The following is a 42,861-nucleotide window of genomic DNA, read 5'->3' on the forward strand; positions in this document are numbered from 1 at the left end:
AAGTTAAGCAAACGGCCGCAAAAGTCCCCCTTAATAAAGGCGGAAAAAGGGTATTGTTTTTGATTAAATAATTCATAGCACCTTAGTTATTTGAAAAATCCAAGGGGACATAAAAAGCAATGTAGCCTCTTTAGGGGCGGTCTGTTTGTAGCGCAATAAAATTCAACAGGTAAATAGCTCCGTAGGAGCGGCCTGTATATGATTGACAGGAAGACAGGCTGCTCCTGATTATAGAGACAGGTTTCAAACCTGTCTCTACGATCTGTTATGGTATCCTATCTACTTAATGACATTGGCTTGCAACCTGAACCCGCAAATGTAGTTTCCAGCGCCAGTACGTTTCCAGGTAGCGGCAAGACACACCTTGCCGCTACCTGTTACTGTTTTTGAGAAAAAAAACGGGTATGTACGCATAAAACGACTTGGAATTGGCAATCAAACGGAAGCGGTCTGTTTGGCACAAGATTCAGGTAACAATCTTCAATCTACAAAAACTTACAAAAAAAGAGGTTTTTGCAGAGCAATACTATAGTCCTTGATTTAAAAGTACATTTCTGATATTTTTTCAATAATGGAACGGCTTTTAAAACAATCTTCTATTTATGACATTCTTCAAAAGGCGGAACAGCAGAAACGTTTAGGATTTGAAGACGGCGTGCGGCTTTTCAAATCGAATGATCTCCTTCATATAGGTCTTGTTGCCAACAGCATCCGGGAGTGGAAGAACGGCAACACGGCATACTATATCATTAACCGCCATATCAATTATTCCAACATTTGCAAGAACCAGTGCAAGTTTTGTGCGTTTAGCAAAAAACAGGAAGACACCAACGGATATGCCATGGACATGCTGGAAATCATGGACAAGGCCGCTGCTGCTTCGCTGGAGGGAGCAACGGAATTCCACATCGTGGGCGGTTTACACCCTGAACTTCCCTTTGATTTTTATGTCGAAATGCTGAATGCAATTCACGAAAAACATCCTGATATTCACATACAGGCATTTACTGCCGTAGAGATTGAACACCTGTCACAAATAGCAGGGCTTTCCGTAACGGATACCCTGAAAAAACTGAAAGAGGCTGGGCTGGGTTCTCTTCCCGGCGGAGGCGCAGAGGTGTTCTCTCCGCATGTTCGGGAAAAACTCTGTCCGGAAAAGATCAGCGGGGAAAGATGGCTTCAGGTAATGAGAGAAGCCCACAATCTAGGCCTCAGAAGCAATGCCACTATGCTGTATGGCCATGTGGAAACACCGGAAGACAGAATCAATCATCTCATAAAACTTAGGGAATTGCAGGATGAAACAGGCGGGTTTATGTCTTTTATTCCGCTTGCATTCCACCCCAAAAACACTGAATTGTCTTTTTATGCAAACACGACTGCTATGCTTGATCTAAAGGTAATTGCCATCAGCCGTCTGATGCTTGACAATTTTGACCACCTCAAGGCGTTCTGGATCATGCTGGGCATCAAACTTTCCCAGATTTCCCTCAGTTTCGGGGTGGACGATATTGACGGCACCGTGCAGGAGGAAAAGATTACCCATGCCGCGGGAGCTAATACTCCTGAAGCACTTTCCGTAACTGAAATTATTCGATTGATCAGGGAGGCTGGGCGTGAATCTGTTGAAAGGGACACCCTCTACAATCCCGTGACAGGAAAATCCCGGGATGCAGTATTGCAGGGGTTTTGAGTTTCTGAAGCCAATAGTCAGTTGGCAATCCACAGTCTGCAATATTAAATCTGAAATTTGCCGGCTGCCGATTGCCGACTGACTATTGGCACGTATATCACAGTTTTTCTCTCACCTATTTTTGGAGACCGTATTACAAATGACAGCATTTCCCAATCTTTTCAGCCACTTTCGCATTGGTTCTCTGAATATCAGGAATCGTATTGTGATGTCTCCTATGGAGACGCATCTCTGCAATGCGGAAGGTTTTGTCACTAAAGAACTCATCAATTATTACAGAGAACGCGCCCTTGGCGGCGCAGGATATATTACGGTGGAAAACACTGCTGTTGACCCTGCAGGCAGGGTCAATGACGGCATGATGTGCATTTACAATGATACGTTCATTCCTGAATTAAAAAACCTTGTTGATGCCGTTCATGCGGTAGAAGGGAAGATCGTACTTCAGTTAAGCCATGCGGGCAGAGAAGCACTTCCGTATTTTACCGGAACGGGAACAGTTGCCCCTTCGGCTATACCCAGTCCTTTAACAAAGGAAATGCCGAAGGAATTGACCATCGACGAGATTAAAGCGATTATCAATGCCTTTGCCTGCGGTGCGGAACGGGCGTTAAAAGCCGGGTTTGACGGCGTAGAAATTCACATGGCGCACGGGTATCTTGTGAATCAGTTTTTCTCGGCTGAGTCCAATACACGAACGGACGATTATGGAGGCGACACCTCGCGAAGGGCACGGTTCGGGAGAGAAATTGTTGAAGAGATAAGAAAAAAGGTTCCGGCGGATTACCCTGTTATTTGCCGGATCAGCGCGGATGAGTATACCGAAACAGGACTGAAGCTGGAAGAGAGCAAAGAAATTGCAAAGATACTGGAAAGGGCGGGGGCTAGCGCCATTCATGTATCAGCGTGTAATTATGCATCGGCCTTTTTTAACATACCCTGCTATTATCTGGAGGAAGGATGTTTCATTCACCTCGCGGAAGGGATTAAGGCAATTGTAAACATACCTGTGTTGTCCGTGGGAAGGATTCAGGATCCCGCAATGGCGGAAGAAGTGCTGAAAGAAAACAAGGCAGATCTTATTGTTCTGGGACGTTCGCTTATTGCCGACCCCTGTTGGCCGAATAAGGTAAAAGAAGGAAATCTTGATGATATACAGGTGTGCTTAAGCTGCAACAGATGTATCGAAAGCATCTCGGATAAAAAACTCATTTGTACGGTAAACCCCTATATTGGAAAAGACGAACGCTTTCATTTGCAACAAACCACAAAACCAAAAAAGGTGTTGATTGTCGGTGGAGGCCCTGCGGGTATGTCTGCGGCCATAACACTGGCGGGCAGAGGGCACGACGTCTCGTTGTGGGAAAAAAGCGGCGAACTCGGAGGTAATTTGCGCTATGCTTCCATGCCTCCGAAAAAGGAACCTGTAAAGAAGTATCTCCGGTATATAACAAAACAAGTAGAAAAGAATAATATCCCGGTAGCGCTAAACAAAGAAGCAAACGAGGATAACATTAAACAATTTGCGGCTGACGTAGTAGTCCTTGCGATGGGAGCCAAAGACGTTCCTGTCGAAATAAATGGTATGCAGGAAAACGGCGCATTAACCGTCAAGCAGGCGTTTTCCTCTCCGGACACTATTGGCAATAACGTAGCAATTATCGGTGGCGCCGCAGAAGGATGCGAATTAGCTGACTTTCTTTCTTCGCGGGGAAAGAAGGTTTCCGTTATTGAAATGAGGCGTGTTCTGGGGCTTGGACTGGTTGCACACCCCAGGTTTCATGTATGCGAACGCCTGAGAAAACAAAGGGCCACGCTTATTGTAAATGCGAAAGTGACTGAAATAGGGAGCGATTACATTGTCATAAGCCGCAGGAGGCAGCCTGACGAAAAGATTGAGGGGTTTGACACGATAGTCATTCCCACACTGCATCAGCACAACACGGAGCTTGAACCAATGCTTCAATCCTTCGTTCCTGAAGTATATACCATTGGCGATGCAAAAGAAGGCAGAACAGCCCTTGAGGCAATTGCTGAGGGGGTTGAAATAGGGTTAAAGATATAGCAATAGTACACCCACCCGGAAATCCCATCCAGAAAGGGACTGGGGGCATAGATTTAAAAGTTGAAAACAGTCGGCAATCTGCAATTTGCCGATTGCCGACTTTCGAGGTAAGTTTTTATTAGTGGTTAAATTCTTTTTGGTTGATGTACAGCGATAATTTTTAAAAATGGAATTGACCATCATCGGCTCTGGCACAGGAGCACCTTCAAAAACAAGGGCATATCCGTGTACTTTGATAAAAGTAAAAGACAAACACCTTGTATTTGACACAGGCCCAGGTTCATTACGCCAGTTGCTTCTTGCCGGCGTTACGTATGCGGATGTTGATTATATCTACTATTCGCACTTCCATCCCGACCACTCCCTGGATCTCGTCTCCTTCCTTTTCGCCATGAAATATGATTCTCCTGTGAGGACAAAACCTCTTTACATTACAGGCCCCTGTGGTTTGCACAAGTTCCATCAGGGATTAGTTTCTGTTTATGGCAACACGATTACTCCAAAGACATTTGACCTCCATCTGGAAGAAATAGAGAGGGGCGTACTCACTTATGACGGATGGAAAATTACTGCAGAACCCGTGCGGCATTCATCACAAAGCATCGGTTACAGGATAGAATCTTCTGCGGGCAGGACAATTGCTTATTCCGGAGATACTGATTACTGTGAAGGCATAATTCTTCTGGCAAAAAATACCGATCTGTTCGTTCTCGAATGCTCTTTTCCCGATGATAAAAAAACTGAAGGGCATCTTACTCCCCATCTGTGCGCTCAAATCGCACAAAAAGCGCAATGCAAAAAGCTGATACTCACACATTTCTACCCCGTTTGCAGTGAAGCTATAAAAAATAACGCAAACCTGCTTGCCGAACTCAAAATTATTTATGATGGAGAGATAGTTATTGCAGAAGATTTTGACAGGTTTGAAATATAAAATGACCGCATATTGCAGGGCAAAATAATTTCATATCAAAAAAAACCTTTTCTCCACGAAGAAAACAGCGCCCCCGTATAATAAAGGAAAACCTCCGTGACAACCAACGCAGAAAATTAATTCCGGTTTGGCTGCGGGGTGTTCACATTCGAAGGCGGCAAAACGGGATAAATAATTTCAGGCCGGTCTCCGGTCAGGGTTTTTAGAAATGCGACAATCTTGTTTGTCTCATCCTCGGTAAGTTTTATTCCAAGCTGATATGCTGCCATTACCTGTACCGCTTCTGCCAGTCTCCATGTGCTGGCATCGTGGAAATAGGGGGCAGTGAGTTCAATGTTTCTTAGCAGTGGAACCTTGAATACGTATTTATCTTCAACTGCCTTTGTTACATTATACCGTCCAAGCGTCCCGGTGTCTTTTTCATAGGGCTTTGCGATACCAAACTTTTGAAAGGAACCGCCGCCAACACCAACTCCGTTATGACAAACGATACAACCTTTTTCCTTAAAGAGGGCATACCCTTCTTCCTCTGTTTTGGAAATCCTGTCATACCCCCTTAACCACAAATCAAACCTTGCATTGGGAGTGGTTAACGTTTCTTCAAATGCAGCGATGGCGTCTGCAACAGTATCAATGGTAATGCCCTCCTCACCGTAAACCTCTTTAAACCACTTCACGTATTCCGGTATTGATTGCAGTACCTCTACCGCAAGGTCGTGACTGGAAGCCATTTCCATAGGATTTGCTATGGGACCCTTTGCCTGTTCCTTCAAATCCCTGGCACGCCCGTCCCAGAATTGCGCCAGATTAAATTTTGAGTTCAGTACAGTCGGTGAGTTTATGGATCCCGACATCCATTTGTGTCCGATAGAAGTTGGGAGGTTATCCGCTCCGCCGGTTGAAAGGTTGTGGCAGGAATTGCAGGTAATCCATCCGGATTTGGACAATCGAGGTTCAAAAAATAATCTTTTCCCCAAATCAGTCTTTGCCCTGTTGTTGTCAAAATTAATTGGAATAGGCTTGATAGGTTCTTTTGATCGGTCTGATTTTATATCTCTTCCAAAAGCCATATCAATCAACCCACCGGCAGAAGCAAATGGCAGTATTGCGGCGCTGATAACTACAAAAGACAACAGATAACCCATTACGGCAAATTTAACAATTTTCATATGTCCTCCTTGTTTAAATTGTAATGCGAAAGCGGTTTTAAAAAGTACTATTCATTTGTAAGAACGCATACAGGTCACACAATATTTTCCCACACGTTTAATACTATTTATTACAAAATGAATGTCAACAATATTTAGCATAACACGTTGATTTTTTGTCATTCGAATTTCGAATTTTGTTGCACTCAAAGGCTGCGCTATAGATTTTTTGTATCCTCTCCTGTATAATATGCCTCAAAAGAATAGGCATTTTTAAACGGCCCTTTTTGAAAAAGGATTCCTCAATGGCAAATAGAGAAGTTTTGAAAACTGTGCTCGATTCACCCTCTTTACCTACGTTGCCCACCGTTGCATCAAAACTTATCTCGATTACGTCGAACCCGGAAACAAGTATGGCAGAAATAGCTCATTTGATTTCGAAAGACATCGCCATCTCGGCTAAAATATTAAAAATTGCCAATTCTTCCTTTTACAGTTTTTCTAGTAAAATCAGCACAGTTCATCAGGCTGTGTCGAATATCGGAAAAAATGCGATACGAAGCCTCGTCCTCTCTGTTTCATTTCTTACCATCAAAACCAATTACAAAAATGAAGTCTTTGATTACGAAAAACATTGGCAAAAATCACTTTCTGCTGCAGTTGCTGCAAAACTTATTATGGCAGAAATAGATAAAACAGACCCTGAAGAAATATTTATTGCCGCACTCCTGCAGGATATCGGAGGATTAATTCTTGCACGAGCCTTTCCACAACAATATGAACAAACACTGATAGCGCTCACCGATGACAAAAGAGATATCATAGAAATTGAACGGCGAATTATCGGTGCGGACCATGCACTTATTGGGTACGAAGTCACACGAAATTGGGGGTTCCCGGCGGAATTGCTCGTCCCTATACAATTTCATCACAACCCTGAAAGTTACAAAGAAGGCAATAACAAACTCAGAACTGCTACAAATGTAGTTTACTTATCGGGGATGATTACCAATATACTGTTTTCCAATAAGCCGCAGGACTACCATCAGCAGTTTTTAGAAAAATCCGGAAAAATGCTTGGCTTCGATAATACGGTTATTAACAGGATACTCAGAAAGGTACATACGGAAATAGCGGAAGTTGCCAGTTTTTTTGATTTCCAGATACAGAATCCAAAACCCGTCGAGGAAATCCTGCAGGAAGCCAACATTGCGTTAAGCCTTATTAATCTGTCATACGAACAGATGAACAAGGAACTCATTGCCGCCAAGATGGAACTGCAGAAGCTGGCTAATGACCTGGAAGAAAAAAATAAACGGCTAGAAAAACTTGCCAATATAGATGGACTGACTGATGTGTACAACCATCGGTACTTTCAAAATTTTCTTGAAACGGAAATCCGCAGGTCACTGCGCAAGAAAACATCTGTGAGCCTGGTACTCTTTGATGTTGATCACTTTAAAAAATTTAATGATAGCTACGGACATCCGGCGGGCGATTTTATATTAAAAGAATTGTGCAAACTGGTTAAAAAAAACCTCCGTGATTACGATCTTATTGCCCGGTACGGCGGCGAAGAATTCATTCTTGTTTTGGTAGAAACGGCAGCGGAAGATGCCGCAGAGATTACTGAAAAATTACGCGAGGTCATTGCCTCTCATATCTTTATTGATGATATTAACGAATACAAGGTAACAGCAAGTTTTGGAGTGGCAACAATGAGTCCTGCTAAGGATGAATTTAAACAAGGTGATTTCATCGACTTTGCGGATAAGGCCCTATACGAGTCAAAGAAAAAAGGCCGCAACAAAATTACAGCTTACACCCATAAAAAGAAGTGGTTTGGGCATACGTGTTAAGTTAAGGAATCAACAATCACCGGTAAATCCTTATACGTGCTGCATCTGCCTGTCCCCCGCTGGCGGGGGTGCAGGGCTGGAGGGTGCATTCCCGATTGTTTGTAAGCGTTCATGGAGTCGGGGCAAAACAACCCTGTCAGGGTTAACACTACTGCAACGTTTCATTAAAACATGGCGGAAATCACAAAAAATCGGGAATACACCCGGGCTGGAAGGGACTTCTCCATCGCTTCAAATATCCCTTTATTTGCTAAGACCTATAAGCCTGTCTCTACGATCTGTTATAATATCCTATTTTCTAAAATTTAGTAACACTTTAGTTTTTTGAACAGAGAGTTTTTTGCCTTCAATGCATTAGATGAAATTCTTTTGGAGGAGAAATACGGCTTGCCTGTAGATTTTAACACTCAAGACAGGGTAGAAACCAGACCCATTACAATACCCGGCAGATATGTTATTGTGCTGGGAATTTGAATGTTTGTATTAATGTAAGGAAGTCTTCATGCTTGGCGTCAAAAAAATCGGGAGGTGCAAAATAGACGATGTCGCAAACAATGCCCTCTCCTTTTATAGTATAGGAGTCAAATTTAAATTTTCTGCTGTCGAGTTCCCCCAATAATAATGAATGCAGTGCGTCCTTGCCGTCAATGATTAACGGTTCTTTCAATACAATATCCTTGTTCCTGATGCCAATAAACAGTTGATGATTGAGCAGATCGGGTGTGAGTTTTTTATTGCCGGAAGGACTATAAAGCATGACAATTGCGGCATGGTGTTCTTCATTCCATAGAATGATACCCTCCTTTTCATCCGGAAGGACTTGCCACCCTTCTCTCTGCGAAATTATTGCATGTTGTCTATCAAAATGAAAAGGATGGTCTTTGTTGCTTAACGAGGCGCATCCGTAAAAACAAAGGGGGAAAAACAATATGAACCAGCAGAAGATAGGATATTTTACTACGGAATGATTCAACGCGTCCTCCTTTCACAGAGGGCAAAGAGTTAGTACCCTAAAAGGTATTTCTTCGCACTTTTGTCAAAATATTTAATGGTAAAATCCGAAATAAATTCGTAATAGCTCATCCACCCCTTACAGAAAAATGCATTCGTATTTTAGCAGACAACCGCCACCTTTACTATTCATTTGTAAAGTGGTGAGGCGCTGTCACAATAAGTCTGTAAATAGTGTTGATACAACGGTGTCGGAAGCGCTTGTTTATTTTCGTCGGCGTAACAATACTTGACATACCATTATTGTTAATTTAACATAGCTAACCATGATTTCAGTAGATGAAGCAAAGAAAATTATTATTGAAAATGTAAGTCCTTTAGTGCCCATAGAGGTGTACTTTGAGGACGCACGGGATTTTTGTCTTGCAGAAGACGTAAGGTCCGACATTGACATGCCCCCCTTCAATCGTTCTGCCATGGACGGATACGCTGTGATTGCGGAAGATACGAAAACCGCGCCCGTCGTATTAAAAATTATTGAAAATATTGCGGCGGGAGATATGCCTGCAAAGAAGGTATCGCAGGGGTGTGTTTCTAAAATTATGACCGGCGCATCCGTTCCGGAAGGTGCGGATGCGGTAGTCAGGTTTGAGGATACGGACGATACCGGGACAGAAGACCGGGTAAAAATATTGAAATCTGTTAAAACCGGAGCCAATATTTCCAACCGTGGCGAGGATATGCAAATCGGGCAAATAGTTCTTCATGCAGGGATGCAGATTCGTCCACAGGAAATAGGGATACTCGCAACAGTGGGAAAGTCTGTAGTAAGAGTATATCCTGCCCCTGCCGTTGGCATCATTTCTACAGGGAATGAACTGGTAAACGTTGATGAAAAACCGTCTCCTGTACAAATAAGAAACAGCAACAGTTATTCCCTGGCAGCACAGGCAAGGCGAATGAATGCAGGGGTTGAAATACTGGGCATTGCCGGAGATAGGAAAGAAGACATTGTGGAGATAATGACGCGTGGGCTGCAGAAGGATGTCCTGATTCTTTCCGGCGGGGTTTCAATGGGAGAATATGATCTTGTCGGAGATGTTTTGAAAGAAGCAGGGGTGCGTATTTATTTTGAAAAGGTGGCGTTACGGCCGGGAAAACCCGTTATCTTCGGGAAAAAGGACAAAACATTGATTTTTGCACTGCCCGGGAACCCTGTTGCTTCACTGGTTACGTTCGAATTGTTTATCTATCCGGCGATACGGAAATTAATGGGTTTTTCTTCTTTGTGCAGAACAACGGTAGCGGCATTGTTAGAAACGGATATTTCCACGAAAAGAAGACGCCGCGAGTTTCGCCCTGCACGGTGTCAATGGAAAGAAAATACATGGTCTGTTTCTCCTGTTGAATGGCATGGTTCCGCTGATTTATTGGCAATGACAAAGGCGAATTGCCTTCTTATTATCCCTGAAGAAACAGAAAAACTTTCCAAAGGACAATTTGTTGATATTATCCTCCTCGATAACCTGTGTTGAGAAATAAAGAAATTATTCAAATTACAGGCCTTTCCTTTTTAACCATTCTTTTTTTCTGCCTTTCCTTTCCTCCTGCAGATTTAGGGTATTTTGGCTGGTTTGCACTTGTACCGTGGTTTATCCTTATTATCCGGGGAAAGAAGCATGTCCTTCTTTCTTCATATCTTGTAGGGTTGTTCTTTTTTTTCACAGAGCTTTCATGGCTGCGGCATGTTACCTATGCGGCGTGGTTGTTATTAAGTCTTTATTGTGCGCTCTATTTCCTCTGCTTTGCTTTTTGCATTCGAAGGGCCGTTTTAAAATTAAAGTTACCCATAGTTTTTGTGGCCCCATGTGTGTGGATAGCTTTGGAATATGTACGATCCCATCTCTTGTCAGGGTTTCCCTGGTTTTTCGCAGGCCACACTCAATACCGCTGTTTGCCGGTAATACAAATATGTGACATTACAGGAGTCTCCGGCGTATCGTTTATTATTATTATGGTGAATGCGTATATTGCGTGGTTAATCGCACATTGTTTTCTTAAAGAGAAAGGAAATGAAAAAAATGAAGAAATAGCCCTTTGGGTTGGAAGAAAACACGAGTTTATTTATTTATCGTATATTTTACCGCCGCTATTTGTTATTGGGGCGTTATGGTATGGAGTACATTGGATTAAAGGTTATAAGCCGTATGACGGGCCTGTTGTATGTCTGGTGCAGGGGAATATCCCGCAGGACGTGAAAGCAGCGCCGTCGGAAGAGGAAGAAGTTGATACGTTAAGAAAATATTATGATTTATCTGTACGCGTTAAAGGGGAACCGGTAGATATTGTCGTCTGGCCGGAAACGATGGTGCCGGGGATACTTAATATCAACCCTGACCTTACGGGAAGAAAAATTGATTATCTATCGCAGCTTACAGTAGTTCAGCTAGCGCAGGAATTGAATGCAAACCTCCTCCTGGGTGGTATTTCACTGGTTCTTTCGGAAGATGATCAACGATATTTTAACAGCGTTTATTTTTATGGAATAAACGGAAAACTGCTGGACAGATACGACAAGATCCACCTGGTGCCTTTTGGTGAATTTACTCCGCTGAAAAAATATTTTCCTTTTTTAGCGAAACTAGTGCCTTATTCTGTTGGGTTGTCGCCCGGGAAAGCCCCCACCTTATTTCATCTTAAGACACTGCAAAATCAAACCTTTCGTTTTGGAGCATCTATTTGCTATGAAGACACGGTTCCCGCCTTGCTAAGGAATCTGAAAAAGCAGGGGGTGGATTTTATATTTAACGTGACAAATGATGGATGGTTTCATGATAGCGCGGAATTGGAGCAACATCTTGCAATAATGGTATTTAGAGCAATAGAAAATCGTACAGGCATGGCGCGTGCAGCAAATACGGGGATATCGGCATTTGTGAGTCCTGACGGGAATATATATAGTAAACTAACTGACTCCGAAGGGAGGCAAAAAGAGATAAGCGGCGTTCTGTTAAACCGGATTAAACTGGTTAAAAGCGATAATACCTATTATACGCTATACGGAGATTGGTTTTCCCTTGTTTGTTTAACATTGACCGGGGGCATGGTTTTATCCTCTTTTTTAAAAAGACTTTACACTTGACATTCTGTAAATAATAAACGTATAATTCCGATTTAATTGTTAACTATTCTATTTATTATACTTGCAGAAAATAAGCACTGCTGCGGGGGTACATTTCCAGAGAATAAAAATGCATCCGTTAGACTTTATTTTGGGCTTTGTTTCAACAGATATGGGGATTGATCTTGGTACTGCAAACACACTTGTTTGCATACCCGGTCATGGCATTGTATTGTCGGAACCCTCCGTGGTGGCGGTAAAGCCCGGTACAAACAAAGTTCTTTTGAACGGCAGGGCGGTAGGGATTGTCGCAAAATCTATGCTGGAAAAAGCGCCGAGCAGCATTTCCGTTATTCGTCCGCTTAAAAATGGCGTAATTGCGGATTTCGATATTACGGAAGCAATGCTGAAATACTTTATCACAAAGGTTCACAAGCGCAAATGGGGCGTACGGCCAAGGATATTGATTGCGATACCGTCCGGGATCACTGCGGTAGAAAAACGAGCGGTGGTGAATTCGGCGGAAAGGGCCGGAGCACGCGAAGTGTACCTTGTTTCAGAACCAAAGGCCGCCGCAATTGGAGTGGGACTTCCCGTCGGGGAACCGGAAGCAAGTATGGTTGTTGATATAGGGGGAGGCACAACAGAGGTTGCTGTGCTTTGCCTTGGCGATATATTTACTCACGAAAGCCTTAGAATTGCGGGAGACGAGCTGGATGAGGCGATTGTTCAGTATGTGAGGAAGACTTACAACCTTGACATAGGGCATCGAACGGCGGAACAAATAAAGATATTGATAGGGTCTGCCTACCCGCTGGAAGAAGAATTGAAAATGGAAGTTCGCGGAAGGGATGCAATTGCCGGGTTGCCAAGGGCCACGAATATTGGTTCCGAAGAGATCCGTGAGGCGTTAAAAGAACCCATTGATAAGATAGTGCATGCTGTGAAGGCCACCCTGGAAAAAACTGCCCCGGAACTTGCATCCGACTTACTAACCAATGGTTTAGTATTGGTAGGGGGTGGTGCTTTAATTAAAAGGCTGGATACACTGCTGGCGGAAGAAACCGGCCTGCCGGTGAGAGTCGCTGACGATCCCTTAACTGCTGTTGCAAAGGGTACAGGATACCTCCTTGAAAATCTGGATTTATTTAAAGCTGTTTTATATGATGAGGACCTCCAAACCTAATTTTAACGAGATCTTATCTCGTCCATTCACTATTACAACCCTCGTTCTTACCATTTCCTTACTACTATTATTCCTGCCTCTTAACGTTTCAAATGGAATAAAAATGGCATGTGTAATGCCAGTCAGGCCATTTCAGTGGGCGACGTGTTTATCCAGCAATACGGCAAGTGATTTTTTCCATAGAATTGCATATATTTGGGCGGAAAATGAGACAAATACGGAACGGGAAAATGAAGTTGCAGAGCTTAAAAATAAAATTATTGAATTGCAGGATACTAATTACAAATTACAAGATAAATTAAGCGCAGTTTCTGAATTTCATAAAGAACAAAAAAAAACAAAATCTCACATCATTCCGGCCGACATTATTGGATACGATACCTCCATTTTCAGAAGAAGCATCACTATTAACGTCGGCATAAAACATGGCGTTAAAGACAATAATGTTGTAGTGGCAAAAAATGCGCTAGTCGGGGTGATTTCTGTTGCAGGAGCCAGAACCAGTCAGGTTCGGTTGATTACCGATCCCGCATCACGTATTCCGGGAAGAATACTCCGGACAAGGGACCAGGTTATAATAGAAGGTAATGCATCTCCTTATTGTCAGTTAAAATATGTGCCGCGGTGGACGACGTTAAAAAAATCGGATAAAGTCGTAACTTCTGACGTAGGATCATTTTATATAGCATCCCTGCCAATTGCTACAGTGATAGCGAATGAGACGAAAGGCGGCGCTATTTTTCAAAGCGTAAAAGCATTGCCCCTGGTAAATATATCAAGGATTGAAAATGTTTTGGTAATAAAGGAGTAGGGGAGAAACATTTGATATAAACGGTTGCTGCTCGTTCCCCAGACGAAAGTGTTACAGTAAATTACAATTCCCCCGCATGGACAAGCCGGAAATACGAAACAAATTCTAATAACAAAGTATAAAATTCAAAACAAATCCAAAACATACAACAATATGAAGCATGAAATGCGAGATACGAAAGATGCATTTGTTTAGAATTTCAAATCATTTTGTCATTAGAATTTGTTTCGTATTTTTTATTTCCGGCTATGCCAGCTTAGAGTGAACGATGAACATTGCAGGGGAAAGCACCCTGCATCTTTCTGCAAGGATACGATTGAATATTTTTAAAACATTGCCATGCGCTGGATAACCTTTTTTTGCATACTACTATGTATTTCCCTTTTTCAATCAACATTGATGAATTGGATTAATATTGGCACTGCAACGCCCGATCTTTATTTTTCATTAGTGGTTTTTTATTCTTTTTTTATTGATGTGAAACGAAATGTGGTTACGAGCTGGTTTATTGGGATATCAAAAGATTTATTATCTGAAGGCACCTTGGGGGTTAATGCTATTTTTTTTGTTGCAGTCGGTTTTTTTATATGGTCAATAAGGGGAGTGTTATTTCGGGGACATTTAGTGACTAAAATATTGGTCACATTTATTTTTTCTCTTCTCTATAATGTACTCTATGCCTTACATACTGCAATATCCTGCCGGTCTGCAGACATTTCTTCAACGATATGGATGATCTTTATTTGTTCTTCGTACACGGCGGCCGTTACTCCATTTTTGTTTTATCTCTTTAATAAGCTGCAACCTGCCAAAAATTTCAGATCCACGGGAGAATAACCCATGTACTTTAACCGGAATAAACATATTTTAATACTATTTTTACTCTGTATTTTTTGTATTGCGGGAAGGCTTTTTTATTTGCAGATTATTGAAACCAGTAAATACAAGGGAATATCCAAAACACGCAGAATCAGAAGCTATCCGTTGGAGGCGGTTCGGGGAACCATTTTTGACCGGCAAGGAGATGTTTTGGCGATTGATCACCATGCCTTCGATATCTCGGTAAAATATAAGAAATTACTCTATAGTTCTATCGTATACGGTAACAATACTGTTCCACGGGTTGCGGAGTTAAAGGTGCACAAAGATACAGATAAATCATGCAAGGAATGTCATGCAGACATGGAGGCGTGGATGGATAATTTGTCCCGTGTATTAAATACTTCACGTGATAAATTATTGAGAGATTCCAAAAAGGCGGTTATGAAAGTAGAAAAGTTGAAAAAGAACATGGAGAAAAAATTCGGAAAGCCTGTCCTCATCAAAGAAGAGAACGGATATTATCCTGTCGTTTATGACGTACCGATAGAAAAGGCCATTCAGATTGAGGTTGAAAAGGATACATTCCCGGAAGTGCGTGTTACACCAAGGTCAAAGAGGGTATATCCGAAGCAGGAGATTGCTTCTCATGTACTCGGATATTTGGGAAAACTCACCGGTAAGGAATGGCAGGAATACAGTAAAAAATGGGATAATTTTGTTTTAGATTCCGGTCGTTCAGCAGATGAAAATCCCTTGTTGCTTTATGAAGGATACGCGAAAGACGACCTTATTGGCAGGGCGGGCGTTGAAGCGAAATATGAGGAAGAGTTGCGTGGTATGCGGGGAAAAAGGTTTGAAGAAATTATTTGCAAAAATACTCAAATAGAAAAAATTGTATTGGAAAGGCCGCCCGTTCCGGGTAATGATATTTATTTAACGATTGACAGCAAAATACAGGCGCATGCGGAAAAGGCATTGGGGAAAAACCGTGGCGTAATTATTGTTATGGAACCATGGACGGGAGAAGTAATCGCCATGGTAAATAATCCCCGGTTTAATCCCAACACATTGAATAAGGATTTTGCCCGTCTTAATAAGGATAGTGCAAAACCATTGCTTGACAGGGCGATACAGGGCGCTTTGCCTCCGGGTTCTATTTTTAAAGCAATTACCGCAATAACGGCAATGAATGAAAACAATATACATGCGCATACTGGTTATGAGTGCAATGGCTATACTAATTATAAAAATATCATTTTCCGGTGCTGGCAGAAAAGCGGGCATGGGTTGATAACCATAGAAGATGCCCTTCCCTTTTCGTGCAATGTCTTCTTTTTTGAAACGGCCAAAAGACTCGAGAAAAAATTATTGTACGACGGGGCAAAAAAATTTGGCATAGGCGAGGAAACGGGTATAGATCTTCTGTTCGAAAAAGCTGGAAACCTCCCGGAGATTCAGACAACGGCGACTGCCATGAACATTTCAATAGGTCAGGGAGCACTGTTAACCACGCCCCTCCAGATGGTTCGGGCGTATGCTGCTATTGCGAATGGCGGTACACTTGTACAGCCGCATGTAATGCTGAAAATAACAAACAAAAATGGGGAAACCGTGAAAACTTTCACGCATAGCAAGGAGAAAAAAATCAATATTCGTCCTGAAATTTTAAACGTTATACGTGAATCCCTCCACGATGTTGTCCTCCGCGGTACGGCGCAAAATAAAGGTTTGGAGGTTTACAAGGCAGCGGGCAAAACCGGGACGGCAGAAACGGGCCGTCCAGGTGATAATCATGCATGGTTTGCCGGCTATGCACCGCACGATAAGCCTCAATACGTTTTTCTCGTACTGGTAGAACATACCTCTGAACATGGCGGTGCAATTGCAGTTCCCATTGCAAAGGAGTTATTATCTTTTTTATATCCGGAATTGGCGCAATCGTCTTAAGGATGAAAAGGTGAAAAACAGAACTATTTTTAGAGAGTGTTAAAGCAAGATGATTGGTGATATCAGGACAAAAAATTTTGATTGGATTATTTTCCCGGTAATATGCATTCTGCTGATAATTGGGGTATTTTTTATTTTAAGCGCATCAAATGAAAAATTTGTAATGAAGCAATTTGTATGGATTGGGATGGGATTTATATTTTTTTTCATTCTTCTTTCTTTTGATTATTTATTGTTTGCGTATTATTCCTACATCATTTATGTCTGCGTACTTTGTCTTCTGGTTTTGTTGTTGATTCTTGGAGATTCTGTAAAAGGAACACGCCGATGGTTTTCGATAGGTTCCTTTTCGATACAACCGGCGGAGTTTATGAAAATAACCTTAATTCTTGCGCTTGCGAGATTTCTAAGGTATAAAAAATACGGGCTCGGGTTGTGTGATGTCGGGATTGCAATTCTTTTAACTATAATTCCCATGGCCCTTATCATAAAACAACCTGATTTAGGTACAGCACTTATATTGGTTCCGGTATTAATCGCCATGTTGTATGTTGCCGGGATTCGTATTTTTTACCTCATATCAATGTTTTGTATGTCGCTTGCCGTCTCTCCACTTCTTTGGTTTTTTGTGATGCACCCCTATCAGAAGATGAGGATTCTTGGCGTTCTTTGGCCTGAAAAGACGTCAGATTGGGGCGCAGGGTATCATCGGCTTCAATCCCTTATTGCTGTCGGTTCAGGGGGGTTGCTGGGAGCAGGATGGGGAAATGGCTCTCAAAACAGACTGAAATTTCTCCCCGAAAGGCATACGGATTTTATTTTTGCCGTTATTGCTGAAGAGTGGGGGTTTTTGAGGGCGTGTTTTATTTTATTTCTTTATGTGGTTTTTTTTATGTGCGGGCTCGGCATTGCCAGGAATACCAGGGAGCCATTCGGGCGCCTTGTTGTTGTTGGAGTGTTCACCATGTTTGCGACACAGGTTGTCGTTAATATCGCGATGAATTTAGGGATAGCTCCGATTGTTGGGATGACACTGCCGTTTATTAGCTATGGAGGATCTTCAATGCTTGCCTCTTTTATTGCCCTCTCTATTGTGTTTAATGTAAAAAGCCGTTCAAAGATCGATCTTGCCTCTGAATAATTAAGGACACGTATGAATTCTCTTAGAAAATATATCGTAGAAAACATATTGCCAAAGGTAGAAATGCCCGGACAATATATTGGAAAAGAATGCAATGTTATTGTAAAAAACCATTCCGATGTTGCTGTGAAGATAGCCCTGGCGTTCCCGGATACCTACAGCATTGGAATGTCCCATGCGGGGATGCAAATCCTGTATGGATTGCTAAACGACCGCAAAGATACTGTCTGTGAAAGGGCATTTGCACCGTTGACCGACATGGAGGCTCTTTTAAGAGCACATAAGAAACCTTTATTTTCGTTGGAAACATATACGCCGTTACATGAGTTTGATATTTTGGGATTTTCTGTTCAGTACGAGTTGTCATATACGAATATTCTCAACATGCTGGATCTATCGAACATTCCTGTTTTATCCACTGCTCGCGGAGAAGAAGACCCCCTTGTTATAGCGGGTGGCGCAATAGCGATTTCGCCGGAACCATTAGCGGAGTTTATTGATGTTTTTCTTGTTGGCGATGGAGAGGAAAATTTACCGCAATTTGTTGAATTATTTAAAGAAATGAAACAACAAAAACTTTCCCGGCAGGAAAAACTTTTTCTTATTAGCACAAAAATGAGAAATGCATATGTGCCTTCACAATACGATGTATTTTATAATAGTGACAATACAATAAAAGAAATACGCCCCAAAATCCCCGGCGTACCGTCCTCTGTCCGATCTGCCGCAATTGAGGATTTAAACGCAGCATACCATCCAACGAAACCGGTTATTCCTTTTGTAAAAATAATTCACGACCGTATTAGTATTGAGATCATGCGAGGGTGTACACAGGGTTGCAGGTTTTGCCAGGCGGGGATGAGCAAGCGTCCGACCCGCCCGCGGACGGTTGAGAACATCCTGCGGTTGGCGGAAGAATCTTATGCGAATACAGGGTATAATGAAATATCATTAATGTCCCTTTCGGTGAGCGATTATCCGCATTTAGAGCAACTGATGGGTAAAATGAATCATGTTTTTGCACCAAGGCATGTAAACATTGCGTTTCCTTCTCTCAGGGTGAATGAACAGCTTGCTTTATTGCCTTCCATGTTGAATACGGTACGAAAATCAGGGTTAACGATAGCGTTGGAAGCGGCGAAACCTTCTCTCAGGAGAGTAATAAACAAAAACATTACGAATGAGGATTTTTTCAGAGGCATTGAAGAGGCGTTCAGGCAGGGATGGAATGCGGTAAAGCTGTATTTCATGATAGGTCTTCCCACAGAAACAGATGATGACATTGAGGCAATTGCAGCATTGGCTTATGACGTTTCTGATGTAATGAAAAAGGTGAGAGGCCATTATGGCCAGGTGAATATAAGCATTGCCCCTTTTATCCCGAAGGCCCATACTCCCTACCAGTGGCAGCCGATGGTTTCCATGGATAGGATTAAGGAAATAAGAGAAAGACTCTACCAGAGAATAAAAAGGAAAAACATTCGCATAAAATTTCATAAGGCGGAGCGTAGTATTCTGGAAGGAATCTTTGCCCGTGGAGACAGAAGACTCGGGAAGGTTATTTATACTGCGTGGATGCATGGGTGTAAGTTTGATGCATGGGAAGAGCATTTTCAATTTGAAAAGTGGATGGATGTGTTTCATAGGGCAGGAATAGATTGGCATTTTTACATCCATCGTACCAGAGAAACGGATGAAATCTTGCCGTGGGAACACATAAATTGCGGGGTAGTGAGGCCGTTTCTCCTGCAGGAGTCGGAACGATCATCACGAAAAGAAATAACGCAGGATTGCAGGCTGGACAGGTGCCCTGAATGTGGAAGCTGTACCAGGTCGCAACATTTTTTACCCTACGCTGGCAAAGCCAGAGTTCAGCAAGCATGAAAATAGTCCTCAGTCCTCAATCTGCAATTTGCAATTTGCCGTCGCCGATCTGATACCGATAAGGTACTACTGGGAGTTTTTTTGCAAAAGAATCTTTTAAAAAACATTTGAATATGCCATACACTTTAATAGAATTAAGCTCTTATCGTGCATAGAGTAAAAATACACATTTGGATACTATATGAATAAGCATAAATCGGTGGTAATAATTCCTGCAAGATATGATTCTTCACGATTACAGGGGAAATTGATTTTACAGGAAGTAAAAGATATTACGGGGAGGTATATAATAGAGCATGTGTATCAAAATGTGAAATCCGCCAGGGGTATTGAAAAGGTAATTGTTACAACGGACAGCAGGCAGATTTTTGATATCGTAAAGGGTTTTGGGGGTGTGGCAGAAATGACTTCAGGGGAGTATCATTCCGGCACAGATAGGATCTCTGAAATTGCTGAAAGGATAGATGCGGATTTTATCGTAAACGTGCAGGGAGATGAGCCGGAAATGAACGGTGCAATGGTCGATTTAGTTATTGATGTGCTGGAGAAAGATGATAACGCGGTAATGTCAACCCTTGCAAACAGAATAGAAAATGCGGAGGCATTAAGAGATCCAAACTGTGTAAAGGTGGTATTGGATAATAACGGATATGCACTCTACTTTTCCCGTTCTCAAATACCATATGTGCGGGATAATGATGAACAAGGAAATGGCAGAGAATTTTTAAGACACCTTGGAATATATGGATATCGCAGGGACTTTTTGCTGAAGTACCGTAATTTATTGCCATCGAAATTAGAGATGGCGGAAAAACTTGAACAACTTAGGGCGCTTTCAAATGGATATAAAATAAAAGTGGCAATTACTGAGTATGTATCGTGTGGTATAAATACTAAAAATGATTTGATGGAATTTATAGAAAGACATAAAAATGACTAAACATATTTTTGTTACGGGCGGAGTAGTATCGTCACTCGGGAAGGGCTTAAATTCTGCTTCTATAGGGATGTTACTGGAGAGCAGAGGATTAAAGGTGCGATTGCAGAAATTTGATCCGTATGTCAACGTTGATCCGGGAACGATGAGCCCGTATGAACATGGAGAAGTATATGTAACTGAAGATGGCGCGGAAACGGATCTGGACCTCGGGCATTATGAAAGATTTACCAATGCAGAAACAAACAAATACTGTAACTTTACTACAGGGTCTATTTACTATTCCGTTATTATGAAGGAGCGGAATGGCGAATATTTGGGAAAGACGGTGCAGGTCATCCCTCATATTACGAATGAGGTTATAGAATGCATTAAAAAGCTGGATGGACCGGACACTGATGTGGTAATTTCTGAGATTGGCGGCATTGTGGGCGATATCGAAAGCCAGTTGTTTCTTGAAGCAATCAGACAATTCGGGCAAACGATAGGCAGGGGAAACGTACTCTACATTCATTTAACACTTGTGCCATATTTAAGTGCGGCAGACGAAATAAAGACAAAACCTACACAACACAGTGTTGGTATGTTACGGCAGGCTGGTGTGCAGCCGGATATTATTATATGCAGGACAGAGAAACATTTGAGCGAAGAGATAAAAGAAAAGATATCGCTTTTTTGTAATGTTGATAAAAACGCAATTATAGAGGAGAAGGATGTAAAACCATATTTGTATGAAATACCTCTTATACTTATGGAACAGGGGCTGGACAAGTTGATCATACAAAAACTCCAACTGAAAACAAATAATGGGAATATAGATAAGTGGTTATCAATATTAGAGATACTGAGAAATCCGAAGTATACGACAGAAATAGCTATTGTTGGAAAATATATAGGGCATCAATCGGCGTATGAATCTATTTATGAGTCGTTAATACACGGCGGAATAGAAAACAATGCACGAGTAAAAGAACGCAGAATTGAATCTGAGGATGTAGAAAGGTTCGGGGCAGAAGCATGCTTAAAAGGGGTAAATGGAATATTGGCGCCCGGTGGATTTGGTGCGAGGGGTGTTGAAGGAAAAGTAATGGCAATTCAATACGCGAGGGAAAACAACATCCCCTTTTTTGGCATTTGCCTCGGAATGCAGTGCGCCTCTATAGAGTTTGCAAGAAATGTCTGTAATCTTGCCGGCGCAAACAGCACCGAATTTGATCCTGCTACCCCGCATCCCGTAATAAGCCTACTCGAAGAACAGCAAAATATAACAAAAAAAGGCGGAACAATGCGATTAGGGGCTCAAGCCTGTTTTGTTGAAGAAGGTACAAAGGCGTATGAAGCATATAAAAAGGCCATAGTTTCCGAAAGGCATCGACATCGATACGAATTCAATGATGCGTATAAAGAGAGATTTTTAGCAAATGGAATGAGATTTAGTGGACATTCACAGGAAGACCGGCTGGTCGAGATCATGGAAATTATAAATCATCCGTGGTTTGTCTGTGTGCAGTTTCATCCGGAATTTAAATCAAAGCCAACAAAAGCACACCCATTGTTTAGAGAATTTATACGGGCAACGTTAAAAAAATGAATTTGCGGGGAAAGTGAATATCTATTTTAAAGACTAATCCCGCTTTTATTGGCAATCCGCTCGAACTCTTCATTGTTGTTAAAGGCAATAGTTATTTGCCCCCTACCATGTCGTTCGCGTATCTTTACTTTTGCCCCAAAATGCTTTCGAAAGCGATCCTCAATGTCGGCAATATGCGGCGTGGGTAATTTTCTCTCGGGTCGTTTCTCTGGCTTGCGAAGATTTTTTTCTCCGGCAACCATGGATTCAACATCCCTTACGGAGAGACCTTCCTTAATGATAATGGTGCAGTATTTTATCTGCATTTCTTTTTCATGAAGAGAAAGCAACGCCCGGGCATGCCCCATGGAGATTGTTCCACGTGAAACATGTCCCTGGATTTCATCGGGAAGTTCGAGAAGCCGGAGATAATTTGCTACTGAACTGCGGTCTTTTCCCATTGCATGGGCGACTTGTTCCTGCGTGAATCCGAATTTTTTTACCAACTCACGGAACCCAAGGGCCTTTTCGATAGGATTAAGGTCTTCTCTTTGGATGTTTTCTATTAAAGCGATTTCGAGGAGGCTTTCATCATCAGTCTTGCGTACAATTGCGGGTACTTTTTTCATGCCGAGTTCCTTTGCCGCCCTCCAACGCCGTTCCCCTGCAATAAGCATATAGCCGTGGGCAAGGGGCGTCACGATGATAGGCTGCAAAATACCGTGTTTTTTGATAGATGCCATAAGATCATGCATTTCTGCTTCCTTAAAAAGGTTGCGGGGTTGCATGCTATTCGGTTTTATGTCGTTGGGATTCAATTGTATGATTACGCCCTCTTCCTGTTGGGATTCTATACCAATGACGCCTCCCAGGAGAGATTGCAGCCCTTTGCTAAGTCCTTCGTTTTTGGACATGGGTTTCGTCCTTTTTTTTGAATGTTTTTCCATTGAAATATTTTTCTGTAGGTGTTGGGATCCGGCCGGTTGTCCGTCCTGAAATGTTTCACGTGAAACATTTTTAATAGAGTCTATGGGTTTTCTGGTTAAATTCAAGGGTTTTTTATGAATGGCGCTCTGTTTTGTCTCGCAATTAATACATCAAGGGATGTTTTTCGGCAGCCCTTATTTTATGTAATTACCGGCGTTGGCATGTTTTTAACGTTTTTGTCCCTTTTTTTTACGCTGTTTGCCTTTGGTGAAGAGATCCGGCTGATGAAAGAAATGGGCATTTCTACCATTACGGTGTGTTGTCTCGTATTGGTTTCCATGTCTGCGGCAAATGCTCTATCAAAAGAGAGAGAAAGTTGCACTATTTTGACGCTGTTGGCAAAACCAGTGTGTAGTCGTGATGTTGTCCTCGGAAAGTTTTTTGGTATATTGATAGTGGCGACCGTGGAATATTTAATATTAGGGGCTTTTTTAGTTGCTTCCCTGTCTTTGAAAAATCTGATAGATCTTGGTGTGGCACTTTTCCCCTCCATTATACACTTCGTGAGCACTACCTTTCTCCCGCTTTTCTATACATTTTTACAGATAGAAATAATGTGTGCAATAGCAATCGCGGGGTCTGTTTATTTGTCAGTGTCGGCTAATTTGAGTTGTTGTGTGTTTGTCTATATTGTTGGAAACCTGCTAGGTCTTGTTCAAAACCTTTTCAATGCGAATGAGCGCCATTTCTTGTGGCTGTTTGCATTTTTGTACACAATTTTCCCGAATCTGGAAGGGGTGAGTGCTATAAGCATGGGTTATCCTTCGGAAGGGATTGACGTTCGTTATATTTTGCTTATGGTCGTTTATGCCATTGCGTATACAACGCTTATTATTCACATAGCATTTGAAATGTTTGAAAGAAAAGAATGTTGCTGATCTGCATGAAATGATGCATTTTTAACAAGAAAGAAATGTGCCGCTGCCGAAATTTTTCTCCCTCGTAGAGTTGGTGACACGTACAAGCAGGCTTTGTCCGTGTCACCCTTATTATTCATTTTTCTAAAACTTTTTTAGAGTTGTACCAAAAATGCCGCATCAATGTGGTTTAGTTGTTTAATTTCATTTAGACAATCTTGCGGCGGCACCGCATCTATATTTAGAATACTGATGGTGTTTCCCCCTACTTCTTTCCTGCCGAAGGTCATATGTGCGATGTTTATGTTTTTGTTGCCAAGAAGAGAGCCGACCTGTCCAATGAAACCCGGCTTATCCCTGCCAAACAGAACGAGTATCTGTTCATTGAGAATGGCCTCAACTCCATAACCATTAATGTCTACCAGCCTTGGTTCGTTTTTGCCAAATACGGTTCCGGAAATACAGGTTTCTCCGTTTGAAGTAGTAATTTTTGCGGCAACAAGACTGCTAAAATCACATGCATTGCTGCTGGTCGTGACATTTACCTTGATGCCACGTTCTGCGAGCAAGGTCGGAGCGCTTACAAGATTTACGCCTTCTTCAAGGCTCGGCTTGAGCAACCCTACTATAAGGCTATCGGTAACGATTCGAATATTTTTATGAGAAATCTCTCCCGTATAAACAATATCTAATGTCTGAATGCCCGCATTATTTATTTGTGTTAAAAAAGATCCCATTTTTTCTGCAAGGGCAAGATAGGACTTCAGGCTGGCATACTCTTCCGGACTATAGGGAGAAAGGTTCACGGCGTTTTTATATCCTTTTCCGGTAAGGGCTGCGGCCATCTGTTCCGCTGCCTCAATCGCAACCGCATATTGCGCTTCTTCGGTGGATGCTCCTAAATGTGGCGTCGCAATGACCTCTTCCAGTTGTAGTAACTTATTATCCTTTGGAGGTTCTTCTTCAAATACGTCCAGGGCCGCGCCGGCAACCTGTCCTGTTTTAATGGCGTTATAAAGATCTTCTTCGCAAATAACGCCGCCTCTTGCGCAATTTATTATTTGGACGCCTTTCTTCATGAGTGAAAATTCTTTGCTTGTTATAAGGTTCTTCGTTTCTTTGTTAAGCGTAACGTGAATCGTGATATAGTCTGCCTGTGCCAAAAGATCTCTAAGGTTTTTTACAATATGTATGTTATACTGTGATGAAATTTCAGTGGTTATAAAAGGATCATAGCCAATTACTTTCATCTCTAAGGCAGCCGCCCGTTTTGCCACTTGTCTGCCCACCCTGCCTAGTCCTATGATGCCAAATGTTTTTCCGGTGAGCTGCTGACCTGTAAATTTCTTTTTCTCCCACTTCCCTTCCTTCACCGACGCACATGCCTGGGGAACGAAACGCGAGAGAGAACAAAGCAAGGCAATGGTATGTTCTGCCGTTGAAATGATATTGCCTGCGGGGGTATTCATGACGACAATGCCTTTTTTTGTAGCGGCAGGAACATCTATATTGTCGACGCCCACGCCCGCACGGCAAATGGCTTTCAGCTTTTCACTTTTTTCGAGCACAGGAGCGGTGAGTTTTGTATTGCTTCTCACGATAACGCCATCGCACATTTTTATAACAGCATCTAATTCAGGCGGTTTTAAACCGGTTTTCTTTAAAACTTCAACCCCGGCATTTTGTAGTATTTCGTTACATACGTCAGGAAGATCGTCTGCGATTAAGACTAACATGACACTGCCTTTCCAAAAAAATAACAATGTTTTTGCGAATATGTAAATATAAGACGTTACGTTGTGTTTTATCAGGGCAAATGCAATAATAACGGGAATATGATAACCTTTTAATCCTATGAAATCAAATTTAAACTTTCATGCATAGAAAAATGCAATAGTTTAAAAATAAGACCCGCATTCGCACCATTTAGTAGTAAAGGGGATAATATTTGCGGTAAGACGGGGTTTTTGTTAAACTCTACACGGTGTTTTTATTCAGAAATCAATTCAAGTTGGAGTACGATTCATGAAGCACTGGGTTTATATTGCTGTTTTGCTGGTATTTATATATTTACCTGTGGTTTTATTTGTGCAAAAAAGTGCTATAGGACAAACAAGCGGACAGGAAGTTTTTGATAAGCTGACGGATTTTCAAAAATCACTGAGGGACTGGATGCGCAATATTGATAACCTTAGCGCACAGTTCTCTGAACTGAATAAAGACGTAAAGGAGACCATCGCTCCCCTGAAAGAATCCAGCAAAATCATAAAAGATCTTGAAGGAAAAATGAATAAAATTGTTTCAAGACTGGAAAAGGTGGAACAAGTGACCTCTATTGAAGATGTGAAAAATACACTTGATTCTTTTGGCAAAACATTTGATGTCTTTAAAAAACTGTTTTCTGATTTAAAGAAAAGAGTTGAAGACCAGGAGGTGAAAACAACTGTTCTTGAAAAAAAATATCAAGAAGCCGAAACACCATTAGCCCCTTTTAAAAAGGCGCTTGAAGACATAAATAAACTGGTTACCGATAAATTTGCAGAGCAGGAAAAAATCCTTGCCGCCGCAGAGGTAAATATAAAAACACGTACAGAGGCGCTGGATCAACAAATAAAAATTTTTGAAGAGTTTGACCGAAGGGTGAAAAATTTGGAGAGACGGGGAGTTGTTTCTTCTGGTACTGCTACGGCGGCGGTCGTGGTGGCATCTCCGGAAGTCAAGGTGACGCCGGTGGCTGAAGCCGTAGGTACGGAAACGGTTGTGGCCGCAAAGGAAGAACCGGTTGCGCGCGAGCCGTCTCCCGAAGAAGAAGGTTTTAATGAGGCAGGAGAGGGGTTTTATGTGAGGAATGTAAAACTGCTTCCTTTTGGATCTTCCGCACAAATCGAGGGGGAGATAAAAAATTTGTCCGGAAAAGATCAAAGTATTGCTAATTTTGAAATAAAGGTATACGACAAAAAGGATTTGGTTTTGTTCATGCAGGATTTTTCAATAAGATCTTTTAAGAATGAAGCTATCAGAAAGTTTAACGAAATTATTACCGGTTATTCGCCGGTAGATATTGCAAGGTACGAGGTGTTGGCGAAGAGGAGATACTGATATGTGGATTGTCAAAAGATGGATTGTTTTGTTCGCTTTTGTTATGGTATTTTTTTTAAAAGGATTACTTGCTGCGGAAGAAGGCGAACAGTATCCGGGTATGGTTTATGTCCCTGCGGGTGAGTTCTATATGGGGGAAGATAAATATTACGATTGGACGTTTATGTTGGCATTTAACATATATGATGGGCCGGAGCATATTGTGTATCTGGACAGCTATTACATTGATAAATATGAGGTAACAAACGAACAGTATGCAAAATTTATAGAAGAAACAGGGCATCGTATTCCGTACTGCTGGTTTGATGAAAGGTTTAATACTCCGGACAAGCCTGTTGTTGGCGTCAGATGGGAGGATGCGGTTGCTTACGCAGAGTGGGCCGGCAAACGTTTGCCTACAGAGGCAGAGTGGGAAAAAGCAGCGCGTGGCAGTGACAGGCGTTTGTGGCCTTGGGGGAATGAGATATTTGATGCGGAAAGATGCAATGTTTGGGAAACAAAGAAAATGCAGACATCTCCTGTCGGAAGTTATAAACAGGGCAAAAGCCCCTACGGTTGCTATGATATGTCGGGTAATGTCTGGGAATGGTGTACTGATTGGTATGATCAAAATTACTATTATTCTTTTCCTCGTGAAAACCCAAAGGGTCCGGAATCTGGGCAACAAAAAGTTATTCGTGGAGGTAGCTGGCATTATTTCGGACACTTCGCCCGATGTGCAGCAAGGTATCGTGTCCTTCCCCATGCAGAAACACCACAGATTGGTTTTCGCTGCGCAAAATCCGTAGAGTAATTACAAAAACTTGAACTATTATATAGTAGATCGCAAAGCGTAACGGTTCACAGTATTTAAATTATTGCTAAATTGGTACTTAATAAATTATAAATTTATTACAAAAAAAATTTGAATTGCTAAAGTACTTATTTTCAGCGTATTAAATAATAGTGGGAAAATACCCGCAAAAAATTTGTATTAATCATACTTATACGATAAAAGTAAATGCATTACGCATATATTTATTATCAAACAAATAAGGTTTTTCGAAAAATTTATACACCCTCGGCTTTTATAGGGGAGATTAGAAATCCCCTCTATCAAGAGGAGATTTAGGAGTTGTTTGATAGTATGCTTAGTCAAATAAATCTATTTTTCAGAAAGTCATTTTATCGCCAAATTTCTAAAATCAGATTTGATTGGCTATATTAAGCTAATTTCCAAACTTTAGAGTCGCATTTTCTCTACTTTTTTCAAAGTCTTTCAACCATTGCTCACTCTTTGGGTCTAACTTGCCCACACCTTCTTTTGTCATTTTCAACAGTTGCTTTATTTCTTCAAATGTTGTCGTGTCTACTTGAATTTTGCCCCTTTCATCTGAAACTCCAAGCCGTGTTGCCATCTCATCAACATTTAGCAAATTCAGATCCATGGTAGAAACATTTATATCTGCAAGATTGAAATTTCTTGCTGCCTCCATTGCAACTATAATGTCACCGCCAAATCCTTTAATGGCCTCTCGTCTCAATTTTTCCCCTTCAGCCCTAGCCAATTTAATCAACAATTCCCCCTCCGCTTTTCGCTGCTGTTTGTATTTGTCCCCCTCTGCCCTTTTTTCAATAAGATATTTGTCCGCCTCTGCAAGATATTCAATTACCATTTTTGTAGTCTCAGCATCCAAAACGGTAACCTCTCGTTCTTTATCGGCGGAAATTTTCTGTGCTACGGCTTCCGTGTCAGCCTCGATTGTTTGAGTAATACCTCTTTGTTCCGCGGCCAATGCTTTTGACTGATTCAATACGTAGTCCAATTCCGCAACCTTGATATTCTTAATTTTGCGGTCTAGCTGCTGGTCAAACCGGAATTCTAAAATCAAAACATCTATAATTTCTATGTATCTTGACTCTAAGCGCTCCCGGAGTCTTGTTCTGCATTCTTCCGCTCTTTTGCGTTTTTCTTCAGGGTTGTATAAATCTCTTTCCACCATTTTTCCAAAGACACTACGTGCAACGTCTCTTGTTTCATTCTCGACGATTATCTTGTACCTCTCCCCGACACCAAGATCTTGTCGGAGTTTCCAGGCAGAACCTCTTTTTATTTGGTATTTAATAACCAAATCAACCTCCACATCGTAGTCATCTGCGGTTCTTATCGCAACGTGCTTTCTCTCATCGTGCCCTAATCCCGAATTTTCCTTTGCCATTTCCAGTGTTTGCACTGTGATATCATAGAGGTCCCACTGGTCTATTGTCGAAATCGCCCTGTGCCAGCCAGGTCCATAATCCTTTTGCACAATACCCCTGCTTACACCCCAAACACGGGTTCTCACTCCCACCTGATCAGCGCCAACCTTTATGACGAAGAATTTAATACTGACGATAGAGATCGCAATAACCGCAAGTACCGCAATAGGAATGATATATTTTGCCGTCAATTTTCCCAGGTGCATTTTTGCCTCTACATTCTAAAAATGAGTCGTTAAATTATGATATCAATACGCAGTAAAAAGTGTCTATTGACCGTTACAGCGGCCATTAATCTGATTTTTGAGGACCTGGTTGCATCGGGCTAACCATCGGCGCGTCTGGAGGTTCCGGGCGTGAGTAATCAATCTTGGGAGCGTCTTCGATATACTTGAAACGTTGTATCGATTGCGGTACTTCGATCCCGCTTCTGACAATCGGAACACCGCGTACAATGGCATTTTTCAGACGTTTTGCATATTCAAGTCTGACCAGATTGCGGCTTCCGTTTCCTTCAAAAGCGTCCCTTAACGCGGCAAGTCCTTCGGCCTCTGACTTCACCGTTACAAGTACGGCATGCGCTTCCTGTGACAAGCGCTCAAAATCGGCTTCTGCCTCAAATGTTGCTTTTATTAAATAAGCTTCCGCCTCTTGTTTCTTGGCCTCTGCAGTACCTCTTGCATCCATGATTCTTTTATCACAATCACCCCTGAATCTGGCAACACGCACCTCTTTCTTTTTTGTCTCTTCGACGATTACCCTCCTCTGGTTTTCCATTGCCGCCTTTGCCCTGGTTTTTTGTTCTTCCACTTCTTTGTCAGCCAATCGTCTCTCTTGTATTTTTTCGGCGTATTCTCTATAGTAGCGATAATCTGTGAGGTTTATCGAAGTAAGAAAAAAACCATGCGGCTCTAAAAAAGTATTAATTTCGAGTCGTGCTTTGTCTGCTTTTGCATCGCGTTTTGAAGCGCTTGGGAATTCATCTATACCTAGCTCTCCGTAACAGTAATAACAAATGGTGCGTGCATAATCATAAACCCATTTTTGTTTGTAAACATCGCCAATGCCGGTGTTTTGAATTATGTGTGAAGCGTACTCCGGATTCAGGATATATTGTATCTGTAAATCCAACACAACTTCACCACCGTCAATAGTTTTTATTATAAGAGGGTTTCCCTGTGGTTGCTTTTCATTGATCTCAGCGGCCGTCATCTTCAATACCAGCTCACGCTTGTCTAATATATAAATATCCTGAATAAAAGGGTAATAAACAATCGCACCTGCACGATTAATTTGCTTTATGCTGCCAGTTAAATTGTTTACGATTACGGCTACTTCGTCTGGCGCAAGTTCTTTCCAGCTTAGCTCTTTGCCGCCGTAAATACCTCCAGCGATAAAAGCCAGAACAAGTACCGATACAAAAGTCTTCCTGTAGAGGTGGAATTTTTTACTTTTTGGTTTGAAGTCTTTGTCCATAGTAAAGAGTACCTTTTTAACGAAAAGCTATTTAATTTATTGTTGTTAAGCTATTTAAGCGAATGTTGCATTGGTTTGCTGCAAAGTGTATAATTATAAGGGCAGGTCTTTGGGAGTCAACAAAAAATTTAAAAAAAAGGACTTTCTGAAAAGCGCGTTAAGTGGTTCTTTGGTTAAGAGTAAAATCGTAATTCGGAAAGTGTATTTCACTTTGCAACGGCTTATTTAGGTTTGAAAGACCATCTCCGCTTGTACAAGTATTCAATAAATTGCTTTGTAGTGATGGGCATGTTGCCCTATCGCCTGTCTCTTTAATATTACAGTGTATTACAAAGGCGTTTTTCGTAAAATGTAACATTTGGCTTGCGATTTGTGACGTATAATGAATCTTTGGATTTTCGATGTACTGACAAATTCTGACGTCCCGATTGAACTAAGCAAATTAAGAGGCTGTCATCCAAAAACGGGTCGAACGTTAAAGGGGTTATGTTCGGATATGTGGCTTCAAATGTTCTCTCTTGCTTGCTATATACAAGTCGTTTGATTTTGATGTGAGGTATTCCCTTTTTATTATAAGCATTAAAGTATTTGTGGTAAGAAATGGTCTGCGCTTGTTATTGTAATCGGTAAGATTGAGGTATCTTATGTGTCCTTTACTTCACCAGAAATAGCAACCGGAGGGGATGTGTAATGCTTTATTACTGCCAAATGTAATTGCAGTTTCATGAATGGTCCGCCAGTATTCAGGTGCGATATGTATACTATGTGCAAAAAATTGTTTGACAATTTGAGAATTGAGGCTACAATGGTTTCCGTCAAGGTTATCTTTATCGCTTAGCCATGTAGCTGTTTGTTCGGCTAAATTTTTTAGAGAGTATAACAAATCTAGGAGGAGGAGAAAGGAGGCGTTATATTATAAGGTTACGTTAACATACGGGTTTTAAATTTTGTTTGTGTATTTGGTTGTGATTCTGTTTTAGTTTGAGGTCTGTTTATTAATGATTGGGAGGTGTATATGAGAAATAAATTTTTGAAGACGTGTTTTAGTGGCGTAGCTGCTGCTGTCTTCTGTTTTGCGGCTGCTCCCTTTGCGCATGGGGCTGGTTCTTCCTCGCTGGAAGACATGGAAAGAGAATTGAATGCCTTGAGGGCCTCTGTTTCTAACTTGACGGAACAAATAGAAACAGTAAGGGGTGGCCAAGCTGTTTCGTCTGCTCCTTTGGGCGAAAGCGAAAAAGGAGAATTAGAGGCGTTAAGGAGCGAAGTAAACTTCTTAAAAGGAGAGTTTCAGACCGCAGCACAGGCAGAAGAGCTAAAAGCGGAGGATATTGCAGGAAATGTTTATTCAGAATTTGCAAAGAAGGTAACACTGGGTGGGTCGATCAGGACCAGGGCGGAATATGCTAATGGTTACTACAGTTTTCCAGGGGATGTGACATTACCTGGTTTTAACCCTCCTACCATACCAGTTGGTGGTGCTGCTACAGGGACAAGACCCAAATCGTCTATAGATGATGATTACGTGTTAAACCAGACTAGGCTATGGGCAGATGCGGATGTAAACGAGCATCTCAGGATATTTATCCAGCTTCAGGATTCCAGGGCTTTTGGTGTGGAAGGTACGACTGTTGGATTTGCCACTGATGGGGCAAATAACCGTATCGATATCCACCAGGGTTATTTTGACCTAAAGAATCTTTTCGACCTTCCGTTAACGGTAAGAGTGGGACGCCAGGAAATTATCTGGGGCGATCACAGGGTTATCGGTAACTTAGTCTGGTCTAATCAGGGGCGTGTATTTGATGGCGGCAGGGTTATGTGGGATACGGATGCTATCCATGCAGAAGCCTTCGCAATGAGAGTAGATGAGGATGGTTACCTTTCCTACGCCGTGGATGGCAGCGGGAATTCTGATGAAAATGTATATGCTGGTATGTTATCGTTTAAAAAGCTCTTGCCGGGTGCTTTGATTGAGCTTATGTATATACAAAAGAATAATCAGGACGAAACCGCTGCTGTTAGTGCTCATACAGGGGCTGGGAAGGGAAACACCATTATTCATGATTTCGGCGTAAGGATTGACGGTAAATTGCCAAACATGGATGCCGTAGATTATACATTGGAATCCCACGGTCAGACCGGTGATGTCGGTGATCTTGACCATGAGGCATGGGCATTTGCAGGCAGGGTTGGATATACCTTTAAGGATGTGGCATGGACTCCTCGCATAGGGTTTGAATATGCCTTTGCTTCGGGTGACGATGATCCAACAGATGGGGATCACGAGACCTTTGATAATCTCTATCCCACAAACCACATGCAGGGCAACTACGGTTTTATCGATTTGGTTTCATGGCAGAATATGCATGACTTCAGGCCTAGTTTAAAGGTTAACCCAACCGATAAATTAATGATGCAGGTGGATTATCACTACTTCCTGCTGGCCGAGGAAGAAGATGGTTGGTATAACGCAGCTGCCGGTCTTGTTGCTGCACGTCCAGCCGGCGGTTATTCTAACGATGACAATCTGGCGCAGGAGGTTGATTTTACGGTAAGCTATCAATTGTATAAAAATGTAGGTATCCTTGCTGGATATTCATGGTTCGGCGCTGAGGACTGGATCGAGAAGAACGCCGGTGATTTTGATACACATTGGGGCTATTTACAAACAACTGTTACATTCTAATACTGTAGTGTTTGCTTGAATATTTGTATTGATGAAATAGGTTGGAAATGGGTGTTGCTGAGGCAACACCCATTTTTTTTGCATGGAAAAAGGTCAAAAATCCGTTAAACTTTTATTTAACCGTTACTACAACTTTAAATTTTCTGTAAGTCAAATGAGTTAACTAATATTTTGAGTATTTATTATGAAAACCAAAGAAATCCGCGAGATAATCCTCAAAGAACTGCCGGATATTATTAAACATGACAAAGAGATACAAGATTTTATCTTGCATATTTCTAAAGAATGTTTTGCTGGCAAAGATACGACAGAAGACCGGTTTGACAAGATACTGAGAGAGCTTGCAGAAGACAGAGAGACACAAAACAGGAAATGGTTGGAGGATACCAATCGGTGGTGGGAGCAGGCTGAGAAGTGGAAAGAACAAGACAAACGCTGGCAGGAACAGACTGAGCAGCGGAAGGAACAAGATAAACGCTGGTGGGAACAGGCTGAGAAGTGGGAAGAGCAAGATAAACGCTGGCAGGAACAGACTGAGCAGCGGAAGGAACAAGATAAACGCTGGTGGGAGCAGGCTGAGAAGTGGGAAGAGCAAGATAAGCGCTGGCAGGAACAGATAGAGAAGTGGAAAAAACAAGATCAGCGCTGGCAGGAGCAGGCTGAACGGTGGGACAAACAGGAAAGTAAATGGGAAGAAAACCAGAAGGTTATTCGCGATATCATGGAATCTATCAAAAAGATGGACCGGAAATATGACAGCACTATCGGCGCATTAGGCGCCCGGTGGGGATTAAGGACTGAACAATCATTCAGGAATGCCTTGAAGGGAATATTGAGAGAGGTTTCCGGATTAGATGTAATTAATGTCATTGAATATGATGAGGAAGGGATAATTTTTGGACGTCCTGAACAGATAGAATTAGATTTAGTGATAAAAAACGGGCATTTTATGATATGTGAGATAAAGTCATCTATTAGCAAATCAGATATGTATATATTTCAGAAAAAAGTAGATTTCTATCAGAAAAAACATAACAGAAAGGCCCGGAAGCTTATTGTGATCTCGCCAATGGTAGATAAAAAGGCTATGGAATTTGCAAAAGACTCAGGTATATTAGTTTACAGTTATGTTGAAGATATAGAGTCGGAGATTTTTTCTGTTTAACTAGAATTTTTAATACATGAATAATTACTATCCTTCCCTGGAAGAGTTTAAACAACTTGCCTCGGCCAACAATATTGTGCCGGTATACAGACAACTGTTTGCGGACGCACTTACCCCTGTTTCTGCATTTCAAAAATTATCAGATTCTAAACATGCCTTTTTACTTGAAAGTGCTGCCGGCGGAGAAAAAATTTCGAGATATTCCATCCTTGGGTCTGACCCATTTCTTGAATTTACTACGATGGGTACGAAGGTAGAAATTTTGAGGAAAAATGGAAATAATGAAAAAATTCAAACAACTGACCCCCTGGCTATTCTTGAAAGAGAGATGAGTAGGTTACGTCCTGTAAAAATAAAAGAACTTCCTGATTTCTTTTGCTGCGCAGTGGGATACATCGGTTACGATGTGATTCGTTATTATGAAACCCTGCCCGATATGCCTAAAGATGATCTTTTTCTGGCAGATATCAGGATTTTATTTTATGACACAATTATTGTTTTTGACCATTTGACAAAAACAATAAAGATTGTCTGTTCTGCATATGTAGATAATAACGAGTTGGAAGATTTGTATAAAGAATCTATCAAGAGAATTGATTGTGTTATTGAAAAGCTGAGAACGCCTGTCATGTCGTTAAGCGATGATATAACGACTGATAAAGAAACGAGCCGGTCTTTTTGTTCAAATTTTGAAAGAAAAGATTTTTTATCTGCAGTTGACCGATGCAAAGAATACATTCGTGCAGGAGATATTTTTCAAGTGGTAATTTCACAGAGATTTAAGACTGAGACCGAGGCGGAACCTTTTAATATTTACAGGGTGTTGCGGGTAATCAATCCTTCTCCATATATGTTTTATTTTAAAATGGATGATTTATATTTTATAGGGTCTTCTCCCGAAGTAATGGTAAAGGTAGATGGTAAAAAAGTTATCGTACGGCCTATTGCAGGTACCAGAAAAAGAGGACTGTCTGATGATGAAGATGAGAAGCTTGCTGGTGAATTAATTGAAGATCCCAAAGAAAGAGCGGAGCATATAATGCTTCTTGATTTAGGAAGGAATGATGTTGGGAGAGTTTCCCGTTACAATACTGTTCGCATCGAAGAAAAAATGGTCATCGAGAAATATTCACATGTAATGCATATTACCTCGAGTATTTGCGGCGAACTAGACGATAGTAAAAGTGCATTTGATGCTTTAAGGACATGCTTGCCGGCGGGGACACTTTCCGGCGCTCCGAAGATTAGGGCAATGCAGATTATCGACGAACTGGAACCTACTAAAAGAGGGCCGTATGGTGGCGCTGTAGGGTATTTTGATTTCTTCGGTAATATAAATACATGCATTACAATCCGAACGATAGTGTTAAAGAATAAACATGCGTATATTCAGGCTGGAGCAGGAATCGTTGCAGATTCAATACCGGAAAAGGAGTTTGATGAAACGGTAAATAAGGCAAAGGGGATGATGCTGGCGATTGAAATAGCGGAAAATATGAAGTAAGGCGTGGTGTGCTTAATAAAAAACATTTGTTCATTTCGTGGAGGTATTGCAGGTAATAGTTTAGATGTGTTTGGTGACACTTAGCACGGAGACCGTTAGAATGGATTTTTCAAGGATTTTGCAGATAGCAGGAATTATTGTGGCATTACATGCACTTTATTTTGGAATAGTAAAAGATTCTATGAAAATGGAAATGATTATGCTGTTTATCGGGGTCGTAATGTTTTATTTTGGCAGGTTGTCGGGAAGCAAGCGCTAACTGTTATAGTCACTGCATTTGATTTTAGAAATATAAATTTGTATATAAATTTTAAATTTTAAATTATAACTTATTGCAAGGCTTTTCCGGCAATGCAATTCTTTGCCGGTAATTTTCACGTACACTGGCATGAAACTATTTTACTGTTAAATTACGTCGGGTTGCGGCTTTGTACGCAAATCAATTGTAATGATATCAGTATTTTATTAATGAAAACAGGTCATATTTACTCAAGATATCCCTTCCGTTCAAAAAACCTAATTCAATTAAAAAAGCACAACCAACAATATTGCCGCCAAGCGACTCAACCAGCTTGCAACATGCATTCATTGTGCCGCCAGTAGCCAAAAGATCATCTACCATGAGAACCTGTTGTCCCTTTTTAATACCATCTTTGTGTATTTCCAGTGTATCTGTCCCGTATTCAAGGTTGTACGTCATGCTTGCTTTTTCATAGGGAAGCTTCCCTGGTTTTCTGATGGGAACAAAACCTGTACCGATTGAAAAAGCAACCGTTGTCGCTAGTATGAAGCCTCTCGCCTCCGCGCCGACAACAATATCTATTTTTTTGTTTTCAACGTAGCTGGCAATACACGCTATCGAATCTTTCAAACCCTTTGCGTCTTGAAGAAGAGGCGTTATGTCTTTAAATAGTACTCCCACTTTCGGGAAATCCGGTACATCGCGAATTAATTTTTTTAAATATTCCATTATGAATCTTCCTCTTTTGTTATGAGATAGTGTAATTTTTGAATCGTTTCTTTTTCGATCTGCCGTACACGCTCCCGGCTTATTTTAAGTATTTTGCTTATGTCTTCCAGTGTTCTTGACTCTCCGTCAACCAGTCCGTAGCGCATTGTTATGACCGTTGCCGCACGTTTATCAAGGGTATCCAAAAGTTTTTTAAGTGTTTCTTTTTCATACGTCTCCTCCAGTCCTTCTTCCGGAGGAAGCGTTTTCCCGTTTGGGGTAATATCGCTTAACGCCCAGATAATGTCAGCGCCGGAAACGAGTGGAGCATCGAGAGAAGTCATCGACTGGAGGGAAAGTTCGATGTTTTTCACATTTTGCGCAGTGATGTCCATTTCTGCTGCTATTTCTTGCTCGCTTGGCGATCTTTCGTGTTTTTTCAGCAAACCGGAAGAGGCATGTTTCATCTGTGAAATTCTTTGCAGCATATAAGAGGGAATGCGTATTGTACGTGCCTTGTTTGCAATAGCTCGTCGAATTGCCTGTTTAATCCACCAAGTAGCGTAAGTGCTGAACCTATTGCCAGTTGTTATATCAAAATCCTCAACGGCGCGTATAAGTCCCAGATTGCCTTCTTCTATGAGGTCAAGAAAGGAAAACCCGCGATTCACAAATTCCTTTGCGATGCTTACCACCAGCCGTAAGTTTGCCTTTATTAGTTTTTCCCGCGCTTCTGCATCGCCCTTTGCTACTTTCCTGGCAATTTCCAGTTCCTCTTCAAAAGTAAGCAAAGGGATATTCTGTATTTCTTTTAAGTAGGCTTGTAATGCAGAGTCCGTAGTGCCATCTCCTTGTATTTAAATGGATTCAACGACACTGGAAGGTTCCGCCTTTTCTTCTTGAACTACTTTTTCTGATGAAGAGTTATCGGAAGAGTTATTTTTTTCCTCAGGATGCGCCGCTATTTTCTTCAAACTAAGGCCGATTTTTCTTGCTTCAGGCTCAATGCGAATTACTTTCACCTCTAGTTCGTCTCCTACATTTACCGCATCGGCAGGGTTGCTGATTTTTTTATCTGAAAATTCGGAAACATGTAATAATCCTTCAATTCCTTGTCCTAGTTCTAAAAAGGCTCCAAAATTTGCGAGTTTTGTTACGTGTCCTTTCACAATATCGCCAACCTTATATTTTTCAGGAATTTCTTTCTCCCACGGATCGTCTTGCAGTTGCTTTAATCCAAGCGCAACACGTTTCTTTTCCCTGTCGACAGAGAGAACAACCGCCTCTATTTTGTCGCCCTTTTTAACAATTTCTGAAGGATGTGCCACCTTTTTAGCCCAAGACATATCGGAAATGTGCAATAAACCGTCAACGCCTTCTTCAATTTCTATAAATGCCCCATAGTTTGTCAGATTACGTACCCGCCCTTTAATCTTCGTTCCTGCCGGGTATTTTTCCTCGATTATTGTCCATGGATTGACCTCTGTTTGTTTAATGCTTAAAGATATTTCTTCTTTTTCTCTATCGATTTTAAGCACTACTACCTCTACCATGTCCCCGATGGCAACAATCTCAGAAGGATGGTTGATACGACGTGTCCACGACATTTCTGAAATATGTACAAGACCTTCTATTCCCGTCTCCAATTTAACAAATGCCCCATAGGACATGATATTAACTACCTGGCCCTTTACCCTGGAACCTACTGGATATTTTTCCTCTATGTTAAACCATGGATTATCGGTTTTTTGTTTTAGCCCTAAAGCCACCTTTTCCTTCTCTTTGTCAACATCGAGTATTTTTACCTCAACTTCATCGTCAATCGCAAGCATTTCTGATGGATGGCTTATCCTGCCCCAGCTCATGTCCGTAATATGTAGCAGTCCATCCATGCCACCCAAATCGATAAAAGCGCCGAAATCGGCAATGTTCTTCACAACGCCCTTTCTTGTCTGTCCTGCTTCTATTTCCATTAATAATAGTTTTTTCTTTTTCTCCCGCTCTTCTTCAATCAGTTTCCTTCGTGAAACAACGATATTTTGCCGTTCTTCGTCAATTTTAAGAATTCTGCAGGTAAGTTCCTGTCCAACATATTGTGCTATATCTCCCGGTGGTTTTACGTCAATTTGCGAGGCAGGCAGGAAAATAGGTACCCCAATATCTACAAGCAGCCCTCCTTTTATCTTACGAATAATACGCCCGGTAATAATGTCCCCTTCTTTATATTTTGCAATAACTGTTTCCCAGCCACGAATGCGGTCGGCCTTGCGTTTTGATAATTTTATGAGTCCGGAATCGTCTTCAACTGCTTCTAATAAAACTTCAATTTCTTCGCCAATTCTTATTTCGGAAGGGTCGTCGAACTCGTATTTAGGCACCATGCCCTCGGATTTATAACCGCAATCTATGATTACGTTATCGCCGATAGAACTGATGATGCGGCCTTTTAGAATCGAGTTGACCTCAAAATGCAGGACAGAATCATAATAAGCGGACTGTACGTTCTCCATGGCATCTTCTGTTGCCATTATTGATTCCACGTCATTTTCTATATCTGCTACATTAACATTATATTCCTTTAAATAATCACGTTTTAAAGTTTCAAGACCCATAATTTAATAACTTCTCCGAAATAAAAATGAAAAAGGGACAAAGAAATAAAATAAATCACACTTTATTTTTTATAAGGGGATTCACTTCTTTTATAATCCTGTGAATCACCTCGTTTAACGTTAAATTTGTCGTATCAATGTAAATTGAATCGTCGCTGATTTTTAAAGGAGAATCCTTTCTTGTTGTGTCACGCTGGTCGCGTAATGCTATTTCTCTTATTACACTATCGAGCGAGTTTTCGTTGTCCGGCGTTTCTCTCTCGCGAAAACGTCTTTTGGCCCGTATTTCTATTCTGGCGTCAAGAAAAAACTTTTTTTCCGCTTGAGGAAATACAACCGTTCCGATGTCTCTTCCCTCCGCAACGGTATTTCCTTTTGAGGCAATTTTTCTCTGCAGATTTACCAGCATCGCCCTAACGCCAGGTTTGCCTGATATATGATGCGTGTTGTTTGTAACCGATGGTGAGCGAATTTCTTTGGTTACATTTCTGCCATCTACAAATACCTGTAACCCTTTTTCTTCACTCTCAAAATAAATCTGTGTCTGTTCCATAATCCTGCATAAAGCATTTTCATCATCGAGGTTTACATTATGTTGCATAGCCTTCCATGTTAATGCCCGATACATGGCGCCCGTGTCAAGATAACGAATACCCAGGTGTTTTGCCAATGTCTTTGCAACCGTACTTTTGCCGGATCCGGCAGGCCCGTCAATCGCTATTATCAAGCGAACCTCCCCGGTATATTCACTGAAATCTCCATGTCGATTCTCATAAGGTGAGAAATTTCAAATATACTAAACTATGAATTTTATTGCAAGTGTTTTATTGTGGTATCAGGTAACGCTGAAGACGTATTAAAAGCGGATCACCATGCATAAGAAAATACGATTTTTAGTAACATTTTAGTCTTTTTAAAAAAATTTCAATTTTTATGATTAGAACACACATTCCTGATCCTGCGCCGGGAACACGTTTCACATCCATTATACAGACCCATAGCCGTGTGTCTCTGATTTAGTTCGGAGACATTCGTAAAAAACCGACGTCAGCGTGAGGTTAACGCATGGATGGATTTTTTAAAAACAAAGGGGTTGCATTCACCGCAAAATCCCTGTTTTATTGAATAATCTGATTCACTGAATCTAATGCATCTGCGTTTAAAATCAATTTATTTTCTGCAACTTTTTTTAAGTTGATGCTTATGTGTGAACCGGCAGGGGTGTTAACCTTTTCGATCTTTTCTTGCCGGGAGAGCAGGTCGAGCGTCAACCTTGCGGCTTGTTTGCCGGTAGTGGGAATGTCAGCAGAAATAACCAGAGTCGCTCCCGCATCAATAAATGCCTCGCTGTATGTAAACACAGGAATATTTGCCGCATTGCATTGCTGGAATATATTGCTGACGGCATCTGTTTTTGATAGCACAACCGGGTCTGAAGTCAGCCAAATGGCGTCGACATTTTTAAGAAGTTTTTTCAGGGCAGAGGTTATGTTTGTCCTTTTGTTTATGGATATTCCAACAAGGCAGATTCCAATATCTTTGGCGTCTTCCCTTGCCTGCTGCATCCATTCTTCATTATATTCCTTACTATAAAGAACGCCGATTTTGTTTGTTTTCGGGAAGAGGTAACGGTACATCGTCAATTGCATACTCGGAAGCAGTTCGGAGGATATGCCATAGGTGTTTTCTTTTATGGTGAGACGTCTCCAATTTATGATTGAAGAAAATATTACAGTGGCATCGTTCGTCACTTCCTGTGCGAAGAGATATGCCTTAATTCCAATGCAATATATGATAGCCGGACCAGATTCCCGAATAATTTTCTCTGTTTCGGACCTCTCTTTCCATTTATTGCCAAGGTTTATTTCGCCTTTCGGGTGTGGAATGACGGATTTGAATCCCGTATGCGCCAGGGAGTAGTTTTTGATGGATATGTCTGAATTTATAATGAGTACATTTTCAGTGGTATCCGGGTATGACGTATTTGTGTAGCCTGACAGAAAGGAAAATAGTATTAAAAAGAATGCCATGAATGTACGATTTCTGCCTTGTTCGCGCATGATAGCGGCAAGCATCGGGATGTTATTTATTAGATTGTTTTTGTATTTAATCATTGTTTTTCCAGGTATTCCTTTTCCGATGCGTTGAGTATTTTCCATCCGTCAAACCCAAGCATACTGAGTTTGTTTTTCCCTTCCACGGCGGCTTCCATATCTTTAATTATTTTTGCCAGTTTTTTGTGATTTTCGTCCTGGGGTTTTGGTACCGCTACAATAGGAAGCAATGTTTCGTTGCTGATCAATAATTGCTTTAATGTGTCGTACAGTTTCCTGTTTATTACGGAAAGCTTTGCAAGGCTGCTATCTGTGGTAACAGCAGCGTCTGCCATTCCAAAACCTACGGACATCAATGCGTCTATTTCTTTCGGAACAGAGAGTATTTTTATAGAGGAAGCAACAGCACCTTTGTTTTCCCCGAACATTTGAATAAGGACGTTTTTCGTGTAATCTTCACTGCTGGCGGAAGCTACGTTCATGCCACTTAACATGCTTATGTCGTTAATAATCCTGCTTGTTGAAAAAATTCTCCTGCACGTAGATTTATTTTTGGATACGGCAACCAGGATTGGTTCGATAGAAATATTTTCTTTTAGTTGTTTATAATGCCAGCTTGAAATAATGAAGATACCGTCTTTTTTCTCGGAGATAAGTTTTTCAAATATTTCGCGTTCACTAAACGGTTGAAATTGATACCCGCCAAATCTGGCAAGGTAGAGATCGAACTCCTTTTTGAGTGAGGCAAAATTGTTGATATTGGTTTCCGGATTATAGAAATAGATGGTGTATTTATATTCAGCGCATGGCGCCAGGCTATTCGTGAATAAAAAGAGGCAGAGAAAGGCGGGAAACCATATTGCATGCGTGCATCTTTTGTAAAAAACTGATTTATAAAAATACGGAATTGTATGGTTAAAGGTATGCGACAAGATACATTTTATTTTTCTGTATATCCCCATACACATTATAAAGAAAGAGACGAGAAGGTTGTCGCAAATAAATTACAAATAAACAATATGCACGAAAAATATATATCCTAAATCCTGCAAACAAGGCAAAGCCTTGTTGCAGGAATAGGATTGAAATGGTAGGATTTCCAAGGTATTCGGCGGTATATTGATAACAAAAAACACCTGAAAGGAGATTCACCATTTCGATGAAG

General features: G+C 41.3%; 32 protein-coding genes. 20 read left to right on the plus strand and 12 right to left on the minus strand.

Annotated features, from left to right (window positions below; all coding sequences use genetic code 11):
* Window positions 1-571 precede the first annotated feature (571 nt).
* The 3 genes from mqnE to QZT26_RS04910 all read left to right on the plus strand — a co-directional run bounded on the left by mqnE (window position 572) and on the right by QZT26_RS04910 (window position 4,692).
* Window positions 572-1,693 carry an aminofutalosine synthase MqnE gene (mqnE, locus tag QZT26_RS04900; RefSeq protein ID WP_295101044.1) on the plus strand — a complete coding sequence of 374 codons (1,122 nt, stop codon included), beginning with the start codon at window positions 572-574 and terminating at the stop codon, window positions 1,691-1,693.
* A 139-nt stretch (window positions 1,694-1,832) separates the two neighbouring features.
* Window positions 1,833-3,758, plus strand: a complete 1,926-nt coding sequence (locus QZT26_RS04905; RefSeq protein ID WP_164994448.1) for an NAD(P)/FAD-dependent oxidoreductase — start codon at window positions 1,833-1,835, stop codon at window positions 3,756-3,758.
* Window positions 3,759-3,924: 166 nt separating this feature from the next.
* Window positions 3,925-4,692 (plus strand): ribonuclease Z, encoded by a 768-nt coding sequence (locus QZT26_RS04910; RefSeq protein ID WP_099324896.1) that lies wholly within the window; start codon window positions 3,925-3,927, stop codon window positions 4,690-4,692.
* A 116-nt stretch (window positions 4,693-4,808) separates the two neighbouring features.
* Here QZT26_RS04910 and QZT26_RS04915 read toward each other — a convergent pair whose 3' ends face one another.
* Window positions 4,809-5,861, minus strand: a complete 1,053-nt coding sequence (locus tag QZT26_RS04915) for a cytochrome-c peroxidase (protein WP_169703192.1) — start codon at window positions 5,859-5,861, stop codon at window positions 4,809-4,811.
* 284 nt (window positions 5,862-6,145) lie between these two features.
* Between QZT26_RS04915 and QZT26_RS04920 the strand changes: the two genes are divergently transcribed.
* Window positions 6,146-7,699 carry a GGDEF domain-containing protein gene (locus QZT26_RS04920; RefSeq protein ID WP_295101046.1) on the plus strand — a complete coding sequence of 518 codons (1,554 nt, stop codon included), beginning with the start codon at window positions 6,146-6,148 and terminating at the stop codon, window positions 7,697-7,699.
* A 454-nt stretch (window positions 7,700-8,153) separates the two neighbouring features.
* On the opposite strand, the gene QZT26_RS04925 is transcribed toward QZT26_RS04920, so the two are convergent.
* Entirely contained in the window at window positions 8,154-8,672 is a 519-nt protein-coding gene (locus tag QZT26_RS04925; RefSeq protein WP_295101047.1) for a hypothetical protein, read from the minus strand.
* A 304-nt stretch (window positions 8,673-8,976) separates the two neighbouring features.
* Between QZT26_RS04925 and glp the strand changes: the two genes are divergently transcribed.
* The 9 genes from glp (at window position 8,977) to QZT26_RS04970 (ending at window position 22,090) form a co-directional block, all read left to right on the plus strand.
* Window positions 8,977-10,185 (plus strand): gephyrin-like molybdotransferase Glp, encoded by a 1,209-nt coding sequence (gene glp, locus QZT26_RS04930; RefSeq protein WP_295101048.1) that lies wholly within the window; start codon window positions 8,977-8,979, stop codon window positions 10,183-10,185.
* Window positions 10,179-11,792 carry an apolipoprotein N-acyltransferase gene (gene lnt / locus QZT26_RS04935; protein WP_295101050.1) on the plus strand — a complete coding sequence of 538 codons (1,614 nt, stop codon included), beginning with the start codon at window positions 10,179-10,181 and terminating at the stop codon, window positions 11,790-11,792. Before glp ends, lnt begins: the two co-directional genes overlap by 7 nt.
* A gap of 109 nt (window positions 11,793-11,901) precedes the next feature.
* On the plus strand, window positions 11,902-12,957 hold the full coding sequence (locus QZT26_RS04940) for a rod shape-determining protein (protein ID WP_099324874.1): 1,056 nt from the start codon (window positions 11,902-11,904) through the stop codon (window positions 12,955-12,957).
* Window positions 12,958-13,060: 103 nt separating this feature from the next.
* Entirely contained in the window at window positions 13,061-13,768 is a 708-nt protein-coding gene (gene mreC, locus QZT26_RS04945) for a rod shape-determining protein MreC (protein ID WP_157820471.1), read from the plus strand.
* Between the two features lie 840 nt (window positions 13,769-14,608).
* The gene (gene mrdA / locus QZT26_RS04950) at window positions 14,609-16,537 is read left to right on the plus strand and encodes a penicillin-binding protein 2 (RefSeq protein ID WP_164994451.1); all 1,929 of its coding nucleotides are present in this window, start codon (window positions 14,609-14,611) and stop codon (window positions 16,535-16,537) included.
* A 49-nt stretch (window positions 16,538-16,586) separates the two neighbouring features.
* A complete protein-coding gene (rodA, locus tag QZT26_RS04955; RefSeq protein WP_099324870.1) occupies window positions 16,587-17,678 on the plus strand; it encodes a rod shape-determining protein RodA in 1,092 nt (363 codons plus the stop codon).
* A gap of 12 nt (window positions 17,679-17,690) precedes the next feature.
* Window positions 17,691-19,562: a TIGR03960 family B12-binding radical SAM protein gene (locus QZT26_RS04960; RefSeq protein WP_164994452.1), complete on the plus strand. Its 1,872-nt coding sequence runs from the start codon at window positions 17,691-17,693 to the stop codon at window positions 19,560-19,562.
* A 181-nt stretch (window positions 19,563-19,743) separates the two neighbouring features.
* Window positions 19,744-20,502 carry a 3-deoxy-manno-octulosonate cytidylyltransferase gene (kdsB, locus tag QZT26_RS04965; RefSeq protein ID WP_164994453.1) on the plus strand — a complete coding sequence of 253 codons (759 nt, stop codon included), beginning with the start codon at window positions 19,744-19,746 and terminating at the stop codon, window positions 20,500-20,502.
* Window positions 20,495-22,090: a CTP synthase gene (locus QZT26_RS04970; RefSeq protein WP_164994454.1), complete on the plus strand. Its 1,596-nt coding sequence runs from the start codon at window positions 20,495-20,497 to the stop codon at window positions 22,088-22,090. Before kdsB ends, QZT26_RS04970 begins: the two co-directional genes overlap by 8 nt.
* A gap of 26 nt (window positions 22,091-22,116) precedes the next feature.
* On the opposite strand, the gene QZT26_RS04975 is transcribed toward QZT26_RS04970, so the two are convergent.
* Complete coding sequence (locus tag QZT26_RS04975) at window positions 22,117-22,983, minus strand: ParB/RepB/Spo0J family partition protein (protein WP_164994455.1); 867 nt, start codon at window positions 22,981-22,983, stop codon at window positions 22,117-22,119.
* Between the two features lie 147 nt (window positions 22,984-23,130).
* Here QZT26_RS04975 and QZT26_RS04980 point away from each other — a divergent pair, with 147 nt between their 5' ends.
* Complete coding sequence (locus tag QZT26_RS04980) at window positions 23,131-23,934, plus strand: ABC transporter permease subunit (RefSeq protein WP_164994456.1); 804 nt, start codon at window positions 23,131-23,133, stop codon at window positions 23,932-23,934.
* 134 nt (window positions 23,935-24,068) lie between these two features.
* Here QZT26_RS04980 and serA read toward each other — a convergent pair whose 3' ends face one another.
* The gene (gene serA, locus QZT26_RS04985; RefSeq protein WP_099324864.1) at window positions 24,069-25,649 is read right to left on the minus strand and encodes a phosphoglycerate dehydrogenase; all 1,581 of its coding nucleotides are present in this window, start codon (window positions 25,647-25,649) and stop codon (window positions 24,069-24,071) included.
* Window positions 25,650-25,938: 289 nt separating this feature from the next.
* Between serA and QZT26_RS04990 the strand changes: the two genes are divergently transcribed.
* Together QZT26_RS04990 and QZT26_RS04995 are read left to right on the plus strand one after the other, a co-directional pair.
* A complete protein-coding gene (locus QZT26_RS04990; RefSeq protein WP_099324863.1) occupies window positions 25,939-27,012 on the plus strand; it encodes a hypothetical protein in 1,074 nt (357 codons plus the stop codon).
* Between the two features lies 1 nt (window position 27,013).
* A complete protein-coding gene (locus QZT26_RS04995) occupies window positions 27,014-27,805 on the plus strand; it encodes a formylglycine-generating enzyme family protein (protein ID WP_099324862.1) in 792 nt (263 codons plus the stop codon).
* A 415-nt stretch (window positions 27,806-28,220) separates the two neighbouring features.
* On the opposite strand, the gene QZT26_RS05000 is transcribed toward QZT26_RS04995, so the two are convergent.
* Both QZT26_RS05000 and QZT26_RS05005 read right to left on the minus strand, forming a co-directional pair.
* Window positions 28,221-29,456 carry an SPFH domain-containing protein gene (locus QZT26_RS05000; protein WP_099324861.1) on the minus strand — a complete coding sequence of 412 codons (1,236 nt, stop codon included), beginning with the start codon at window positions 29,454-29,456 and terminating at the stop codon, window positions 28,221-28,223.
* An 85-nt stretch (window positions 29,457-29,541) separates the two neighbouring features.
* Window positions 29,542-30,726, minus strand: a complete 1,185-nt coding sequence (locus QZT26_RS05005; protein ID WP_099324860.1) for an SPFH domain-containing protein — start codon at window positions 30,724-30,726, stop codon at window positions 29,542-29,544.
* A gap of 1,015 nt (window positions 30,727-31,741) precedes the next feature.
* Here QZT26_RS05005 and QZT26_RS05010 point away from each other — a divergent pair.
* From QZT26_RS05010 to QZT26_RS05025, 4 genes are all read left to right on the plus strand, one after another.
* Window positions 31,742-33,412, plus strand: coding sequence for an alginate export family protein (locus QZT26_RS05010; RefSeq protein WP_099324859.1), 1,671 nt, complete (start codon window positions 31,742-31,744; stop codon window positions 33,410-33,412).
* Window positions 33,413-33,596: 184 nt separating this feature from the next.
* The gene (locus tag QZT26_RS05015; protein WP_099324858.1) at window positions 33,597-34,577 is read left to right on the plus strand and encodes a DUF3782 domain-containing protein; all 981 of its coding nucleotides are present in this window, start codon (window positions 33,597-33,599) and stop codon (window positions 34,575-34,577) included.
* A 16-nt stretch (window positions 34,578-34,593) separates the two neighbouring features.
* Window positions 34,594-36,081: an anthranilate synthase component I gene (gene trpE / locus QZT26_RS05020; protein WP_295101055.1), complete on the plus strand. Its 1,488-nt coding sequence runs from the start codon at window positions 34,594-34,596 to the stop codon at window positions 36,079-36,081.
* Between the two features lie 100 nt (window positions 36,082-36,181).
* A complete protein-coding gene (locus QZT26_RS05025) occupies window positions 36,182-36,340 on the plus strand; it encodes a hypothetical protein (RefSeq protein ID WP_157820469.1) in 159 nt (52 codons plus the stop codon).
* 195 nt (window positions 36,341-36,535) lie between these two features.
* Here QZT26_RS05025 and QZT26_RS05030 read toward each other — a convergent pair whose 3' ends face one another.
* The 6 genes from QZT26_RS05030 to QZT26_RS05055 form a co-directional block, all read right to left on the minus strand.
* The gene (locus QZT26_RS05030) at window positions 36,536-37,051 is read right to left on the minus strand and encodes an adenine phosphoribosyltransferase (RefSeq protein WP_099324856.1); all 516 of its coding nucleotides are present in this window, start codon (window positions 37,049-37,051) and stop codon (window positions 36,536-36,538) included.
* Window positions 37,051-37,887, minus strand: coding sequence for a sigma-70 family RNA polymerase sigma factor (locus tag QZT26_RS05035; protein WP_295101060.1), 837 nt, complete (start codon window positions 37,885-37,887; stop codon window positions 37,051-37,053). The genes QZT26_RS05030 and QZT26_RS05035 overlap by 1 nt, the downstream gene beginning before the upstream one ends.
* Window positions 37,888-39,642, minus strand: a complete 1,755-nt coding sequence (locus QZT26_RS05040) for a 30S ribosomal protein S1 (RefSeq protein WP_295101058.1) — start codon at window positions 39,640-39,642, stop codon at window positions 37,888-37,890.
* A gap of 55 nt (window positions 39,643-39,697) precedes the next feature.
* Window positions 39,698-40,369: a (d)CMP kinase gene (cmk, locus tag QZT26_RS05045; protein ID WP_099324853.1), complete on the minus strand. Its 672-nt coding sequence runs from the start codon at window positions 40,367-40,369 to the stop codon at window positions 39,698-39,700.
* 391 nt (window positions 40,370-40,760) lie between these two features.
* Window positions 40,761-41,756 carry an ABC transporter substrate binding protein gene (locus tag QZT26_RS05050; RefSeq protein WP_157820468.1) on the minus strand — a complete coding sequence of 332 codons (996 nt, stop codon included), beginning with the start codon at window positions 41,754-41,756 and terminating at the stop codon, window positions 40,761-40,763.
* On the minus strand, window positions 41,753-42,628 hold the full coding sequence (locus tag QZT26_RS05055) for a PhnD/SsuA/transferrin family substrate-binding protein (RefSeq protein WP_157820467.1): 876 nt from the start codon (window positions 42,626-42,628) through the stop codon (window positions 41,753-41,755). The genes QZT26_RS05050 and QZT26_RS05055 overlap by 4 nt, the downstream gene beginning before the upstream one ends.
* Window positions 42,629-42,861: the final 233 nt, after the last annotated feature.

It is taken from the genome of uncultured Candidatus Kuenenia sp. (assembly GCF_900696675.1).
Taxonomy (GTDB): Bacteria; Planctomycetota; Brocadiia; order Brocadiales; family Brocadiaceae; genus Kuenenia; species Kuenenia stuttgartiensis_A.

What these genes read in the sequence shown, in the direction of transcription:
- mqnE (WP_295101044.1), top strand. Translation starts at nt 572, where the DNA reads ATGGAACGGCTTTTAAAACAATCTTCTATTTATGACATTCTTCAAAAG.
- QZT26_RS04905 (WP_164994448.1), top strand. Translation starts at nt 1,833, where the DNA reads ATGACAGCATTTCCCAATCTTTTCAGCCACTTTCGCATTGGTTCTCTG.
- QZT26_RS04910 (WP_099324896.1), top strand. Translation starts at nt 3,925, where the DNA reads ATGGAATTGACCATCATCGGCTCTGGCACAGGAGCACCTTCAAAAACA.
- QZT26_RS04915 (WP_169703192.1), bottom strand. Translation starts at nt 5,861, where the DNA reads ATGAAAATTGTTAAATTTGCCGTAATGGGTTATCTGTTGTCTTTTGTA.
- QZT26_RS04920 (WP_295101046.1), top strand. Translation starts at nt 6,146, where the DNA reads ATGGCAAATAGAGAAGTTTTGAAAACTGTGCTCGATTCACCCTCTTTA.
- glp (WP_295101048.1), top strand. Translation starts at nt 8,977, where the DNA reads ATGATTTCAGTAGATGAAGCAAAGAAAATTATTATTGAAAATGTAAGT.
- QZT26_RS04940 (WP_099324874.1), top strand. Translation starts at nt 11,902, where the DNA reads ATGCATCCGTTAGACTTTATTTTGGGCTTTGTTTCAACAGATATGGGG.
- mreC (WP_157820471.1), top strand. Translation starts at nt 13,061, where the DNA reads ATGGCATGTGTAATGCCAGTCAGGCCATTTCAGTGGGCGACGTGTTTA.
- mrdA (WP_164994451.1), top strand. Translation starts at nt 14,609, where the DNA reads ATGTACTTTAACCGGAATAAACATATTTTAATACTATTTTTACTCTGT.
- rodA (WP_099324870.1), top strand. Translation starts at nt 16,587, where the DNA reads ATGATTGGTGATATCAGGACAAAAAATTTTGATTGGATTATTTTCCCG.
- QZT26_RS04960 (WP_164994452.1), top strand. Translation starts at nt 17,691, where the DNA reads ATGAATTCTCTTAGAAAATATATCGTAGAAAACATATTGCCAAAGGTA.
- kdsB (WP_164994453.1), top strand. Translation starts at nt 19,744, where the DNA reads ATGAATAAGCATAAATCGGTGGTAATAATTCCTGCAAGATATGATTCT.
- QZT26_RS04970 (WP_164994454.1), top strand. Translation starts at nt 20,495, where the DNA reads ATGACTAAACATATTTTTGTTACGGGCGGAGTAGTATCGTCACTCGGG.
- QZT26_RS04975 (WP_164994455.1), bottom strand. Translation starts at nt 22,983, where the DNA reads ATGTCCAAAAACGAAGGACTTAGCAAAGGGCTGCAATCTCTCCTGGGA.
- QZT26_RS04980 (WP_164994456.1), top strand. Translation starts at nt 23,131, where the DNA reads ATGAATGGCGCTCTGTTTTGTCTCGCAATTAATACATCAAGGGATGTT.
- serA (WP_099324864.1), bottom strand. Translation starts at nt 25,649, where the DNA reads ATGTTAGTCTTAATCGCAGACGATCTTCCTGACGTATGTAACGAAATA.
- QZT26_RS04990 (WP_099324863.1), top strand. Translation starts at nt 25,939, where the DNA reads ATGAAGCACTGGGTTTATATTGCTGTTTTGCTGGTATTTATATATTTA.
- QZT26_RS04995 (WP_099324862.1), top strand. Translation starts at nt 27,014, where the DNA reads ATGTGGATTGTCAAAAGATGGATTGTTTTGTTCGCTTTTGTTATGGTA.
- QZT26_RS05000 (WP_099324861.1), bottom strand. Translation starts at nt 29,456, where the DNA reads ATGCACCTGGGAAAATTGACGGCAAAATATATCATTCCTATTGCGGTA.
- QZT26_RS05005 (WP_099324860.1), bottom strand. Translation starts at nt 30,726, where the DNA reads ATGGACAAAGACTTCAAACCAAAAAGTAAAAAATTCCACCTCTACAGG.
- QZT26_RS05010 (WP_099324859.1), top strand. Translation starts at nt 31,742, where the DNA reads ATGAGAAATAAATTTTTGAAGACGTGTTTTAGTGGCGTAGCTGCTGCT.
- QZT26_RS05015 (WP_099324858.1), top strand. Translation starts at nt 33,597, where the DNA reads ATGAAAACCAAAGAAATCCGCGAGATAATCCTCAAAGAACTGCCGGAT.
- trpE (WP_295101055.1), top strand. Translation starts at nt 34,594, where the DNA reads ATGAATAATTACTATCCTTCCCTGGAAGAGTTTAAACAACTTGCCTCG.
- QZT26_RS05025 (WP_157820469.1), top strand. Translation starts at nt 36,182, where the DNA reads ATGGATTTTTCAAGGATTTTGCAGATAGCAGGAATTATTGTGGCATTA.
- QZT26_RS05030 (WP_099324856.1), bottom strand. Translation starts at nt 37,051, where the DNA reads ATGGAATATTTAAAAAAATTAATTCGCGATGTACCGGATTTCCCGAAA.
- QZT26_RS05040 (WP_295101058.1), bottom strand. Translation starts at nt 39,642, where the DNA reads ATGGGTCTTGAAACTTTAAAACGTGATTATTTAAAGGAATATAATGTT.
- QZT26_RS05050 (WP_157820468.1), bottom strand. Translation starts at nt 41,756, where the DNA reads ATGATTAAATACAAAAACAATCTAATAAATAACATCCCGATGCTTGCC.